Raw genomic sequence first — 57331 nt, forward strand, 5'->3', positions numbered from 1 at the left:
CGCTGCTTGGCCTCGGCCTCGTTCACGAGACGGGCGGCCTGCGCGGTGCCCTCGGCGATGAGCGCGTCGCGCTTCTCGATGCCCTCGCGGACGTGCTCCTCGTGGAGACGACGGGCGAGCGTGAGGAGGTTCGTGGTGCCCTCGGTGTCCTCGTCGGCGGGGACCGTCGACGGGGCGGGAGCGGCGGCCGCGACCGGCGCGGGCTCCGGAGCGGCGGCGACGGGGGCCGGCTCGGGCTCGGGCGTCGGAGCGGGCTGCTCGTCGTGCTCCGCGGTGGTCTGCGCGTCGGCGGGCTGCTCGACCGCGGCCGGCTTCGGCGCCGACTCGGCGGCCTGCAGGCGCTGCCGGAGCTCGTCGTTCTCGGCCGTCAGGCGACGGAGTTCGACGACGACCTCGTCCAGGAAGTCGTCGACCTCGTCCTGGTCGTAGCCTTCCCGGAACTTCGTCGGCTGGAACCGCTTGTTGACTACGTCTTCCGGCGTCAAAGCCATTGCCGTCACCTCGATAGAACTGCTGAACGTGTGGAACCACTTGCGTCGCGACCGAACCTACCAGTCACGTCGAGCGGTGCGGACGTCCGCCGGGGCGGACATCGATCCCGACCACCGTACACCGGAGCCGGATCGGAACCGTGACCTTCGCCTGGGCGTGGCGCGTGTCGCGGCGGAACGCGGTCAGAAACCGCGTGCGAGGCCCCCGACGATCACCCGGAGGATGATCACCACGAGCATGACGATGGTCCACCCGAAGTCGAGCGCCACCGGCCCGAGCCGCAGCGGCGGGAGGAGCCGCCGGACGAACCGGATCGGCGGGTCGGTCAGGGTGTAGACCACGTCGGCGACGACCAGCAGGGCGCCACGGGGACGCCACGACCGGCTGTAGGCCTGCACGATGTCGAACGCGAACCGGCCCCACATCACGAAGAAGTAGAGGAGGAGGGCGAAGGAGAGGATCCCGAAGACCAGTGACACGATGGGGCTCGCTCGGCTCGGGTGCGTCCGTCGTCAGGACGGCCGCACGGGGCGGGCTGAACCGCGGGGACGGCTCAGGACTGGGCGAAGAAGGACGCCTCGATGTCGGACTCTACCTCAGCCGGCTCACCGCTCACCGCGACGTGGGCGGGCGAGAGCAGGAAGACCTTGTTCGTGACGCGCTCGATCTTGCCGAACAGCCCGAGCGACAGGCCCGATGCGAAGTCGATCATGCGACGCGCGTCCGACTCGGTCATCTGCGAGAGGTTGATGATGACGGGGATGCCGTCGCGGAAGCTCTCGGCGATGGACTGGGCGTCCTTGTACTCGCGCGGGTGGACGGTGAGGATCTCGTTCATTTCCTGGACCGGGGTCGCCTTCTGTGCGGTCGTGTGCGAGCGGCGGAGCGGGGTGACCTGGGCGCCGCGCTGGTGGGTGTGCGTCTTGGGCTCGGCGGGTGCCGCAGCGGGTGCGGCGGCGGCCGGTGCCTCCGGCGCCGGGGTCGCGGCCGCCGTGGCGACGGGAGCCGGGGCGGGGGCGGGCTGGCGCGTCTGCGCCGGAGCCGCCTGCTGCTGCTCGTCCTCGTACAGTTCCTCGTCGGCGAGGCCGAGGTAGACCATCGTCTTCTTGAGCGGGTTGGCCATGGTTCCTCCGGAGTTCGTGCTCGTGGATGCCCTGGGACGAGGCTAGGGCGCGACCGGCCGGTTTCCCGTGATTGCCGTGCCGATGCGGAGGTGTGTCGCGCCCTCGGCGATCGCCTCCGCGAAGTCGCCGCTCATGCCGGCCGAGACGTCGGTGGCGCCGGGCGCGAGGGACACGACACGCTCGGAGATCGCGCGGAGCCGGGCGAAGGCACGTCGGGGCTCCTCGTCGAGCGGTGCGACGGCCATCACCCCGCGCAGGCGGACCGTGCCGGCCGCCAGGACTCGTTCTGCCATCGCCTCGACGTCCTCCGGCTGGACACCGCCGCGGCCGGGGTCGTCGGTGAGGTTGACCTGGACGAAGCCGTCGATCACACGCGGGTCCGGCTCGGCGTCCGTCGGCGCGAAGGCGTCGACGACCGAGTCGCGGTCGAGCGACTGCACGACGTCGGCGTACCGCCGCGCCTGGCGTGCCTTCTTCGACTGCAGCTGTCCGACGAAGTGCCAGGTGAGGTCGAGGTCGGCCAGCTCGGCGGCCTTCGCCTGGGCCTCCTGGTGCCGGTTCTCCCCCACGTCGGTGACGCCGAGCGCGGCGAGCTCGCGGACGAGGGAGGCCGGGTGGTACTTGGTGACGACGACGAGCGTCAGCTCGTCGGCCGAGCGCCCCGCGGCGCGGGCCGCGTCGGCGATCGCGGACCGGACGGACGCGAGACGCGCCTCCAGTCCGTCACGGTCGGCGGTCTGGAGGCGCGTCTCGGCAGCCACGGGAGGCTTACTTCAGGAAGTCGGGGACGTCGAGCTCGTCGTCGTCGTCGAACGCCGGGTCGGCGGCACGACGCACGGGCGCCTCGTGCTCCTGCGACGACCAGGACGGCGCGCTCGTCGCGGTGTCCTCGATCGCACCGGTGCCGGCCGCGCCGGACGACGCACCCGCGCCGCCCTCGGGGTCGACCCAGCTCGAGCGGTGCTGCTTCTGCTGCTGCGAGCTCGGCTCGCCGCCGTCGAAGCCCGCGGCGATGACGGTCACGCGGACCTCGTCGCCGAGGGTGTCGTCGATCACGGCACCGAAGATGATGTTGGCCTCGGGGTGGACGGCCTCCTGCACCAGGCGCGCGGCGTCGTTGATCTCGAAGATGCCGAGGTTCGAGCCGCCCTGGATCGACAGGAGCACGCCGTGCGCACCGTCGATCGAGGCCTCGAGCAGCGGGGACGCCACGGCGAGCTCGGCGGCCTTGATGGCACGGTCGGCGCCCCGCGAGGAGCCGATGCCCATGAGCGCCGAACCGGCACCCTGCATGACCGACTTGACGTCGGCGAAGTCGAGGTTGATGAGACCGGGCGTGGTGATGAGGTCGGTGATGCCCTGGACACCGGCGAGCAGGACCTGGTCGGCGGTCGCGAACGCCTCGACCATGGAGATGCCGCGGTCGCTGATCTCGAGCAGACGGTCGTTCGGCACGACGATGAGCGTGTCGACCTCGTCCTTGAGCGACGCGACGCCGTTCTCGGCCTGCGACTGACGACGCTTGCCCTCGAAGCTGAACGGCTTCGTGACGACACCGATGGTGAGCGCGCCGATCGACTTCGCGATGCGCGCGACCACTGGCGCACCACCCGTCCCGGTGCCGCCGCCCTCGCCGGCCGTGACGAAGACCATGTCGGCACCCGCGAGGGCCTCCTCGATCTCCTCGGCGTGGTCCTCGGCGGCACGACGGCCGACCTCGGGGTCCGCGCCGGCGCCGAGGCCGCGGGTGATCTCGCGGCCGACGTCGAGCTTGACGTCGGCGTCGCTGAGCAGCAGTGCCTGTGCGTCGGTGTTGATCGCGATGAACTCGACGCCGCGGAGGCCGAGCTCGATCATGCGGTTCACGGCGTTCACGCCGCCGCCGCCGACACCGACGACCTTGATGACGGCGAGGTAGTTGTGGTTCGTGGTCACGTCAGTCGGGCCTCCGGTCGAACCCTCAACCTCTACTTGAAGTTCAGGGGCAATGCTGGTAGATGTGGTGCTCCCCCGACGCTACGGGTGTGCTCCGCAGGCTGTCGCCCCGCCACGCCGCGTGTCGCCGATCGCGGTCGTCGATTCCTCCTCGGGCGACGTCCGCCCCGCAGCGGCGGTGCGTCAGTCCTTCGCGCGGACGATGCCGTTGTCCGGCGCCGACACGTCGAACTCGACCTTGGTGTCGGGGTTCCGCGCGGTGTGGTCCTTGACGAGTGCCGCGAGCAGCGCCGCCTTCGCGTCGGACGAGTCGGGGCTCCCCCACACGACGGTCGACCCGTCGCCGAGGGTCAGCGTGACGTCGTCCGCCGTGCTCGCGCGGACGTCCGTCACCTGGTTGCGGACGGTCGACGGCAGCGACAGGACGACCTCGGTCATCGTGCGGAAGACCGGGGACCCGAGCTCGGCGTGGGCGACGTCGGCGACCGGCACGCCCTCCGGGCGCTTCGGCGACGACTGCACGACGATGCCGGCCGGGTCGACGAGGTCGAAGGACTTCCCCGACGGCACGGCGACGACCGGCGTGCGCTCGGTGACGGTCACCACCAGGGTGTGCGGCGGGACCTCCTCGGTCACGTAGCTCTCGATGAGGGGGAAGCCGGCGATGTCCCGCTTGACCTCGTCGAAGTCGAGCCGGGCGAGCGGCGTGCCGACCTGGTCGGAGAGCGCCTGCCGGAGGGCGGTCGCGTCGACACGGTCGGTACCCCGCACCTCGATCGTCCGCAGGGCCATGAGCGGCGAGGTGACGGCGACGAGGATCGAGGCACCGAAGACGACGACGACCGCCGCGACCGTGATCCACGCGGCGCGACGGTGCCGGGCCCTGCGGGTGAACCGTCGGACCTCGGCGCGCTCGAGCAGCCGACGGCGGCGCTTCGCCACGCGGGCGTCGCGGGCGGTCTCGGCGGCACGGACGCCCGCACCGATCGGGGTCGCGTGCGCGCCCGTGGCCGCAGCGCCGGAGTCGTCGGCAGCGTGGTCGGCGGCCGACGGCACGGCCGCGTCGATGACGTCGGTGACGGTGGCGAGGCGTCCGGCCCCGCCGTCGTCGGTGCCGTCGTGGGTGCCGTCGTCGGCGCCGTGCTCGGCAGCCGGGTGCGTCCCGGGGCGAGCGGTGTCGTGGTCGTCGTCGGCCTGGTACTCCCGCAGCCGTTCGGCGACCGAGGAGAAGCCGGCGCCGAGCCGACGGCCGGCAGCGCTGGCGATCGCGCCGGCACGGTCCCGGTGACCGGGTGCGCCGGACGCAGCCGAGGCGGTGGGGTCGACCCGCTCGTCGACCCGCTCATCGACGGGGGCCGACGTACCGGGGTCCCGGTGGGCCTCCCGGCCGTCGGTCGCGGGCGGACGCGACGGGCGCCGCGGGACCAGCGGGCCACGACGCTGCCGTGGCGTCGACGCGCGCTCAACGGGGGCGGCCGGTTCCTCCGGACGCCCGTCGAAGCCCTCGGGACGCTTCACTGCGTGCGCGTCCCGCCGTGCAGGGCACCGAGGACCTGCGGGATGATGCGGTAGACGTCCCCGCAGCTGAGCGTCATGACGATGTCGCCCTCGCGCGCGACGTCGGCCGCGCGTGCGGACGCCTCGTCCCAGTCGGGCAGGAAGTCGACGCGGGACTGGTCCACGAACCGCTCCTGCACGAGGGCACCGGTCACGCCGGGCTCCGGGTCCTCCCGGGCGCCGTAGACGTCGAGGACCACGGTGTGGTCGGCGAGCTCCTCGTAGACCTTCGCGAAGTCCCCTGCCATCAGGCGGGTGCGCGAGTACAGGTGCGGCTGGTGGATCGCGATGATGCGGCCGTCACCGACGACGTTCCGGGCGGCGCGGAGTGCGGCCGCGACCTCGGTCGGGTGGTGCGCGTAGTCGTCGTACACGGAGACACCGCGCTCGATGCCGTGCAGCTCGAAGCGCCGCTCGGTGCCGCCGAACGCTTCGATGCCGCGGATCGCGTCGGCCGGGGCGACCCCGAGACCGGTGAGCACCGCGAAGGCGCCGACGGCGTTCACGGCGTTGTGCCGTCCGGGCACGCGCAGGGTCATGTGGTGCGACTCGCCCCCGGCGCGCAGGTCGACCTCGACGCTGGCCGCCTCGACGATCCGCTCGATGCGGACGTCGGCGTCGGCGGCCTCGCCGAACGTGACGATCTCGGGTGCGCCCTCGCGCGCCCGGACGCCCGCCGTCACGCGCTTCGCGCCGGCGTCGTCGCTCGAGACGACGATGCGCTCGCGTGCCCGGCCGGCGAACTCGACGAACGCGTCGATGAAGGCGTCCTCGCTGCCGTAGTGGTCGAGGTGGTCCGCGTCGACGTTCGTGACGAGGGCCACCGCGACGTCGTAGAGCAGGAAGGAGCCGTCGGACTCGTCGGCCTCGACGACGAACAGGTCGCTCGAGCCCGGGGCCGAGCTCGTGCCGAGCGACTGGATGACGCCGCCGTTGACGAAGCTCGGGTCGAGTCCGAGCTCGACCATGGCGGTGACGATCATGCCGGTGGACGTGGTCTTGCCGTGCGCGCCGGCGACCGCGACGAGGCGGTGGTCGGCGATGAGGGCGGCGAGGGCCTGGGACCGGTGCAGGACCGGCAGGCCGCGGCGCTGCGCCTCGAGGAGCTCGGGGTTGTCCGGCCAGAGGGCGCTGGTGACGACCACGGTGTCCGCGTCGCCGAGGTTCGCCGCGTCGTGCCCGACGTGCACCTCGGCGCCGAGGTCGCGCATCGTGCCGGTCGTCGCGGTCTCGCGGGAGTCGCTGCCGGTGACGCGGTGCCCGGCGGCGAGGAACATCCGGGCGATGCCGCTCATGCCGGAGCCGCCGATGCCGACGAAGTGGACCGTGCCGAGGTCGTCGGGGATCGGCTGGGTCAGATCCGGCTTGATGGTCATCGTTCCTCCGTGGTGCTGGTGCCTGCGCTCGGGCTCGGGCTCGTGCTCGGGCTCGGGCTCGGGCTCGTGCTCGGGCTCGGGCTCGGGCTCGTCGCGTCCGTGGCGGTGCGCGTCTCGCCGCTGCTGCGTCGGGCACGCGGGGTGGCCCCCGCCGCCGCGCCCTGGACGAGCGCCGTCATCCGGTCGGCCCCGTCGCGGTGTCCCACGCTCCCCGCACGCACCGCCATGTCCGCGATGCGGGCCCGGTCGCGCAGGATGCCGAGCAGCTCGAACGAGACCCAGTCCTCGGTGAACGCGGCGTCGTCCACCAGCACCGCTCCCCCGGCGCCGACGACGTCCGCCGCGTTGTGCCGCTGTTCACCGTTGCCGACCGGGTAGGGCACGAGCACGCTCGGCAGACCGACGGCGGTCAGCTCGCAGACCATGCCGGCACCGGAGCGCGAGACCACGAAGTCCGACGCGGCGTACGCCAGGTCCATCCGGTCGCAGTACGGCAGCACGTGGTACCCGTCGAGGTCGCTCGGGCCGATGTCCGACTTGCCGCCGACGACGTGCAGCACCTGCCACCCGGCGTCGACGATCGCCGTCGCGGACCGGTTCACGGTCGCGTTGATGCTCCGCGCACCGGACGAGCCGCCGGTGACGAGCAGGACGGGACGGTCCGGGTCGAGGCCGAACTCGGCCAGCCCCTCGGCGCGCGCGGCACGGCGGTCGAGCGTCTCGATCTCCCGGCGCAGGGGCATGCCGACCACGCGGCCGTGGCGCAGGCGGGTGTTCGAGAACGTCAGCCCGACGTGCCGGGTGAGGAACGCGGCGAGCCGGTTCGCCAGCCCGGGCTTGGCGTTCTGCTCGTGCACGACGATCGGGGTGCCCGTGCGCTTCGCCGCGATGTACGCCGGAGCGGCCGCGTAGCCGCCGACCCCGAGGACCACCTCGACGTCGTGCTCGCGGATGAACCGCTCGGTGCGCCGGACCGCCGCCGCGAACCGTCCGGGGAAGCGCAGCGCGCGGACGTCGAGCCGACGCGGGAACGGCAGGCGCGGGATGGTCAGCAGCTCGTAGCCGCGCATGGGCACGAGTCGCGACTCGAGCCCCTCGGCCGTGCCGAGCACGAGCACCCGGGCCTCCGGGTCGCGCTCGGTCAACCGGTCGGCGACGGCGAGCAGCGGGTTGACGTGTCCGGCGGTGCCGCCGCCGGCGAAGAGGTACGTGCTCACCGGAACCTTCCGTTCTGGGGTGCGAGGTCGTGCCGCGGGCCGCCGACCGCGTTCCGTCCGGGCAGGTCGCGGGCGAACGACAGTACGACACCGATGGCCACGAGGGTCATGATGAGCGCCGAACCTCCGGCGGAGATGAGCGGGAGCGGGACGCCGAGGACGGGCAGGAGCCCGAGCACCACCGCGATGTTCACGAGCGCCTGCCCGATGATCCAAGCGAGGATCGCGCCGGTCACGGTGCGGACGAACGGGTCGTTCGACTGGCGGATCACCTTGATCATGCTGACCGCCAGGACCACGAAGAGCGCGAGGACGACGACGGCCCCGATGAGCCCGAGCTCCTCGCCGATGATGGCGAAGATGTAGTCGTTGTCGGCCTCGGGCAGCCACGACCACTTGGCCTTGGAGTTGCCGAGCCCGACGCCGAACACCCCGCCGGACGCCAGCGCCCACATGCCGTGGACGGGCTGCCAGCAGAGGTCCTGGTACTGGTTGGAGTCGGTGCACCCGGACAGCCACGCGCTGATGCGGACCTGCCGGGAGGACGAGGCCATCGTCACGAAGGGCAGGACCACCCCGACCGCGACGACGATCGCGAGCAGGTGGCGGGCGCGGGCGCCGCCGATGTAGAGCGCGCCGAGCACCAGGATGAGCATGATCATCGCGGTGCCCTGGTCGCCGCCGAGGAGCACCATGCCGAGCGGCAGCACCGTGGCGATGCCGACCGGGACGAAGATCTCCTTCCAGTCCCGGAGCTTGTCGCGCTTGGCGTACATGATCGCGCCGATGCCGAGCGCGAGCGCGAGCTTGATCGCCTCGGACGGCTGCGCGGTGAACGACCCGAAGCCGACCCAGTTCCGGTTGCCCTGCACCTCGATGCCGAGCGGTGTGTAGACGAGCAGCTGCAGGAAGAGCGCGGCGCCGAGGATCCGCATCGCCCACTTCCGCCACAGCCGCGCGGGCACGCGACTGGCGACGAGCATGAGCGGGACGCCGAGCACGGCGTACAGCCCCTGTCGCGACGCCGCCCCGAAGAAGTCGTGCGTCGCCGCGTACTGCTCGACGCTCGACGAGGACAGCACCATCACGACGCCGAAGACGACGAGGAACAGCGTCACGCCGAGGATCGTGTAGAACGTGCTCGACTCGGCGACAAAGACGTTCTTGACCGCGACGACGGCACCGTGCGTCCGTCGTGGTCCGTCGGCACGGGGGGAACCGGCCACCGTGCGGGTGCCGCTACGGCCGCTCGGGAGATCCGTGGTCGCCATCGGCTGTGCCTCCCAGGTGCTCGTGGACCGCCGCCGCGAATCGACGCCCCCGGTCGGCGTAGGAACCGAACTGGTCGAACGACGCAGCAGCCGGGGCGAGGAGGACCGTGTCGCCAGGTCGCGCGACCGAAGCGGCATGCCGGACCGCCTCGGGCATGACGTGTTCAGTGTCCGTCGCCTCGACCTGCAGGACCGGCACCCCGGGCGCGTGTCGCGCGAATGCCTCGAGCACGGGCGCGCGGTCGGTCCCGATCACGACGACGGCCCGGGCGTCCGGACCGAAGCGCTCGACGAGCCCGTCGATGTCGACGCCCTTGAACTGGCCACCGACGATCCAGACGACGGTCTCGAAGGACGCCAGCGACGCGGTCGCCGCGTGCGGGTTCGTGGCCTTCGAGTCGTCGACCCAGGTGATGCCGTCCGCCGTCGCGACGTGCTCGGTGCGGTGGTGGTCGGCGCGGAACCCCTGCACGGCGCTGCGGATGTGCGCCGGTGCGACGGACGCGGCACGCGCGAGGGCGGCGGCGGCCAGGACGTTCATGGTCATGTGCGGGCTCGCGAGGCCGGCCTGCTCGAGGTCGGCCAGGGTGGCGAGCTCGAGCGCGCTGTTGCGGCGGTCCTCGGTGAAGGCGCGGTCGCAGAGCACGTCGTCGACGATGCCCACGTCGCCCGGCGCGGGGACCCCGGGGGTGAAGCCGACGGCCCGGCAACCCTCGACGACGTCGGCCTGCTCGACCATGCGGCGGGTGGCGTCGTCGGCGGTGTTGTAGACGCACGCCATGACGGAGCGCTCGTAGACCTTCGCCTTCGCGGCCCGGTAGTCCTCGGCGGAGCCGTGCCACTCGAGGTGGTCGTCGGCGATGTTCAGGCAGGCGCTCGCGAGCGGCACGACGGCGCCGTCGCCCGTGGTGGGCATATAGTGCAGCTGGTGGCTGGAGAGCTCGACGACCAGGACGTCGAAGCCCTCCGGGTCGCGGACGACGTCGAGCACCGGCACGCCGATGTTCCCGCACGCGACCGCACGGAGACCGGACGCCGCGAACATCGCGGTGGTCAGCTGCGTGGTCGTGGTCTTGCCGTTCGTGCCGGTGATCGTCACCCAGGGCGCCGCGATCGGGCCGCGCACGACCTTGTCGCGGACGCGCCATGCGAGCTCGATGTCGCCCCAGACCACGCTGTTCGCCGTGGCCCACTGCACGCTCGCGTTGTGCGGCGGCAGGCCGGGCGAGACGACCACGAGGTCCGGCGCCTGCGCGACGAGCGACCCGGGCACGGTGTCGAGCGACGTGCGCTCGAACCGGGCACCGATGACGTCGAGCAGCTCGACGGTGTCGTCGGGTCCGTCCGGGGCGTGGACGGTGACCTCGCTGCCGAGCTCGACCAGGGTGTCCGCCACCGAGAAGCCGGTGGAGCCCAGCCCGAGCACGGCGACCCGGAGCCCCTTCCAGCCCTCGGCGTACCAGCTGTCGAGGCCGTCGAGGCGGGCGTCAGCCGACACGGGCGATCCACTCCAGGTAGAAGAGTCCGACACCGGCGGCGACGCAGAGTCCCGCGATGATCCAGAACCGGACGACGACGGTCACCTCGGCCCACCCCTTCAGCTCGAAGTGGTGGTGCAGCGGGCTCATCCGGAAGATGCGCTTGCCGTGGGTGATCTTGAAGTAGGCCCGCTGCAGGATGACCGAACCGGTGACGATGAAGAACAGTCCGCCGATGAGGATCAGCAGCAGTTCGGTGCGGCTCAGGATCGCGAGGCCGGCCAGGGCGCCGCCGAGGCCGAGCGACCCCGTGTCGCCGAGGAAGATCTGCGCGGGTGAGGTGTTGTACCAGAGGAAGCCGATGAGGCCACCGCAGACCGCGGCCGCGACGACGGCCAGGTCGAGCGGGTCGGTCGTGCTGTAGCAGGCGTGCGCGGTGCTCTCGTCGAGCCGCGCGCCGCCGCAGATCTGGTTGGACTGCCAGAACCCGATGATCACGTACGAGCCGATCGCGAGGATGCTCGACCCGGTCGCGAGACCGTCGAGGCCGTCCGCCACGTTCACGCCGTTCGACGTCGACACCGTGAGCAGCACGATCCACGCCAGGTACAGGACCGTGCCGATGACGGTCCCGAGCACCATGAAGTCGAGCCACGGGACGTCGCGGATCGCGGAGATCATCGTGGACGCCGGCGGCTTGCCGTTCCCGGTCGGCACGACGAGCGCGATCGTGGCGAAGATGACGCCGACGATGACCTGGCCGAGCACCTTGGCCCACCCGCCGAGCCCGAGGCTCCGCTGGCGTCGCACCTTCAGGAAGTCGTCGATGAAGCCGACGAACCCGAGCCCGACCATGAGGAAGAGCACGAGCAGGCCGGACAGGGTGACCGAGTCACGCCCGACCAGGTGTCCGACGAAGTAGCCCAGCACCGCGCCGATGATGAGGACGATGCCGCCCATCGTGGCCGTGCCGCGCTTCGTGTGGTGCGACTGCGGGCCGTCGTCACGGATGAACTGACCCCACCCGAGACGGTGGAACAGCTTGATGAACAGCGGCGTGAGCAGCAGTGTGAACACCAGCGACACGGCGCCGGCGACGAGGAGCGCGATCATTCGGTGACACCTCCGAGGCGGTCGCCGAGGAATCGCAGTTCGGCTGACTTCGAGGACTTGACGAGGACGACGTCGCCGGGGCGGACCATCTCCTGCAGGGCACGGACGGCGTCGTCGACGTCCTCGACGTACACGGACTCCCCGTCCCACGACCCCTCGAGCGTGGCGGCCTGGTGGATGGCGGCGGCGCCGGGTCCGACGACCACGAGCTGTCCGATGCCGAGCCGGACGACGAGCCGACCGATGGTGTCGTGCTCCTCGGTCGCGTACTCGCCGAGCTCCGCCATCTCGCCGAGCACGGCGACGGAGCGCTCGCCCGGGCGCACGATCTGCGCCAGGGTGCGGAGCGCGGCCGCCATCGAGTCCGGCGAGGCGTTGTAGGCGTCGTTGACGACGGTGACGCCCTCGGGTCCGCCCTGGAGGAGCTCCATGCGCCAGCGCTCGGCCCGCGTCATCGACGCGAGCGCCTCGGCACCGGCGGCGAGCGGGACGCCCCACAGGTGCGCGACGGTGAGCGCGGCGGAGGCGTTCATCGCGTGGTGCTCACCGAGGATGGCGAGGCGGACGTCGACGGTCTGTGGGACCGGGGAAGAGCCTCCAGGACGATCCGCGGCGGCCTCGGCCGGGACGGGAGGCGCGGTCAGCGTGAAGCGGGTGCCGCTGCGGTCCGTCTCGATGCCGCCGATGCGGTAGTCGGCACCCGCGGACGTGCCGAACCCGACGACGGTCGCGTCGGTCAGCGCCCGCATGGACGCGACGCGGTCGTCGTCGACGTTGAGCAGCGCGGTCGCGGTCGCCGGCAGGTCGGTGACCATCTCCGACTTCGCGCGCTGCGTGGCCTCGATGCCGCCGAACTCCCCCGCGTGCGCGAGTCCGACCTTGAGGACGACGCCGACGTCCGGCTCGGCGATCGAGACGAGCTTCGCGATGTGACCGATGCCGCTGGCACCCATCTCGACCACGAGGAACCGCGTGTCGTGGGTGATGCGGAGCATCGAGACCGGGGCGCCGACGTGGTTGTTGAAGGACCCCTGCGGCGCGACGGTGTCGCCGTGCTGCTCGAGGATGGTCCGGAGCATGTTCTTCGTGCTCGTCTTGCCGTTCGAGCCGGTGATGCCCACCACGCGCAGGGGGGCCGGGCGGCCCTGCTCGTCGACGCGGTCGGCGCTCGAGGCGCGGACGCGCGCGACGACCTCGTGCGCGAGCGCGGCGAGGGCGGCGTACCCGTCGGGCACGACGACCTGCGCGGTGTCGCTGCCCTCGGGCAGCTCGACCGCACGTTCGGTGACGACGAGGGCGGCACCGGCCTCGGCCGCGGCCGGCACGAAGCGGTGGCCGTCGGTCTCCTCACCGAGCAGGGCGAAGAACACGCTGCCGGCGCCGACCAGGCGCGAGTCGGTCTCGACGCTGCCGTCGACGACCCGTCCGCGGGCACCACTGACGAGCTCGCCGCCGATCGCGGTGGCGATCTCGGCGAGGGTCAGCGCGATCATCGGATCTCCTCCGCCGGACCGGAGTTCGGCTCCCAGCCGGCCTCGCGGAGGGCCTGGCGGGCCTCGTCGCGGGCCGAGTACGGCGTGCGGACGCCCGCGATGTCGCGGTAGTCCTGGTGCCCGGGACCGGCCCAGAGGATCGAGTCCCCCTCGCCGAGCAGGCTGACCGCCTTGCGGATCGCGGCCTCCGGCGGGCTCACCTCGTACGTCTCGTGGTCCGGGTAGGCCTCGCGCGCGGCGTCGACCAGGGTCTTCCGGATCGACGCGGCGTCCTCGAAGCGGGGGTGGTGGTCGGTGACGACGAGCACGTCGCTGCCGGCTGCCGCCACGCGGGCCATGTCGCCGCGCTTGGTCGTGTCGCGGTCGCCGTCGGCGCCGAAGAGCATGAGGACCCGGCCGGTCGTGAACTGCCGGACGGCGGCCAGGGTGTTCTCGAAGGCGTCGGCGCTGTGGCCGAAGTCGACGTAGACGCTCGGGCCGCGGTCACCGGAGACGCGCTCGGTGCGACCGGGCAGGTAGCACTCGATCGCGCTGACGGGGTGCTCGTCGGTCTCGTCCGCGTAGCGACGGTGGTTCGACCCGAGCGCGTGCGCGATGGCGCCGAGCTCGAAGCCGCCCTCGACGAGCATGACGATCGCCAGCGCGGCGTTCGCCGCCATGTGCCAGCCGATCAGGGGCACCCGGGTGGTGAGCTCGCGGCCCTCGGGGCCGGTCAGACGGAACTCGGTGTAGGCCGCGTGCGCCTCGACGATCTCGACGTGCCACTCGGCCTCGACGTCGGGGTGCACCGTGATGGTCGTGACCGGGATGCGGGAGTCCTGCACCACGCGGTGGCCCCAGTCGGTGTCCAGCGAGACGACGCCGCGACGGCTGTGCTCGGGCTGGAACAGCGGGAGCTTCGCCTGGTAGTACTCCTCCATGTCGGCGTAGTCGTCGAGGTGGTCGTGCGACAGGTTCGTGAACCCGGCGACGTCGAACACGATCCCGTCGACGCGGTGTCGGCTGAGGGCCTGGGCGCTCACCTCGACGGCGACCGCGCGCACCTCGGACTCGCGCATCCGGGCGAGGAGCGCGTGCATCTCGCTCGCCTCGGGCGTGGTCAGGCGGCTGGTGACGCTGAGCGTGCCGATGTGGCGCTCCGCGGTCGAGCTCAGACCGGTGACGAGACCGAGCTGCTTGAGGATCCCCTCGAGGATGTACGAGGTGCTGGTCTTGCCGTTCGTGCCGGTGGTGGCGAACAGCTGCGGCAGGTCGGTCGCCTCGTCCGGGTGGGTGCGGTAGACCCAGGCGGACACGTCGCCGAGCGCAGCCCGCGGGTCCTCGACCACCAGGACCGGCAGCCCGGACGGCTCGGCGAGGGCCACGCCGTCCGCGTCGGTGAGCACGGCGACCGCGCCGCGCTCGGCGGCCTCGGGGGCGAACTGCGCTCCGTGGCGGTTCGCGCCGTGCACGCCGACGAACAGGTCACCGGGCTGCACCTCGGCGGCGCTCAGGGTGACGCCCGTCGTCTCGACGGTGTCGACCGCGCCGACGACGCGCATGCCGAAGGCGTTCGCGAGTTCGGCCACGCTCCTCGGGGTCGGGTGTTCGGGTCGGAGGACCGGGGGGATCCGTGCGGACAAGTGTTCCTTCTTCCTCACCACGTGGACGGGTACAGCTGCGCCTCGGCCGTGGAGGGGGCTACTCGGTACTTCTCGAGCACCTGGGACATCAGCGTGCGGAACGCCGGAGCCGCTCCGCTGGACCACTTGTTGGTCTGCGGCTTCGTGAACGTCACCGTGACAACATACTGGGGGTCCTCGGCGGGTGCCATTCCGGCCACCGAGGTGATGCGCTGTCCGCCGTAGCCCTTCGACCCCTCGGCCACCTCGGCGGTACCGGTCTTCGCGGCGATGTTGTAGCCGGAGATCGGCTTCATGCCGACGAGCGTGCCGCCCGTGACGACGCTCTGCAGCATCTTGACGGTCTGGTCGGCCGCCGCGGTGGAGACGACGCGCGTCCCCTGCACGTCGGGCGCGTCGATGGTCCTGCCGTCGGCGGTCTGGCAGCCCTTCACCATGTGCAGCGGGATCCGGACGCCGTCGTTCGCCAGCGTCTGGAACACGCTCGCCACCTGGACCGCGGTGGTCGAGATGCCCTGACCGAACATCGAGTTGATGTTCGTCTGGCTGCTCCAGTCGGGCGAGGCGCCGTACTGCATGGCCGGCTGCCCCGGGTAGTCGATCGCCGTCTCCGGCTCGAACAGGCCGAACTTCTTCATGTAGTCGAAGCGCTGCTGCTGCGTGAGCCGTTCGCCGAGCTCGGTGATGCCGACGTTCGACGAGTTCTGCAGGATGCCGGTCAGGGTCAGGTTCTCGGTGGGGTGGAACTCGGAGTCCTGGATCTTGCCGCCCCACGGGAACGAGCGCGAGTACGGCACGACCGCACGGTCGGTCGGACCCGACTTCCCCTGGTCGATCAGTGCCGCTGCGATCGCCGCCTTGATCGTCGACCCGGGCTCGTACGTCGCGGTCAGGGCGCGGGAGCCGAAGGCGCCCTTGTCGGTCGTCGCGTCGACGTCGTTCGGGTCCACCGTCGGGTAGTCGGCGACGGCGAGGAGCTCACCCGTCTTGACGTCCACCACGGTCGCGGTCGCGGACTCGGCCTGCAGGGACTTCGCCGCCGACGCGATCGTCTGCTGCGCCATGTACTGCAGGTCGCTGTCGATGGTGGTCTCGAGCGTGCCGCCGTCCTTCGCCTGCTTGGTCGTGCGGGTGCTGCCGGGCAGCTGCACGCCGTCCTCGCCGCGCTCGTACGTCTCCGAGCCGTTCGTGCCCGCGAGGCACGCGTCGTACGAGTACTCCAGGCCGGCCTGCGCGCCGTCGGTGCCCATGAAGCCCGTCAGCGCCCCGGCCGTCGCGCCGCTCGGGTAGACGCGCGCCGCCTGCTGCTCGGGGTAGGTCCACGGGATGGACAGTGCGCGGACGGCCTCGTAGTGCTTCACGTCGAGGCCCTTGACCAGGTACGCGAAGTCCGACCGGGGGTCCGCGGCGATGTTCCGCTGCATGGTCGCGACGTCCGCGCCGGACGCCTCCGCGACGGCACGCAGGGCATCGTCGACCGAGACCCGCTTCACGCGGTCGCCGCCGAGCTTGCCGTCGAAGGGCTTCACGAGGCGCGGCGAGGTGGTGATGTTGTACCGGTTGACGCTGTCGGCCAGCTCCACGCCGTTGCGGTCGACGATGGCGCCGCGGGTCCCGTAGATGGTCACCGGGATGCTCCGCTTGGCCTTCGACGCGTCGTTCAGCGCGGCGGCCTGCACCACCTGGATGTCGACCAGGCGGATCACGAACACGGCCACGAGGGCGATCACGGCGATGATCACCACGCTGTAGCGCAGTCGTGGGTTGCGGATCGTCTTGGTCACGCGGTGCGGTCCTTCCCGGGTGGTGCGGCAGGGTGTCCCGGCCCGCAGGTCACCGGGTGGTGGGGGCCTGGAGCGGGTTCGCGTCGGACTCTACGTCGGCCTTCGGCGCGGCCCCGTCCGACGCGCTGGCCCCGGCGCTGTTCCCAGCGTCGGTGCTCGCGGCGGCCGGCGCGGATGCGGCCGCGGACGGTGCGGCGGGTGCGCTCGGCGCCGACTCGGCCGGCTGCTGCTTCGTCGCGAGCGGGACCGGGTCGAGCAGGGCGTTGGGCACCTGGTTGTCGCTGCTCGCGGTCGCCTCGTCGGGAGCCGCCGGCGTCGGCGTGCCGTACACCCGCCCGGTCTCCGGGTCGAGGTAGACCGGCGTGGAGTTCGCGATCATCCCGAGCGACTGCGCGTTGCGGGCGAGGTTCTGCGGCGAGTCGAGCACGCGGAGCTCCTCGGACAGCGACTGCTGCGTCCGCGAGAGCTTCGTCTGCTCGGCGCCGAGGGAGTCGAGCGTGTAGGCGCCCTGGCTCAGCACCATGCTGATGCCGAGCTGCGCGAGCAGCAGGATGCCGAGCGCGACGACCGCGACGATGGCGTACGCCACCTTCGGACGGGCACGGCGCTGCGCACGCGTCGGTGCGACCTCGACCAGCTCGGGGCGGTCGTGGCGCGGGCGCGGGGCACGCGACGGGGCGACGACGGGGTCGACGAGTGCGAGGTTCGTGCTCATGTCAGTTCCGGATCCGCTCGGCCGCGCGCAGGCGCACGGGGATTGCTCGGGGGTTGGCGGCGCGTTCGGCCTCGTCGGCCAGTTCCGCGCCCTTGACGACCAGGGACCAGGTCGGGGCGTGCTCGGGGAGCTCCACCGGCAGGTCCGCCGGGGCGCTCGAGGTCGTGCGCTCGACGAGCGCCCGCTTGACCAGACGGTCCTCGAGGGACTGGTACGACTCGACCACGATGCGGCCGCCGACGCCGATGACGTCGAGTGCGGCGGGGATCGCCCGCTCGAGCACGGCCAGCTCGGCGTTCACCTCGATGCGGAGCGCCTGGAACACGCGCTTCGCCGGGTGACCCTGCCGCTGGACCGCGAGGGGGGTGGCGTCGTGGAGGACCTGCACCAGGTCGCCCGACATCGTGAACGGACGCTCCGCGCGCCGCTCGACGATCGCGCGGGCGTACCGGCCGGCCAGCTTCTCCTCGCCGTACCGCTGGAAGATGCGGCGGAGTTCGCCCTCGTCGTAGGTGGCGAGCACGTCCGCCGCGGTGCGGCCCTCGGTCCGGTCCATCCGCATGTCGAGCGGGGCGTCCTGGCTGTAGGCGAAGCCGCGCTCGGCGCGGTCCAGCTGGAGCGAGCTGACGCCGAGGTCGAACAGGACGCCGTCGACCTTCCGGAACCCCTCGCCCTCGACCGCCTCGACGATGTCGTCGTACACGGTGTGCACGAGCCGGACGCGGTCGCCGAAACGGGCCAGGCGCTCCCCCGCGATGCCGAGCGCGTCGGTGTCGCGGTCGAGTCCGATCAGGGTGAGCTCCGGGAAGCGCTCGAGCAGCGCTGCGGAGTGCCCGCCCATCCCGAGGGTGGCGTCGACGACGACCTTGCCCGGGCCCTCGAGCGCGGGGACGAACAGGTCGACGATGCGCTGGAGCATCACCGGGGTGTGCGGGAACGTCGGCTGGTCTTCGGCCATGTGCAGCCCCTCGACCTCCTGGGCCACGCATCCGGATCCCCATCCATGCGACCTGACACCGGGGAAGGTGTGTCAGGGCACCACGGCTGGGAGTCCCGATCCGCGGATCAGAAGATCCCCGGGATCACCTCCTCGTCGTTGTCGGCGAAGCCCTCTTCGACCTCGGCGTAGTAGGCCTCCCACGCGGTGGTCGACCAGATCTCGGCACGGTCACCGCTGCCGATGACCGTGAGGTCCCGCTCGAGCCCCGCGTACTCGCGGAGGTTCTGCGGGATCGTCACGCGGTTCTGCTTGTCGGGCGTCTCCGCGCTCGCTCCGGAGAGGAACAGGCGCATGTAGTCCCGGGTGCGCTTCGACGTCATCGGTGCGGTGCGGATGCGCTCGTGCAGCTGCTCGAACGTGTCCGCACTGAAGACGACGACGCAGCGCTCCTGCCCACGGGTCATGACGAGCCCGCCGGACAGTTCGTCCCGGAACTTGGCGGGGAGGATCACGCGACCCTTCTCGTCCAGCTTCGGGGCATGGGTACCGAGCAGCACGTCGGGGCCTCCCCTCCGCTCCACCGGTCCGTCGTGGTCCCCACTTTACTCCACTTCCCTCCCCACATGGCGGTTCCCGCTCCCCGATCTGGCCGCGACCCCCGGATTGGGGCAGCTCCCCGAGGTCCAGCGGGCACGGAAGAGCCCGCCGATCCGCGGATCGACGGGCTGGTGGAGGCGAGTGGAGGAGGTGGAGCAGAGTGGAGGACTCTCACAGCACCGGATCCGGCGGAGGGCGCGCCGGACGGGAGGCGCGTGGGGACCCCGCCCCGCGCCTCCCGTCCGACGCGCGCCCGGCCCTCCCCGGCACGCCCGGCCCTTCCCGTCACACCCGCAGTACCCGGCGGTTCCGGGCGTGCCGGGCGTGCTCGTCCGACCCGGTACGCCCGATCGACCCGGGTACGCCCGTTCCGACCGAGCACGCCCGATCCCCCGCAGCCCACCGGGACGATCGGCGATCAGCAGCCCCCGCACACGACGAACGGGGCCGGTCCGACCGGACCGGCCCCGTTCGTGGAGGCGTGTGGAGGGCTGCTACTGCTGCCCGGGGTCGTTGCGCTTGTCCCAGCGCTCGTTCATGCGGTCCATGAACGAACCACCGGACGACGACGGCCGCGCGGGACGACGGGGACCGGCACCACCGGCACGCGGCGCCTTCGCCCCGGCCTTCGGCATCCGCATGCCCGGACGCAGCGCGTACAGCACGCCGGCGAGCATCACGACGAAGCCCGGCAGACCGAGCAGCGGCTGCTTGAACACCAGCGCGAGGACGACGATCGCGATGCCGACCAGTGCGCCGAGCACCCCGATCGTGATCGTGGTGTAGCTGGCGCGACCCTGGCGGCGCGTGACCCGCGCCACGAAGTCGGAGTCGTTCTGGTAGAGGCTCCGCTCCATCTCTTCGAGGAGTCGCTGCTCTTGCTCCGAGAGTGGCATCTCGTTTCCCTCTTGTTCTCGGGGATGCTGTCCTGAGGATGCTGTCCTGGGTGACGGCTGGTGGACCGCGCTGCCGCCGGGTTGTGGCAAGCGCTGAGTGGACCGATTCTATGACTCGACCGCTCCACTAGGGTAGGTACCGTGGCTGAGAGTACGCGATTAGTGGACCTCGTATCGGCGCGTCTCGACCGGGCACTCGACGAGCAGCGCGAGCGCCTCGTCGGCATCAGCCCCGACCTCGCTCCGTTCAACCGGTACGCCCGTGACCTGCTGTCCGGCGGCAAGCGCTTCCGGGCACTGTTCTGCTACTGGGGCTGGCAGTCCGTCGCCGGTCGGTCGGGCTCGTTCGACCCCCTCGCGGAGGGATCGCGCCAGACCACCGCCGAGGCGGTCGTCACGGTCGCCGCGGCGCTCGAGGTCTTCCACGCCGCCGCCCTCGTGCACGACGACATCATGGACCGCTCGGACACCCGCCGCGGTCGTCCCGCCGCCCACCGCCGCTTCGAGTCCCTGCACGAGGAGTCCGGCTGGGTCGGCGACCGCGCGCTGTACGGCACGAACTCGGCGCTGCTGCTGGGCGACCTGCTGCTCTCGCTGAGCGACGCCGTCTTCGACGAGGGCCTCGCCCTGCTCGACCCGGCCCGCGCGCGCATCGTCCGCCAGGAGTTCCACACCATGCGGCTCGACGTCACGGCGGGGCAGTACCTCGACGTGCACGAGGAGACCGCCTGGCCGTCCATCGACGAGGCCGAGCACCTCGTCCGGGCCCAGCGCGTCATCGTCTTCAAGTCGGCGAAGTACTCGATCGAGGCGCCGCTCGTGATCGGCGCGCTCGTCGCCGGCGCCTCCCCGGCGCAGCTCGAGGGCCTGCGGTCGTTCGGCCTGCCGCTCGGCGTCGCCTACCAGCTGCGCGACGACCTGCTCGGCGTGTTCGGCGACCCCGAGGTGACCGGCAAGCCGGCCGGGGACGACCTGCGCGAGGGCAAGCGCACCGTCCTCATCGCCTCGGCCCGGAAGTCGCTGGCGCCCGGTCCGCGGCAGCTGCTCGACGAGCTGCTCGGCGACCCCGACCTCGACGAGGGTCAGGTCCAGATGCTCCGCGCGACGCTGACCGAGTCCGGGGCGGTCGCCGCCGTCGAGCGGTCGATCGACCGGCACGTGCAGCGCGCCAAGGCCGCCCTCGAGGCCACCCCGCTCACGCCGTCGGCGCGGGAGCAGCTGATGGCGCTGGCCGACACCGTGAGCCGCCGCGTCGCGTAGCCGCGACCGACCGACGGACGGGAGGCCCGTGGCGACGTCGCCACGGGCCTCCCGTCCGTCGGGTGGGTGACGATCAGAGCAGGGACTGCGCGACGCGCCGCACCTCGGCCTTGCGGCCGGCGCGCAGCGCCGCGATCGGCGAGGTGCCGAGCGCGGGCTCGTCCGAGAGCATCCAGCGGACGGCCTCGTCGTCCGAGAACCCGTTGTCGCCGAGCACGATGAGCGTGCCGCGGAGCTCGGGCAGCGGCTCGTCGCCGTCGAGGAACTCGCCGGGCACCCGCAGCACACCGCCGACGCGGGCGGCCAGCAGGGTCTTCTGCTCGAAGAGTCGGTGGATGCGGCCCGGGCTCACCCCGAGCAGCTCCACCAGGTCGGGCACCGTCAGCCAGCGCTCGGAGAGGGTCGTGTCGTCGGTCGGTACAGCGCTCACGGCTCCATGTTGCCAGAGCGGTCGCCGTCCGCGGTCCCCCACGATTGGTCACACGAGTCACACCCGCAACATCCGGCTCTCTGGTTGACTTGGGAATCACGCCATGTCAGCGTGGAGCCACCTGTGAGTGCTCGCACCCGCGCACGGCTCACCCAGGACAGGAGAAACCCCGTGGACAACGCTGCAGACGACGCCGCCCGGCGCGCCCGATCCGCCCGGTTCGCCACCATGCCCATCGTCCTCGCGGGCACGATCGCGGTGACCGCGGGCCTGACCGGCCCGGTGGCGCACGCCGAGCCGCGGCACGACGACGACGACGCGGGGAAGCGTCACGTCGACGAGGACCGGAACGTCGGCCACCGCGCCGTGTTCGACACCGCGGTCGCGCGACCCTCGACGACCGTGGTCACGCCGGTCGTGGCGGTCTCGAAGGCCCCCACGACCTACACCGTCCGTCAGGGCGACACGGTGTCCGGCATCGCCGCCCGCTTCGGCCTCTCCGCGCAGGAGGTCCTCGTGCGCAACGGCCTCGGCTGGAACACGATCATCCACCCCGGGCAGACGCTGCACCTCTCCTCGAAGCCCGCGGCGCCGACCGCCGCGCCCGCGAAGGCCGGCAGCACGGGCAGCTACCACGTCAAGCAGGGCGACACCGTGTCCGGCATCGCGGCCCGCGCGGGTGTGTCGACCTCGTCGATCCTCTCGGCGAACGGGCTGACCCAGCGCTCGGTGATCTACCCGGGGCAGACGCTCCAGGTCCCCCGCGCCGGGTCCGCCGCGAAGCCCGCACCGGTCGCGAGCAGCGCTCCCGCCGCCCCGGCCCGCGCGTCGAGCGTCAAGATCGCGGCCGGCGACACCATCGGCGGCATCGCGGCGAACCACGGCGTGTCCGTCAAGGCGCTCCTCGCCGCGAACGGCCTCAGCTACACGAGCACGATCTACGCCGGGAAGACCCTCGTGCTCCCCGCGGCCACCTCGAAGCCCACCACGACCCCGACCGGCGGCGCCGTGACCACTGCGGTCGGCAGCGTCAACGGCGTCGAGCTGACCGGCGAGCAGCGTCGGAACGCCGCGACCATCGTCGCCGTCGGCCGCACCCTCGGTGTGCCGGACCGCGGCATCGTGATCGCCCTGGCCGCGGCCCTGCAGGAGTCGAGCCTCCGCAACCTGTCGCACGGCGACCGCGACTCGGTCGGCCTCTTCCAGCAGCGTCCGAGCCAGGGCTGGGGCACGAAGGCCGCCCTGCAGGACCCGGCGACCGCCGCCGAGCGCTTCTACGTCGGCAACCCGGGCAAGACCCGCGGGCTGCTCGGCGTCCGGGGCTGGTCCTCGATGAGCCTGACCGCCGCCGCGCAGGCCGTGCAGGTCTCGGCCTACCCGAACGAGTACGCCAAGTGGGAGCAGACGGCGCGCGCGCTCCTCGCCTCGCTCTGATGTCGGCCCGCTCGCGCGTCCGGGGCTGTGCCGACAGACGGCGCCCTGGTCGCCCGACGGGACGAGTCATCCTCGAGATCGAGATCGGGTAACGACCGGAGCGTCAGTACCGGCCCCACCAGCCCGCCTTCGTAGAATGCCGCCGATGACCACGAACGCCGCCACGGACCCGATGATCGGTCGCATGATCGACCAGCGGTACCGCGTGCGCTCGCGCATCGCCCGCGGCGGCATGGCCACGGTGTACCTGGCGACCGACGTCCGACTCGAACGCCGCGTCGCGATCAAGATCATGCACGGGCACCTGGCCGACGACCAGGCATTCCGGGAGCGCTTCATCCAGGAGGCACGGTCCGCCGCGCGCCTGTCGCACCCGAACCTGGTCGGGGTCTACGACCAGGGCGCGGAAGACGACACCGCGTACATCGTCATGGAGTACATCCCGGGGATCACCCTCCGCGACCTGCTCCAGGAGCACCGGGCGCTCACCCCCGAGCAGGCGACCGACATCCTGCGCGCCGTCCTCGCCGGGCTGGCCTCGGCGCACCGGGCCGGCATCGTGCACCGCGACCTGAAGCCCGAGAACGTCCTGCTCGCCGACGACGGCCGGATCAAGCTCGGCGACTTCGGTCTCGCGCGTGCCACGACCGCGAACACCGCCACCGGCGCGGCCCTGCTCGGCACCATCGCGTACCTGTCGCCGGAGCTCGTCACGCGCGGGGCTGCCGACTCGCGCAGCGACATCTACGCCGTCGGCATCATGCTCTACGAGATGCTCACCGGCGAGCAGCCCTACAAGGGCGACCAGCCGATGCAGATCGCGTACCAGCACGCCAACGACACCGTGCCCGTGCCGAGCGCCGCGGAGCCCGGTGTCCCGCCGGAGCTCGACGACCTCGTCGCCTGGGCCACCGCCCGCAACCCGGACGACCGGCCGATGGACGCCCGCGAGATGCTCGACCACGTGTCGGGCGACCGGCAGCGCGCGACCGGGCAGTACCGGACCGCCGTCCTCCGCCCGGAGAACGCCACCGCGATCCTGCCGGCCGGCGACGGCCGGGCGGCCAGCGACGGTCGGGCGGACAGCGGCGACGCGACCGACGCCACCCGCGTGATCGCGGGATCGACGGGCGGTGCCGCGGCCGCACCGGTCCGCCGCGGTGCGCCCGGACCGCGTCGGACGGGCTCGCAGCCGGGCGCGCTCTCCCCCGCCGGACAGCGGCTGGCCGACAAGTCCGCCAAGCGCCGGAAGCGCGGCTGGATCGCGCTCGCGGTGATCCTCGTGCTCGTGATCGCCGCCGGCGTCGTCGGGTGGGCGCTCGGCCCCGGACCCTGGGGCAACGTCCGGATCCCCGAGGTCGCCGGCAAGTCCGTCACGCAGGCACGCCAGCTGCTCCAGGCGCAGGGGCTCCAGCCCGCGGCACGGACCGGCACGAGGTTCGACGCCGTCGTGGCGAAGGGGCAGGTCTCGACGACGAAGCCCGCGGCCGCGCGCGAGGTCCGCAAGGGCACCGCGGTGCAGATCGTCGTGTCGGGCGGACCACGGATGATCGCGCTGCCGGCCATCGTCGGACAGCCGCTGTCCACCGTGACGGCGGCGCTCGACGACGACTTCCAGCTGCAGGACGACCGGTACGAGTTCTCGGCCGACGCCCCGGCGGACACCGTGATCGCCGCGACCGGGGTGCTCCCCGGCGGCGACACGGTCGACCTGACGACCGTCGACGAGTACGGCGAGCGCGGCCCGGTGACCCTGACGGTCTCCCTCGGCGCCGTACCGGACGTCACCGGCAAGACCGTGGCCGACGCCACCACGACGCTCCAGGGCGTGGGCCTGACGGTCGGCGCGCAGCAGGAGCGCTACGACGACGACGTGCCGAAGGGGCAGGTCATCTCCTCGCAGGTCGAGGGCTCCCCCGCCGTCCGTGGCTCGACGGTGGACCTCGTGGTCTCCCGTGGTCCGACGCCGATCACCCTGCCCGACGTCGCGGGCAAGACGATCGCCGACGCCACCTCGACCCTCGAGAACCTCGGGCTGCAGGTCACCGTGCCGGACTGCACGAACGTGCTGTGCCGACTGACGGACTGGAAGGCCCTGCTCCGCGTGGACGCGACCGACCCGGTGCAGGGGTCGACGGTGTACCGCGGCGACGAGATCACGCTGTCCTACCGGCAGTAGCCTGCTCGACGACGCACCGGTCGGCAGATCGACGGGCGCCCACGACGACGGACGGGAGGCGCGGTGCCAGCCGGCACCGCGCCTCCCGTCCGTCGGTTGGGACCTGCGCGCTACGGGCGTGCGGTCGGGTGCGCCGCCAGTTCCTCCGCCACCAGGAAGGCCAGCTCGAGGGACTGCATGTGGTTGAGGCGCGGGTCGCACAGCGACTCGTAGCGGGTCGCCAGCGTCGCCTCGTCGATCTGCTCGGAGCCGCCGAGGCACTCCGTGACGTCGTCACCGGTGAGCTCGACGTGCATGCCGCCCGGGTACGTGCCGACCTCGCGGTGGGCCTCGAAGAAGCCGAGGACCTCGTCCACGACGTCGTCGAACCGACGGGTCTTGTACCCGGTCGGCGTCGTCAGGCCGTTGCCGTGCATCGGGTCCGTGACCCAGAGCGGCTTCGCGTCCATGCCCTGCACCGCCTCGAGCAGCTTCGGCAGCTCGTCACGGATCTTGCCGGCACCCATGCGCGTGATGAAGGTCAGGCGGCCGGGCTCGCGCTCGGGGTCGAGCTTCTCGATGAGCGCCCGCATGTCGTCGACGCTCGTCGTCGGGCCGAGCTTGACGCCGATCGGGTTCCGCACGCGCGACAGGAAGTCGACGTGGGCACCGTCGATGTCGCGGGTCCGCTCACCGATCCAGATGAAGTGGCCCGAGGTGTCGTAGGGCAGACCGGAGCGGGAGTCGATCCGGGTCATCGGCCGCTCGTAGTCCATCAGCAGCCCCTCGTGCGAGGCGTAGAACTCGACGTGCTTGAGCGCCTCGAAGTCGGCACCGCAGGCGCCCATGAAGCGGATCGCGCGGTCGATCTCGGCCGCGAGGTGCTCGTAGCGGGCGTTCGCCGGGTTCGACGCGAAGCCCTTGTTCCACGAGTGCACCTGGCGCAGGTCGGCGAACCCGCCCTGGGTGAAGGCGCGGACGAGGTTCAGCGTCGACGCGGCCGTGTGGTACCCCTGCACCAGGCGGCGCGGGTCGGCCTGCCGGCTCTCGGGCGTGAAGTCGTAGCCGTTGACGATGTCACCGCGGTACGCCGGCAGGGTGACGTCGCCCCGGGTCTCGAGGTCGCTCGACCGCGGCTTGGCGAACTGCCCCGCCATCCGGCCCATCTTGATGACGGGCATCGAGGCGCCGTACGTCAGCACGACGGCCATCTGCAGGATCGTCTTCACGCGGTCGCGGATCGAGTCCGCGGTGGCGCCGGCGAAGGTCTCCGCGCAGTCGCCGCCCTGCAGCAGGAAGGCGCCGCCCGAGGCCGCGACCGCGAGCCGGGCCCGCAGGTCGTCGACCTCGCCCGCGAAGACCAGCGGCGGGAGCGTCGCGATCTCGGCGGAGGCGGCCTCGGCGGCGGCCACGTCCGGCCAGGTCGGCTGCTGCTTGATCGGCAGGGTGCGCCAGTGGTCGAGGCCCGCGATGACGTCCGGATCCTGCAGGGCGACGGGGTCGGTCGACTCGATCAAGGAGGTACCTCGGTGTTCTGGGTCGGTGGCCGGGGCGGCACCCGCGGGCGGGGGCCCCGGCTCGGGCTCGGAGTCCTCAGATCCTACCGTCCGCCGCGCGGCGCCCGCGTGCGTGTGACGGGCCGGCTACCGGTCCGCGGCGGTCGCCTCGGGTGCGGCGGCGGCCGGGGTGCGCCGGTCCTTCATGACCTGCTCCCGCGCGCTGGTCGCCCGCTCCTTGACGCTCGTGGCGTAGACGTCGACGTACTCCTGGCGGCTCAGGCCGGCGAGCTCGTGCATGACCTCGTCGGTCACGCTGCGCAGGATGAACCGGTCGGTCTCGAAGCCGGCGAAGCGCGAGAAGTCGAGCGGCTTGCCGAAGACGACGCCGACGCGCTTGGCCTTCGGGATCTTCTGCCCGATCTGCTGCACCTCACGCGTGCCGATCATGGCGACCGGCACGACGGTGACGCGGCCCTCGAGGATCATCCGGGCGATGCCGGTGCGCCCGCGGTAGAGCTTGCCGTCCGGGCTGCGGGTCCCCTCCGGGTAGATGCCGAGCTGCTCGCCGCGCGCCAGCACCTGCAGTCCGGTGCGGAGCGACGCCTCGGACGCCTTGCCGCCGGAGCGGTCGATCGGCAGCTGTCCGATGGCGTTGAAGAACGTCTTCGTCGCCCACCCCTTCAGCCCACGACCCGTGAAGTAGTCGCTCTTCGCCAGGAACGAGATGCGGCGGTCGAGGACCGCCGGCAGGATCACCGAGTCGATGAACGAGATGTGGTTCGAGGCGAAGATCACCGGCCCCTTCGCGGGGACGTGCTCACGCCCGATGACCCACGGCCGGAAGAGGGTGAGGATGAGCGGGCCGAGCAGGAAGTTCTTGAGCAGCCAGTAGGTCATCGTCGACTCCAGTTCGGGACGCGGGTGCCGTCGGGGTGACCCTACGCCGTGCGCGCGTGGATGCGGGCGAGGTCGGCGGCGCCGACGACACCGGCGTCGTTCACGAGCTCGGCGATGACGAAGTCGGGCTCCGGGTGGTAGCCACGGGCCGGCAGGTTGTTCAGGTACGCCTGCTTGATGGGCTCGAGCAGCCGGTCGCCCGCGCTGGCGACCCCGCCGCCGAAGACGAAGAGCTGCGGGTCGAGCACGGCGGACAGCGAGGCGCAGGCCTCGCCGAGGTGCCGACCGAGGCGACGGAGGGCCGCGAGGGCGCCCGGGTCGTCGGCCAGGATGAGGTCGCCGACGATCGCGCCGTCGAGCTGGCCGCCGTTCTGCTCGCGGGCGTCGGCCAGCGCGGACCCGATGCCGCCGGCGTCCGCGACGTCGTTCGCCATGCGCTGCAGGGCGCGTCCGGAGCCGTACTGCTCGATGCACCCGCGGGCGCCGCAGCCGCACGGGAGCCCGTTCGGCACGATGCGCAGGTGGCCGATCTCGCCGCCGGTGCCGAAGCCGCCCCGGAACAGTCGGTCCTCGGTGACGATCGCGCCGCCGACCCCGGTGCCGATGGTGAGCATCGTCATGTCGGAGACCAGGCGGCCGGCACCGAAGCGGAACTCGGCCCAGCCGGCCGCGTTCGCGTCGTTGTCGACGGTGATGTGCAGGTCGCCGAGACGCTCCTGCAGCTTCTGGCGCAGGGGCTCGTTCCGCCACCGGATGTTCGGCGTGTAGTAGACGATCGACTGCGAGGCGTCGATGAAGCCCGGCGCGGCGACGCCCACGGCACCCACGTCGTGGGCGGCCCGGAGTCGCGACACCATGGTCACGACGTCGTCGAGCATGGCGTCCGGGTCCGCCGCGTTGGTGGCGACGCGGTCCTCGGCGAGGATCTCGCCGAGCTCCGAGACGACCGCACCAGCGATCTTGGTGCCCCCGATGTCGATTCCGATGGCATGCACGAGCATCGACCCTACCGTCTCCAGGTGGCGCCGCCGAACGCCGGTCCGTGCCTGTCGAGGTGCTGCGAACCGCGGCCGTGCCCGGGCGGCGGCCCGCGTCGTCGCCGTAAGCTGGCGGTGCCGCCTCACCGTCGAGGCGTCCTCGTATCGAACCGGCCGACAAGGGAGTCCACCGTGAACGATCAGCGGCAGTCCGCACCCATATCCGCTCCGGACCGCGGATCCGCGGCGAGCCTGCTCACCGACCGGGCGCGACGGACCCCGGACCGACCGATCCTGGCCCAGCGCCACGGCGACACGTGGACGACCATCACCGCCGCGGAGACCCTCGCCCGGGTCCGCGGCATCGCGAAGGGCTTCGTCGCCGCCGGGCTCGCTCCCGGTGCGCACGTGGCGATCCTCTCGCGCACCCGCCTCGAGTGGACCCTCGTCGACTTCGCCGTGTGGACCGCGGGCCTGGTGTCCGTCCCCGTGTACGAGACGAGCTCCCCCGACCAGGTGCGCTGGATCCTCTCCGACTCCGAGACGGTGGCCGTCGTGGTCGAACAGGAGGAGCACGCGCGTCGCGTCGCGTCCGTCGCCCCCGACCTGCCGCACCTCGGTCAGCACTGGACGATCGACGGCGGCGGGCTCGACGACCTCGTCCGGCTCGGCGAGACCGTCACCGACGCCGAGCTCGACGCCCGGACGTCGGACGTGCACGGACACGACGACGCCACGATCATCTACACGTCCGGCACCACCGGTCGGCCGAAGGGCTGCGTGCTGCGGCACGACAACTTCACCGCGACGGTCGAGGGGGCGACGGAGGCGATGCCCGAGGTCGTCGCCGACGGTTCGTCGACGCTCCTCTTCATCCCCATGGCCCACGTGTTCGCACGCTTCATCGCCGTCATGTCGATCTCCACCGGCGTGGTCGTGGGGCACGAACCGGACACCCGCGACCTCATGCGGGCGGTGTCGACCTTCCGCCCCACGTTCCTCCTCGCCGTCCCCCGCGTCTTCGAGAAGATCTACAACTCGGCCGAGCAGAAGGCCGACCTCGGCGGGAAGGGCCGGGTCTTCCGGGCCGCGGCGGACGTCGCGGTCGCGCACTCCGAGGCCGTCGCGGCCGGTCGGGTGCCGGTCGGCCTGCGGCTGCGCTTCGCGCTCTTCGACCGGCTCGTCTACGCGAAGCTGCGGAACGCGATCGGCGGCCGGGTGACGCACGCCATCAGCGGTTCCGCCCCGCTGTCGCCACGACTATCGCACTTCTTCCGGTCGATCGGCGTGCACATCCTCGAGGGCTACGGCCTGACCGAGACCACCGCGCCGGCCACGGTGAACCGCGCGCAGGAGCTGCGGATCGGGACGGTCGGGCGCGCGCTGCCCGGTGTCGAGGTCCGGATCGCCGAGGACGGCGAGGTGCTCGTCCGCGGTGTCGACGTCTTCGACCGCTACTGGCACAACGAGGAGGCGACCGCGAAGGCCTTCGTCGACGGCTGGTTCCGCACCGGTGACCTCGGACGGCTCGACGCCGACGGGGTCCTCACGGTGACCGGCCGCGCGAAGGAGCTCATCGTCACGGCGAGCGGCAAGAACGTCGCCCCCGCCCCGATCGAGGACGGCATCCGCGAGCACCCGCTGGTCGGACAGGTCGTCGTGGTCGGCGAGGGCAAGCCCTTCGTCGCGGCGCTCGTGACCCTCGACCGCGAGATGCTGCCCGGCTGGTGCGAGGCCCGCGGGATCGTGCCCGCCCTGACCCCGACCGCGGCCGCGTACGACGAACGCGTCCACGTGGCGGTCCAGGAGGCCGTGGACGCCGCGAACCAGCGGGTGTCGCGGGCCGAGTCGGTCCGTTCGTTCACGATCGTCGACACGGAGCTCACCGAGGCGTCCGGTCACCTGACGCCCAAGCTCACGATCAAGCGTGCCGTCGTGATGCGGGACTTCGCGGCCGACGTCGAGCACATCTACTCGGGATCGAAGGTGCAGACCACCGCGACCCCCGTGGTCGCGTCCCGTCGCCGCGACCGCGCGTAGCACCGCGACGCACCGGAGGCCCGGTGCCGGTCCGTCGGACCGGCACCGGGCCTCCGTGTCTCCGTCTGCGCGCGGGGCGCGACCCCTCGTCGGGCCGCCTGCACGCTGCTCTCAGGACGCCGGGGCCTGCAGCGCCTCCGGCGCGTCGAGGACGGCGGTCGTGGCCGTCACCGGTGTGGGTTCCGGGCGGCGGTTGGTGCGGGTGCGGTGCGAGCTGAGCTCGTCGTTCTGAACGGTCATGCTGGGTCCTGGGAGGTGTGGGAAGGGTGTCGGTGGGAAGCCGACGAGAGCACGGTACCTCCGCCGGGCCGCAGACCGACAATCCCGCGTCCGGGTGTCACCGGATGTCGGCCCGCATCGTCGTTCTCAGTGGAACCAGTCCTGCGCGCGGATGTCGCGGAGCGCCCCGCGGCGGACCTCGGGGTCGAGCGTCATGACGTAGACGGTGCCGTCGAGGTGGTCCACCTCGTGCTGCAGCGCCTCGGCCATCAGCCCGGTGCCCTCGAGCACGACCTCGGCACCGTCGACGTCGACCCCGCGGACACGCGCCCACGGATGGCGGGGTGTCGGGTAGGACAGGCCGGGGACGGAGAGGCAGCCCTCGTCCATGTGCTCCCGTTCGCCGCGGACCTCGACGACCTCCGGGTTCAGGACGTAGCCGACCTCGCCGTCCACGTTCCAGGAGAAGGCCCGCAGCCCCACGCCGATCTGCGGGGCGGCGACGCCGGCACGGCCGGGCTCCTTGACCGTGTCGATGAGGTCCTGCACGAGGTCGCGCACACCGGGTGAGCCGAGGGCCTCCGGTGCGATCGGGTCCGCGGGGGAACGGAGGACGGGGTCGCCGAACAGGCGGATGGGACGGACGGTCACGTTACTGCAGCACCACCAGGAGGTCGCCGGCGTCCACCTGCTGGGTCGCCGGGATCGCGAGACGGCCGACGGTGCCCGCCACGGGCGCCGTGATGGCCGCTTCCATCTTCATCGCCTCGATGCTCGCCACGGCCTGACCGGCCCGGACGACGTCACCGACGGCGACCTTGAGCGTCACGACACCGGAGAACGGTGCGGCGACGTGCTTCGGGTCGGACGGGTCGGCCTGCTCGGCCACCTTCGTCTCGACCTCGACCGAACGGTCGCGGACGGTGACCGGGCGGAGCTGCCCGTTCATCGTCGTCATGACCGTGCGCATGCCCCGCTCGTCGACCTCGCCGATCGCCTCGAGCCCGACGAGCAGGTCGACGCCGCGACCGAGCGGCACGACGTGCTCCTGACCGGGGCGCAGCCCGTACAGGTAGTCCGTGGTCGGCAGGACGGAGAGGTCCCCGTACTGCTCGCGGACCTGCTCGAACTGCCGGGTCGGCTGCGGGAAGAGCAGGCGGTTGAGGGCCTGCTGGCGTTCGGGACCGGAGGCGGCGAGGTGCGCGCGCTCCGCGTCGGGGACCGGGGTGACCGTCAGGCGGACCTCCCGCCCCGCGAGCACCTTCGACCGGAAGGGCTCCGGCCAGCCGCCGGGCAGGTCGCCCAGCTCGCCGGCCATGAACCCGACGACCGAGTCCGGGATGTCGTACTTCTGCGGGTTCTGCTCGAAGTCCTCGGGGTCGGCCCCGACCGCGGCGAGCTGCAGCGCGAGGTCGCCGACGACCTTCGACGACGGCGTCACCTTCGTCGGCCGGCCGAGGATCCGGTTGGCAGCGGCGTACCAGTCCTCGACCTGCTCGAAGCGGTCGCCGAGACCGAGCGCGATGGCCTGCTGCCGGAGGTTCGAGAGCTGCCCACCGGGGATCTCGTGCTGGTAGACGCGACCGGTCGGCCCGGGCAGGCCGGACTCGAACGGCGCGTACGCGCGACGGACGGCCTCCCAGTAGGGTTCCAGCGCGCCGACCGCGGCGAGGTCGAGCCCGGTGTCCCGCTCGGTGTGCGCCAGCGCCGCGACGAGCGCGGACATGCTCGGCTGGCTCGTGGTGCCGGCCATCGGCGCGGCGGCGACGTCGACGGCGTCGGCGCCGGCGCGGGACGCGGCGAGGAGGGTCGCCAGCTGGCCGCCCGCGGTGTCGTGGGTGTGCACGTGCACGGGTTGGTCGAACCGCTCGCGCAGTGCCGTGACGAGCCGCTCGGCGGCACCGGCGCGGAGCAGGCCGGCCATGTCCTTGATGCCGATGACGTGCGCGCCGGCGTCGACCATCTGCTCCGCGAGGCGGAGGTAGTAGTCGAGCGTGTAGAGGTCCTCGGCGGGGTCGAGGAGGTCGCCGGAGTAGCAGAGCGCCGCTTCGGCGACGGCCGTGTCGGTGGCGAGCACGGCCTCCAGTGCGGGACGCAGCTGCGAGACGTCGTTGAGCGCGTCGAACACCCGGAAGACGTCGACGCCGCTGGCGGCGGCCTCGGCCACGAACGCGTCGGTGACCTCCGTCGGGTACGGGGTGTAGCCGACGGTGTTGCGCCCGCGCAGGAGCATCTGGACGGGGATGTTCGGGATCGCCGCGCGGAGCGAGGCGAGGCGCTCCCACGGGTCCTCGCCGAGGAAGCGCAGCGCCACGTCGTAGGTGGCGCCGCCCCAGGCCTCGACGCTGAGCAGCTGCGGCGTGAGCCGGGCCACGTGCGGGGCGACGGCCACCAGGTCCTTCGTGCGGACCCGGGTCGCGAGGAGGGACTGGTGCGCGTCGCGCATCGTCGTCTCGGTGACCGCGAGGGCGGTCTGCTCGCGGAGCGCCCGTGTCCACGCGGCCGGACCGACCCGGCGCAGCAGGTCGCGCTGCCCCTCCGGCGGCGCGACGGACAGGTCGACGGCCGGCAGCTTCTCGCTCGGCTCGACGGTCTGCGGGCGACGCTCGCCGTTCGGCTTGTTCACCGTGACGTCGGCGAGCCATCCGAGGACCTTCGTGCCGCGGTCCTTCGAGACGTGACCGCCGAAGAGCTGCGGGCGCTCCTCGATGAACTGCGTCGAGACGTCACCGCGGGCGAAGTCCGGGTCCTCGAGGACGGCCTGCAGGAACGGGATGTTCGTGCTCACGCCGCGGATGCGGAACTCGGCGAGGGCACGCTTCGCCCGCGCCACCGCGGCCGGGAAGTCGCGACCGCGGCAGGTCATCTTCGCGAGCATCGAGTCGAAGTGCGGGCTGATCTGCGCGCCCGTCGCCACCGTGCCGCCGTCGAGACGGACGCCGGCGCCGCCCGGGCTGCGGTAGGTGGTGATGCGGCCGGTGTCCGGACGGAAGCCCTGCGTCGGGTCCTCCGTCGTGATGCGGGTCTGCAGGGCGGCGCCGTGCACGCTGACGGTGTCCTGCGACAGCCCGAGGTCGGCGAGGGTCTCCCCTGCGGCGATGCGCATCTGCGACTGGACGAGGTCGACGTCGGTGACCTCCTCGGTCACGGTGTGCTCGACCTGGATGCGCGGGTTCATCTCGATGAAGACGTGCTGACCGGCGCGGTCGCCCTCGGTGTCGAGCAGGAACTCGACGGTGCCGGCGTTGACGTAGCCGATCGACCGGGCGAACGCGACGGCGTCCCGGTGCAGGGCGGCCGCGACCGACGGGTCGAGGTGCGGCGCCGGCGCGATCTCGACGACCTTCTGGTGGCGGCGCTGCACGGAGCAGTCGCGCTCGAACAGGTGCATGGTGCCCGCGTCGGAGCCGGTGGCGTCCGCGAGGATCTGCACCTCGATGTGCCGCGGACGGATGACGGCCTGCTCGAGGAACATGGTCGGGTCGCCGAACGCACTGTCGGCCTCGCGCATGGCGGCCTCGAGTGCGCCGCGCAGCTCGGCCTTGGTCTCGACCCGGCGCATGCCGCGCCCGCCACCGCCGGCGACCGCCTTCGCGAACACCGGGAAGCCGATCGCGTCGGCACCCGCCAGGAGCTCGTCGACGTCGCGGCTCGGCGGGGTGCTCGCGAGGACCGGGACACCGGCCGCGATCGCGTGCTCCTTCGCGGTGACCTTGTTGCCCGCCATCTCGAGGACGTGCTCGCCGGGCCCGATGAACGTGATCCCCGCAGCGGCGGCGGCGGCCGCCAGCTCCGGGTTCTCGGACAGGAAGCCGTAGCCCGGGTAGATCGCGTCGGCGCCCGACTCGCGGGCGACGCGGATGATCTCGGAGACGTCCAGGTAGGCCCGGACGGGGTGACCCGGCTCACCGATCACGTAGGCCTCGTCGGCCTTCAGCCGGTGCAGGGAGTTGCGGTCCTCGTACGGGTAGACGGCGACCGTGCGGGCCCCCAGCTCGTACGCGGCACGGAACGCGCGGATGGCGATCTCGCCACGGTTCGCCACGAGGATCTTGCTGAACACGACGTCCCTTTCAGCCCGGGTTGAGGTGTCACAACCCTACTGGCGGTAACGTGGCTCACCGTGCATGTACTCAGCGTGAGCTCCCTCAAGGGTGGTGTCGGCAAGACGACGGTGACGCTCGGCCTGACATCGGCCGCGTTCGCCAAGGGACTGCGCACGCTGGTGGTGGACCTCGACCCGCAGTCCGACGTCTCCACGGGCCTCGACATCGACATCTCCGGCCACCTCAACGTCGCCGACGTCCTCGAGAACCCGAAGGAGAAGATCGTCCGTCAGGCGATCGCCCCGTCCGGGTGGACGAAGGGCTCGCAGGGCAAGGTCGACGTGCTCGTCGGCTCCCCCTCGGCGATCAACTTCGACGGACCCCACCCCTCGATCCGCGACATCTGGAAGCTGGAAGAGGCCCTGGCCAACGTCGAGCAGGACTACGAGCTGGTCCTGATCGACTGTGCGCCGTCCCTCAACGCGCTCACCCGCACCGCGTGGGCGGCCTCCGACCGCGTGACCGTCGTCACCGAGCCGGGTCTGTTCTCCGTGGCCGCCGCCGACCGTGCCCTCCGTGCGATCGAGGAGATCCGACGCGGACTCTCCCCCCGCCTGCAGCCGCTCGGGATCATCGTGAACCGCGCTCGAGTGCAGTCGCTCGAGCACCAGTTCCGCATCAAGGAGCTCCGGGACATGTTCGGCCCGCTCGTGCTCTCGCCGCAGCTGCCGGAGCGCACGTCGCTGCAGCAGGCCCAGGGTGCCGCGAAGCCCCTGCACGTGTGGCCGGGTGAGTCGGCGCAGGAGATGGCGCGGAACTTCGACCAGCTGCTCGAGCGGATCATGCGCACGGGCAAGATCGGTCCGTACGCCGAGGGCGCCGCGATCCAGGCCTGACGCCGCCGCGCCCGGCTCCGGGCGCGGGTGCGAGCGGGCGCGACTCGCCACTCACGTCCGCCGAGCGTGCACGACTCGTCGTCCGAGCACGGCGAGAGTGCCGAATTCTGCGCTCTCGGTACCACCCACGCGGCATGTCGTGCGCTCTCGGCATCATGCACGCGGCGTGTCGTGCGACCTCGGCGGCGCGGCCGCGGCAGGTCGCGCGACCTCGGCGTCAGGCGCGGGAACGACCGCTGCCACGGGGCAGCACCAGCGGACCGGCGTCAGGAAGCGCGGTTCGCCCGGCGGGCGGCGAGCTCGTCGGCCGGGTCGGCCGCGGGGGTGGCGTCGAGCTCGACGAGGGAGCTCTCCACCTCGCGCAGGACCTTGCCCACGGCGATGCCGAACACGCCCTGGCCGCGGGACACGAGGTCGATGACCTCGTCGTCGGAGGTGCAGAGGTAGACCGAGGCACCGTCCGACATCAGCGTCGTCTGGGCGAGGTCGGACACGCCCGACTCGCGCAGCTGGTTCACGGCGGTGCGGATCTGCTGCAGCGAGATGCCGGTGTCGAGCAGGCGCTTGACGAGCTTGAGGACGAGGATGTCGCGGAACCCGTACAGTCGCTGCGACCCGGAGCCGGCCGCGCCACGGATCGTGGGCTGGACGAGCTCGGTGCGGGCCCAGTAGTCGAGCTGGCGGTAGGAGATGCCCGCTGCCCGCGCGGCGACGGTGCCGCGGTAGCCGTTCTGCTCGTCGTGCTCGGGGAGGCCGTCGGTGAAGAGCAGGCCGAGGTCGTACCGAGTCATCTCGGACTCGGTACCGGGGGTGTCAGTCCCACTCATGTGCATGCCTTCCACGACGTTCGAGCTCCCACCCGAAGGTTCAACGACGGGTTGAGAGTTGTTCCGAGGTCCACGGTAGCGACTCGGACACGGTGATCGCGGCACATCCGTCCCGGCGAGTCCGGCGTGTCGAGGATACGCCCCGACCACCGACGCCCGACAGGCTCGTGCTCCCGGACGGAGGCCCCCGGAGCGACGCTCATGCGTCGAGGCGACCGATCGCCGCGCGGACGAGGTTCGACCGGACGACCTCGAGGTGCCCGGCGATCTCGCGGGCGAGCTCGTTCGCCTTGGCGCGCGAGGTCGCGTCACCCCGGCGGGAGACCGGCATGAGCGCCGACTCGATGAGCCCGACCTCACGGTCGACGACGCCGCGCATGGTGCGCAGGTGCCGCGGCTCGATGCCGGTGCGCTGCAGGTCGACGAGCGCCCGGAGCACGGCCACGGCGTCGTCGCCGTAGGTGTCGGCCGCCGGCAGCAGCGAGGCGGAGACCGCGTCGCTCAGCAGCATCGGGCTCGCGCCGGCCGCACGGACGGTCTCGTCGCGGGTGTACCGGCGCTCACGCCCGAGGATCGACGGCCTCGGCGCGTCACCGCCGCCGGGGAGGACCGGATCGCGTCCGGCGTCGAGGTCGGCGAGGTAGTCCTTGATGACCTTGAGCGGGAGGTAGTGGTCGCGCTGCAGGCCGAGGACGATCCGGAGGCGCTCCACGTCGGCCCCCGAGAACTTCCGGTAGCCGCTGGCCGTGCGGACCGGGGTGACGAGCTCGCGTTCCTCGAGGAAGCGGAGCTTCGAGCTCGACAGGTCCGGGAACTCGGGCTTGAGCCGCGCGAGGACCTGCCCGATGGTGAGCAGGTCCGGCACCGCGGACCCGGTCCGGGCCGCGGCGGACCGCGCTGCCACTACGCGGTCGCCAGGCGCGCCAGGTCGACCCGGGATGCGTAGAAGGTCAGGCGGAACTTGCCCACCTGCACCTCGGCGCCGTCGGTGAGCAGTGCCTCGTCGATGCGGACACCATCGAAGTACGTGCCGTTCAGCGACCCGTTGTCCTTGACGCTGAAGGCGGTGCCCTGACGGATGAACTGGGCGTGCTTCCGCGACACGGTGACGTCGTCGAGGAAGATGTCCGCGTCGGGGTGCCGACCCGCGGTGGTGACGTCGGAGTCCAGGAGGAACCGCGCACCCACGTTCGGACCGCGTCGGACCACGAGCAGCGCCGACCCGGAGGGCAGGGCGTTGACCGCGTCGCGCTCCTCGGCCGAGACACCGGACTCGGCGGTGAGCGCCGCGCCCATGTCCATGCTGAAGGTCAGGGTCGTGTCGACCAGCCGCTGTTCCGGTGTCTTCTGACCACCCGGCTGCGGGACCACTGGCTCTGGCATCGTGGACCTCCTCCTCTTGGCGCACCAGCGTATCGGAAACGGGTGGTCGTGCGGGAGCCCGGAACGGGACCTGGGGAGAACTGGACAGGACGCGCTCAGCGAACACACCGCCGCGACCCAGCCGACGGACGGGAGGCGCGGGGCGGACCCGCACCGCGCCTCCCGTCCGACACGTGGTCGCGGCGGCGTGCGCTCAGGGCGCCGGCGTCGCGGTCGCGGTCGCGGTCGCGGACGGCGCCGGCTCCCCCGAGGCGAGCGCGTCGAGGATCCTGCGCACCTCGGCGTCCTTGAGCCGCACCCAGGGCGAGCCGTCCGGATCGCTCGTCGACGCCTCGGGGCTGTCGCCGGTGTTCCACCACTTCGACTGGTACGGGATGCCGTGGAACAGGACGCGGGCGCCCGTGTCGTACTGCTTCGTCCCGGACCACGCGGCGTAGGTGCCGTCGGGCAGGGTGAGCGGTTCGACGGGCTTCTCCCCCGGCAGCACCGGTCCGATGATCTGCCACGGCGTCTCGTAGGCGCTGAGCACCGGGTCGTCGGGCAGGTCGCCGGACGTCCACCACTTCGCCTCGTAGACGTTGTGGTGCCACACCACCTTGGTGCCCTCGAGGTAGGACGCGTCCTGGTCCCACACGGGGTAGGGACTCGTCTTCGGGTCGTCCGTGGGCTGCTCGGTGGCGGAGGGCTCCGCCTCGGTCACGTGCGATGCCGCCGCGACGATCCCGCCGCCGAAGCCCTTGCCGAGCACGTCGGCGAACAGCAGGCCGTCCTGGTCGATCCCGGAGCACGAGTTCGAGACGGTCGACAGGTTGACGTAGTTCGAGCCGCACGTCGTGTCGCGGTTCAGCGACCACATCGACATCCGTCCCAACCCGCGGTCCCGCGCCCAGGCGTTGAGCTTCCGGGCGTCGCTCAGCGAGAACACCTCGTCGCGGACGTCGTTCTGCCCGATCATCGGGGTCGCCCCCACCTTGTGCCAGAGGGAGTCGTCACCGAGGGGCGTCCCGGCGCGCTGGTAGAGGACGCCGAGCTGGCGCTGGACCTCCTGCAGCGCCTGCACGGACGCCGAGTACATGCTCTGGCTCGACCCCTTGGCCTCGCCGTAGTCCATCGTCATCGCGTTCACCCCGGCGAGGTCCACGCCGGCCGCGAGGAACTGCGCGACCGCGGTGGTGCCGTCCTCGGTGAGGCCCGTCGGCGCGGCCGGCAGCGTGAGCCACACCGCGAGCGGGTGCCCGGCGGCCCGGCGCTCCTCCTGGAGCGCCGCCACCGCCTTCGCCCGCCGCTCCCCCGCAGCGCGGTTCGTGAGGTCGTCGCCCTCGACGTCGAAGTCGACGGTGGACAGGTCGTAGCGGTCCACGACCTGCCGGTAGGCACCGAGCAGGTCGGACGCCTTCGTGCAGGTGGTGGCGAGCTCGTCGTTCGCGAGTCCACCGAACGAGACGCCGACCTCGCCGTGCTGCTGCTGCAGGCGGGCGACGCGACGGTCGAGGTCGAGCTGGTCCGCCGCACCCTGCAGCGAGTAGTACGAGCCCCACGTCGGCGAGCAGGCGTCGTCGTGATCGGCCACGACGAAGGACAGCATCACGTTGCGGCCCTTCGTCGACTTGACGTCCTCGAAGGCGAAGACCGGCGTCGCGGTCACGTCCGTGTAGGCCGCGAACCACGCGGGCTGCCGCTCGGTCGCGCGGGCCGAGTGCCAGCGGTCGAAGCCGGCGTACCCGGCGACGGCGACCGCGGCGGCGACCACGACCGCGATGGTGACCCGGACCGGGGAGAGTCGTCTCGTCGTCGCCATCAGGCTGCGCTCCGTTCCTGGCGGGGGCCGGTCGCACCGGCCGGGGTGGAGGTGGCGGGGCGTGCGCCGGCCGCCCCGACGACGTCGGCGTCGTGCCGGACCGGCATGTTGCCGCCGCCGTGTCCGAAGTACAGCACGGCGTACCAGTCCTCGAGGACGGGCTCGGGAGCGGGACCGACACCGTCACGACGACGTCCGTGCCGACGGCCGCCACGGGCAGCCGGACGATCGGCCCGACGAGCGGCCTGACGAGCAGCTCGACGAGCAGCACGACGGGCCGCGCGCGCCGCCGGGTCGTAGTACATCCAGCGGGTGGCCCACAGCCAGATGTCCACCACGGAGTTCCACACCCCGATGTAGGCGACGATCGCGTACGTGGCGAGGAGGGCGTTGAAGGCCGCGAAGACCGCGTTCCCCCAGTTCTGCGCGCCGTAGTCACGCACGAACGTGAACACCGAGAACGCGACGATCGCGTACGGGGCGAGGACGTACAGCGCCGGCGATGCGGTGCGGTCCCGCACCTTCGGCGTCCGGGCGAACGGGATCTTCTTCGCCGTCAGGGCCTGCTGGATGCTCTTCAGCACGCCGGCCACGTTCACGGGCATGAGGATCAGGTTGAAGCCGTAGATGCGGAAGACGTCCGTGCGCTTGTACCCGCAGTACTTCAGGTCGCTCGACAGCAGCCAGAAGTACGGCAGCGCCGCGAGCAGGACCATCGGGCTGAGCAGTCGCGAGTCGTACGGGTAGGCGAGCAGGAAGATGAGCCCGAAGGACGCCCACGCGATCGACGCCATGTAGTTCACCCGGAGGGACATCTCGACGATGCCGACACGCTCCCCGCGTGCGCGGCGCTCGCGGACCTGCCGGATGTACTTCGGCAGGATCAGGAGCCCGCCGTTCGCCCAGCGGCGTCGCTGGACGACGAGCGAGCCGAAGTCCGGGGGCGTCGCGCTGTACGACAGTCGCTCCGGGTAGTTGACGAGCGTCCAGCCGTGCATGCCGAGGTCGACGCTCGACTCGGTGTCCTCGATCACGGTGCGGTCCTGGACGTAGCGCTTCACCTCGAAGCCGCCGACGGTCTCGACCTCCTCGATGTCCTGGAGGGCCTTCGTGCGGATCACGGCGTTCGCCCCGACCCAGAAGGTGGCGTCGTGGCGGGACATCCCCTGGTGGAGGATGTGCTGGATGTCGGTGGTGGCGCCCGCGAGCCGTTCGATGCGCGTGGCGGCACCGCGGAAGGACGAGTACGGGGTCTGCGTCACCGCGACCCGGGCGTTCTCCGGCTGCTCGAGGAAGTAGACCAGGCGCAGGCAGTAGTCGCGGAGCAGGACCGAGTCGGCGTCGAGCGTCAGGACGTAGTCGGACGCCGGCACCACGAGGTCGGCAGCATCCGGGTCGTCGACGGTGCGCAGGACGGTGCCGGACGCGGTCTCGTCGAACGCGTAGGCGCCGCCCATCAGGCCGATGTACGCGTTGAGGTTCATCGCCTTGTTGGCCTCGTCGGAGAGGTTCACGTACCGCTTGCGCTCGAAGGTCGTGAGTTCTGCCGTGAAGGTCCAGGCGAGCCGGCGCTGCAGCTCGAGCGCCCGGGCGGAGGTGACCTCGCTGAAGTCCTGTCCGAGTGCGACGGCGTCGGCGATCGCGGACTCCAGGGCCTGCGCGGTCAGGCCGAACTCGTCGGCGAGCCCGACGAGCACCTGGTCGTGGAAGAACCGGTCGACGTGGTCGGCGACGTCGTGCTCCCGGGCCTGGCGACGGAGCCACGCGTCGGCCCACCGGTGGTGCTCGACGAGGGTCCGGAGCGCCTGCGTGCTCGCGAAGGGCGCTGCGTCCGCCTCGACCTCGGCCGAGAACAGCGCCTCGTGGAACCGGCGGGAGGGAGCTTCGAGCTGCTCCTGGATGCGGCTCGCGACCGCGCGCGTGCGCTCGAGCCGGTCGAGCGTCTCCGGGTCGGTCGGGAAGGGCGCGTCGTCGACCAGCAGGACGATCCGCAGGGACGGGTACTCCTGCAGCGCCGCCGACCACAGGGTGGTCGCGACGACGTCCGGCTCCTCGGCGTAGCTCGGCACGAGGACGGTCATCGGTGCGTCGTGGCCGGACGCGAAGTGCCGGTCGAGCTCGGCGCGCGGGACCCGCACGTGGCTCGCGAAGCGCTCCATCGCGCCCTGGCGGGCGACCAGGTGCATGAGCGCGGAGAAGGTCAGGAAGGTGACGACCACGAGGTACGAGAGCGCCTCGGTGGTGAAGCGGAAGCTCTCGGTGCCGTAGTCGAGGAACTGGCGGATCACGGTGTAGACGACGTACGCCAGCCAGAAGGCGATGGTCAGGATGATCGCCACCCGGCCGGAGACGAGCTTCCGGTCGGAGGGACGTGCGTGCAGGGTGTCGAGCGGACGGGTGCGGCGCTCCGCCCCCCACTGGCGTCGGCGCGTCGGTGCGCCGGCGGACGGATCGGGCATGGCAGTCCTTCGTTCCGTCCGGACCAGCGCTCCGTCGGGTCGGGCGCTGTCGGGGGTCCGGCCGGTCGGGAAGAACGTACGAGAGATCCCGCCGCGCGCCGACACCCGAACGGGGGGTCTGGGCGGTCGCGTGCGGGATCGCGCAGCGCGGTGCGGCATCGCGTGACGCCGCGCGGGTCCGCGCATCGGCGCCGCACGCACGTCCCGACGGGACCACCTGACGGACGGGAGGCGCGGTGCGGGCTGGTCCAGCGCCTCCCGTCCGTCCCTGCGCCCGTTCCTTCCCAGAACAGGTGCCATTGGATGCGGGAACGGGCGTACCTGGTGGTCCTGCACCGCCGGGTACGCCCGGAAGCGCCGGGTACGCCCGGAAGCATCCGGCGCGCGGCCTGACGGGACCACCTGACGGACGGGAGGCGCGGTGCGGGTTGGTCCCGCACCTCCCGTCCGTCCGTGCGCCCGTTCCTTCCCAGAACGGGTGCCATCGGATGCGGGAACGGGCGTACCTGGTGGTCCTGCACCGCCGAGTACGCCCGGAAGCACCAGGGACGCCCGGGAGCACCAGGCGAGCGGCCGAGCGAGCGGACGCGCGCCCCCGCCACGCCTACCGACCGCGCGCCAGCAGCCAGAGCAGGTACGGCGCCCCGACGACACCCGTGACGACCCCGACGGGCAGCGCGTTGCCCGGGATCGCGAACTGCGCCAGCAGGTCGCTCGCCAGCGTGATCACCGCGCCGACCGCGGCGACGGCCCCGAGCGCGACGCGACCGTTCCCGACGAGCCGCCGGGCGACCGGTGCCGCCATCAGCGCGACGAACGCGACCGGGCCCGCGGTCGCGACCGCGCCGGCGGTCAGGCAGACGGCGGTGAGCAGCAGCAGGACCTTGGCGCGGTCCGGCCGGAGCCCGAGGGCGGCGGCGACCTCGTCCCCGAGCGCGAGGACGGTGAGGCGACGGGACTGCACGAGCGCCGCGGCGAGGAGCACGACGACGGCGATCCCGAGCACGCCGACGAGCGTGCGGTCCACGGCGTTGAGGCTGCCGGACAACCACAGGAGCGCCGTGCCCGCCTGCTGGACGGTGCCGGACGTCAGCATCCACCCGGTGATGCTCAGGCAGATCGCCGCGACGCCGATGCCGACGAGCACCACGCGGTTGCCGGTGATGCCCCGGCGCCAGGACAGGGCGGCGATCACGACGGAGACGAGGACGGCACCGACGACCACGGACCCGAACAACGCACCGCCGCTCGCCCCGAAGAGGACGATCGCGGTCAGCCCGGAGGCGCTCGCCCCGGAGGTGATGCCGATGACGTCCGGGCTCGCGATCGGGTTCCGGACGACGCTCTGCACGATGCCGCCCGCCGCACCGAGGGCCGCGCCCACGAGCACGGCTCCCGCGACACGGGGCCCGCGGAGCTGCCCCACGACGAAGTCCGAGACGGTGTCGCCGTGCCCGACGAGGGCACCGGCCACCTGCAGCGGCGAGAGCGGGATCTCCCCGACCCCGAGGCCGACGAGCACCAGGGCGAGGAGCAGCAGGAGGACCGTGCCGAGGACGGTGACCTCGCGGCGGACGGCGCTCACAGGCCGGTCACCACCCGCGAGCGGACCAGCCAGATGAACACGGGCGCGCCGATGAGCGCGGTGACGATCCCGACCTGCAGCTCCCCCGGGTACGCGACGACGCGGCCGATCACGTCGGCGACGAGCAGGAGCGCGGGTGCGACGAGGGCGGACAGGAGGATCGTCCAGCGTTGATCGGGTCCGCTCAGTCGACGGACGGCGTGCGGGACCGCGAGGCCGACGAACGCGACCGGTCCGGCCGCGGCGACGGCGGAACCGGCCAGCAGGACCGTCACGACCCCGCCGACGATCCGCACGAGCACGACGCGCTGCCCGAGGGACGCCGCCAGCTCGTCGCCGAGCGCGAGCGTGTTGAGCGAGCGGCCGAGCCCGACGGCGACCACGAGCCCGACGAGCACCGGGACGGCGATGACCCCGGCGGTGCCGAGGTCCTTCCCGGCGAGCGCCCCGACCTGCCAGAAGCGCAGCTGGTCGAGGAGGCTCTGGCTCGACACGAGGACGGCGGTCGTGACGGACGACAGCGCCGCGGCGACGACCGCCCCGGCCAGGGCCAGCCCGACGGGCGACAACCCGCGTCGGGCCACCGCCGCGACCGCGTAGACGAGCAGCGCGGCGAGGCCGGCACCGACGAAGGCGAACGGCAGGTAGGCCGCGGTGCCGCTGATGCCGAAGACCGCGATGCCGACGACGACCGCGAGCGCCGCACCGGCGTTGATGCCGAGGATGCTCGGGTCGGCCAGCGGGTTCCGGGTGACGCCCTGCATCACCGCGCCCGCGACACCGAGGGCGGCTCCGGCGAGGAGGCCGACGACGGTCCGGGGCACGCGGTTGCCGAGGACGATGAGGCCGACGTCGTCCTGCCGGCCCGGGTGCAGCACGGCGTCGAGCACCGTGCCGAGCGGGATCGGTCGGGAGCCGAACGCGATCGACAGGGCGACGGCCACGGCCAGCGCGACGACGGCGACCACCGCGGCGCCGACGAGCCGGGAGCGGGACGCCGGCTCCGGTCGGGGTCGCAGGACGGGGGTTCGGGGGGACGACGCGCGCATGGGAGGTCAGGCAAGCCTAACCGCGACCGTCGCACGGCGGGCCCCGAGGAACCCCTGAGCACCCGCCGGGCTCGTTCATAGGGTCGTCATGGGTTCGGGTCCTGTACTGGTCTCCGTCGACGCCCGCCCGGGTCGTCGAGGAACGGATCGACACCCCACGGGTGGTCGAGGGACGACCGGAGAGCACCGATGAACGAGAACCCCGCCGACGACCAGCGCGCGACCGACGGCCCCGCCTGGGAGGCCCCGCACGCCGACCGCACGACCCTCCGGCCGGCGTACGCCTTCGACGGCAGCGGCCCGTACCTCTACGGCCCCGACGGTTCCGGCCCCTACGCCTACACGCCGGACGGCCGCGGGCCGTACCTGCTCGGCAGCAGTGCACTGGGCGGGAGTGCACTGGGCGGGACCGGCACCCCGCAGACCGCGTGGACCGCCGGTGCCGCGGCGGCGAACCACCCGGGGGCGGGGCGTCCCCGTCGCCTCGGGCTCCTGATCGGCTCCGGCGTCGCCGCCCTCGCGGTCATCGGCGCCGCGGGCGGGACCGCCCTCGGGCTCTCCTCGCACGGCACGACCACGACCTCGAGCCAGTCGCAGGGCTCCACGACCCTGCCCGGCGGTGGGAGCGGGACGGGCGGCGGCACGAACGGCTTCACCGTCCCCGGGTACGGCGACGGGACCGGCGGACTCGGCGACGGGAGCACCGGGGACGGCAGCACCGGCAGCGGCGGCACGGGGACGGGCACCACCGAGTCCGCCGCGACCCCCGCGACGGCCGCGCAGAAACGGGGCGTCGTCACGATCGACACGGTGTTGAACTACGACACGTCGTCCCAGGCCGCGGGCACCGGGATGGTGCTGACGTCCGACGGCACCGTCCTGACGAACAACCACGTGGTGCAGGGTGCCACGAGCATCACGGTCACCGACGAGACCACGGGCAAGGAGTACCGCGCGCAGGTCGTCGGGACGGACGCGACGCACGACGTCGCGGTCCTGAAGCTCGAGGACGCCTCGGGCCTGTCGACCGTCACGCTCGACGACGACGGCGAGCCGGCGACCGGCGATGCCGTGACGGACGTCGGCAACGCGGAGGGCACCGGGAACCTCGTGGCCGCGGCGGGGACGGTGACGGCGCTCGACCAGGACATCCAGGTGCAGAGCGAGTCCGGCACCGGGACCGAGTCGCTGCAGGGCCTCATCCAGGTGGCGGCCGACATCGTGTCGGGTGACTCGGGCGGCCCGGTGCTCGACAGCGAGGGCGAGGTCGTCGGCATGGCCACGGCGGCGTCCTCGGGCTCGGCCCAGGTCACCGGGTACGCGATCCCGATCACGACCGCGAAGGCCATCGCCGACAAGATCCTCGCCGGGGAGTCCTCGGACACGATCACCATCGGCCTGCCGGCGTTCCTCGGCGTGCAGGTCGGGTCGAGCGGCACGACGCCGACCGGCAGCGGCGTGGCGGTGGCGGGCACGGTCGAGGGGTCCGGCGCCGCCGCGGCCGGGCTCGTCGCCGGCGACACCATCACGAGCCTCGACGGCACGGCGGTCGCCAGCAGCGACGCGCTGACCGCGGCGGTGCAGTCACACGCGGTGGGCGACCGGGTCTTCGTCGGGTACACCGACGCCAGCGGCGCCGCGAAGACCGTCACGGTCACGCTGACGGCCGGTCCGGCGGCCTAGCCCGACAGCGGGGCGAGCCCGGCAGCGGCTTCAGCCCAGCAGCGCCCGCACCACCGACCGGTACACGTTGGCCGGGGAGTCCGTCCGCAGGGACGTCTCCCCGGCCGTCGGGCGTCCGACGCGCGCGAAGCCGATGCCCTCGGCGTGCACGACGACGACGGGCTCCGGCCGCCCGGGCCGGCGGAGCGACGACACCGTCCACGGTGCCGCCCAGAAGCGCGCGAGCCGGGGGTCCTCCGCGGCGAGGGCCGCCGGCAGGTCGGTCCCGGTGCCGGCCGTCCCCGTCCTGCGGGTGAGCAGGTCGGACGGGACCGACCCCGTGCGGAACGGGAAGGTCCACGTCGGACGGATGCCGAGCCTCCCGGCCGCCACCGCGACCACCTGCTCGGCGGGGAGCCGGGCGACCGTCCCGCCCGTCTCGTCGGTGCCGTCCACGACGGTCTCCGACCAGGCCTGGAGGCGCGTGGTCCGTCCGTCGGGCAGGTGCTGGTCCAGCGTGACCGGCTCGACCGCGTCGGCCCAGGGGGCGAGGAGCTCCTGCGTCGGCTCGGGGAGCGTCCCGAGCCGACCGACCAGGCCGGTCTGCACGAGCTCGCGGCCCGCGGGCGACCGCAGGAGCGCCGGGTTCCACCGACGTCCGGCGAGGCTCCGGAGCGTCGTGAGCGCCGCGGCGCCGAGGTGCACGCCGTCGAGCTGCGGGGCCGGCGCGGCGGCGGGCAGCGCCTCGAGCTCGCGCTGTGGCCGGACCGGGGTCGGCTCCGTCGCGCGGACGGACTCGAGGACGGCGGAGACGAGGTCGTCGGTCGCCAGCATCCGTGCGAGCGGACGCTCGACCGTGAGGTCGACCCGGTGCCGTCCGGTGACGAACAGCAGGTGGGCGCCGGCGACGTCGCCGTCCTCGTCGGGTCGTACGTACTCGACCAGGCGTGCGGGTACCCCGGCGGTCGTCCACGGGTCGCACCCGATGAGCCGGAGTCCGTCGACCGACCCGGGCAGCCGTTCGAGCAGCCCGGCGTGCTCCTCCGCGATCGTGCGGTCGGACGGCCGGGAGCGCACCGTCAGCACGACGTCGTCGCCGGTCAGCCGGAGGTCCGCGCGCGGGGCGTCCTCGCGGCGCCAGTGGTCGGGGCGGTGGAGCGTCAGGCGGGGGGTTCGGTCCTCGGTGCCGAGCGGGACGGGGACGGCCATGCTCCGAGGCTACGTCGGGGGTACTGCGCGGACCCGGACGGCTCGCCGGGAGCGGTGGTCTGCGGGGGCGGGGCCGGGCGAGACGTCGTCCCGGTGGGGCGCGTCGTTCAGGGCCGGGGGCGGCGCGGTGCCGGTGGCGGCGGGACCGGCTTCGCGGCGACGACGTCGGCGAGCGGGACCTCGGCGGGGCCACGGCGGGTGTCGATCGTCACCGTCGTCGCGGAGCGGGCGGCCAGCGTGCCGAGGGCGTCGCGCGCACCGTCGCCGTGCCGGGCGCGCACCACGAGCCGGTCGCCGATCGCCGCGTCGCGCAGGACCCGGAGCGCGAGGGCACGGGCGAGGGCGTCCTGCTCGAGCGGTTCCGGCACGGGGTCGAGCGTAGACGCCGAGCGGGCCCGCCTAGGGTGGGGGCATGGAGAAGGCACGCGTCGACAGCTGGATCTGGGCGGTGCGGATCACGAAGACCCGCTCCGCCGCGACCACCGCGTGCAAGGCCGGCCACGTGCGGGTCAACGGCGAGCGGGCGAAGCCGGCGCAGCCGGTCGGCCCCGGGGACGAGGTCCGGGTGCGGCAGCACGGCTTCGACCGGATCGTCGTCGTCACCGGGATCGTCGTCAAGCGCGGGAGCGCCGCCGAGGCCGCGAAGCACTTCGAGGACCGGACGCCGCCGCGCCTGCCGAAGGAGGAGGCGGGGTTCGTGCCGATGCGCGACCCGGGTGCCGGGCGCCCGAGCAAGCGGGAGCGCCGCGACCTCGAGAAGCTCCGCGGGTACTAGTCGCGGTCCGTCAGACGAACCGGACGGTCTGCTGCAGGCGGTCGCGGACGTCGAACACGTCGACCGAGCCCTCGGGCGACCAGACACCGCTGAGCACCTGGCCGAGGGCGCTCCGTCGGACCACGAGCGCCGTCGGCTTCCGGGGCGACCCGACGACCTGCACGTCCTCGTCGACCGCGGCGTCCGGCACGACGAGCAGTCGGCCGGTGAACTTGACGCGGGTCTGCTTCTGCACCGCCCGCGCGGCGCGGACGAGCTCCTTCACCGGACGTTCCCCGGGTGCCAGGGTCTCCCCCGCGATCTCCCCGTGCTCGATGCGGACCGGTGCGCCCCAGTCGATGGACTCGACGGCCCAGAGGCCGCTCGGGGTGAGGACGGCATGGTCGAGCTTCCCCTCGGCCCCGGCGTCCAGGTCGTGCCACACCGTCACGCCGATGCCCATGTCGGCGACGATCGCCGCCGTGGCCTCCTCGGCGAGGGCCTCGCCCAGGAGTCGGCGGATGTGCCGCGGTGCCGAGCGGACGAGCGCCGGGTCGTACGGGTCCTCGATCGGGTCGCCGAGGCCGACCCACTCGCGCTCGGCCTGCAGGAAGACCTCGCGGGACCGGCCGCCGGGGTGTCCGTGGGACCGGGCACGCGGGCGGGAGTCGCGACGCGCTGCCGGGGGTGCGTAGGCGTCGCGACCGGAGTCGGGCCTCCAGGCCGCGGAACCGGACGGGCCGGACGCACCCTGCGGGGTCGACGTGCGGGAGCCCGCGTCGTAGGCTCGGCGCGCTGCGGGCGTCCCGATGCGCTCCCAGGCGACCTGCACCTGGCGGAAGCGCTGGGCGTCACCGCCGAGGTCCGGGTGCGTCTCGCGGGCGGCCCGGCGGTACGCGCGGCGGAGTGCGTCGTCGTCGGCGGACGAGGGGACGCCGAGCACCTCGTACGGGGTGGCGTCGGCCGGGCTGTCGGTCATGGCCCGACGACACTACCCGAGGCACCTTCGGAGTCCGCCGCGTGCCCGCTGGGAGCTGGCGGGGGGCCCGGTGCGCACGTCTTCCCCGGCGAGACGCCGCGTCAGGGTCGAGACGCCGCCGGTTCCGACGGCGTCTCGACGGGGCAGCGGCGTCTCGACAGATCGGCGGCGTCGTGACAGGTCCGGAAGGAGTGCCGGAACCGCCCGGGTCAGCGGGCGGTGACCGCCGCGCGGACGTCCTCGGCGTGCGCCTCGAGCCAGGCGACGTCCGCCCGGTACAGGTCGGCGTGGCCGTGCTCGAGGTCGCTGACGAACTTCGGGTTGCCGGCTGCGGCCTCGGTCTCCATCGTCGTGACGAGGGCGACGAGCGACGCGGTCATCGTCTCGACGAGCACGCCGCGCGACCGGTCGTCGAGTCCGTAGGCGCGGCAGAACTCCGCCGCCCGGTCGAGCCGTTCGTCGAGGCCCGGCGCGATGCTGCCCTCGACGAGCCCCGTCGTGAAGGGCGCGAAGCGGTAGACGGCACTCGCGACGTCCCAGACGCGCGGTCCGGGGTGCGCCGTGTCGAAGTCGATGAGCCCCACGGCGGCGATGCCGTCGTACACGCAGTTGTACGGCGCGAAGTCCCCGTGCACGATCGTCTCGACCGGCAGGCGCTCGGCCTGCGACCACACGTCGGTGTCCCCGGACCGCGGGTAGGTCGCCGCGGCGTCGTGGTACTGCCGCAGGAGTCGTGCGCTCGTGACGAGGGCCGCCTCGCTCGCGATCTCGGTGCTCCACGGGTAGTTGCCCGCGGTGCCCGGGACGAAGGTGACCGTCTCGAGGACGTCCCCGACGGCGATGGGCTCCGGCGCCGCCACGAACCCCTGCTCGTGCAGGTGGGCGAGCAGCCGGTGCACCGTGGGCGTCCAGGGCCCCGCGGGGCGGTGGACGCGGTCGTCGGCTCTGGTGACACGCTCCATCGTGACCTCCTGATCAGTCCGTCTCCGTTGACGTGGGTGCCAGCGTATCCGTCCGGCTCCCGGTCCTGTCCGGGTGGCGTGTGAACATCACGTCACACGACCGTGTGCGTCCCCGGGACGGACGACGTCGTGCGCGGTGCCGACGACGTCCTGTTCAGGCCCCGACGGACGCCGTCCGGTCCCGGAGCCAGCCCGGTCCGCGGACCTCGGCGCCGAGGGCCTCGACGCGCGCCCGGAGCTCGCGGTCCGCCGTCACGACGACGACCGGCGCGTCCCCGACCTCCACCGCCGCCCGGGTCGCCGCGACGACGGCGTCGTCACCCGAGCCCACCGCACGCACGACCTCGACCGCGGCACCCGTCGCGACGCCGCCGGCCCGGACCGGGTCGGTGCCGTCGCCCGCTGCCCGTGCCGCGCCCTCGAGCACCACGGTCCACCGGGGCCACCACCGGGCGAACGGCAGCCCCAGCCCGTCCGCGTCGGTGCCGACGGCGGCGAGCGCCGTCACGGCGGACAGCAGCCGGTCCGCGGCGCCCGCTCGGTCGCGCCACCAGCCGTCGGGCACGCTGCCGACGACGTTGGCCGCGTCGACCACCACGTGCGGCACGGTCGTGATCGATGCGCGCAGCGCCGCCCAGGACGCCCCGAAGCCCGGGTGCAGGGGCAGGTCGTCCACCTCGGCGACCGGCACCCAGGACAGCGCGAGGCTCTCCCGGTCCGCGATCACCGGTTCGAACGGCTCGCGTGCCCGTCCGACGACGGTCGTGTAGGTCCAGAAGCCCAGGTCGAGCACCGCCGCGTGCCGCAGCGCGATGCCGTCCTCGGGCACCCCCGCCTCCTCGGCGGACTCGCGGAGCGCCGCCGTGACGGCGTCCTCGCCCTGGTGCCGCGCACCGCCGGGGATCCCCCAGGTGCCCCCGTGGTGGCTCCACTCGACGCGGTGCTGGAGCAGCACGCGCCCGGCGCCGTCGTCGACGAGCAGCCCGGCCGCGCCGAAGCGGCCCCAGGCCTTCGTCCCGTCGGGGCCGTACGCCCAGGCGTCGCCGGGGTCGCGGGGACCGGTCGGAGGGCCGGGAGGGGTCGCAGCAGGCACCCGTCAACCCTGGCACACGGCACCCGCTCGATGTCCGGATCCGTCCCGCCCGACGTCCCGCGACGTGTCACGGGACGTCGTGTACGGTGACGACCGAGACACGGGGTGCCGCACCGAGCGGCTGAGATCACACCCGTCGAACCTGCTCGAGCTCGTACTCGCGAAGGGATCGTCCATGCACACTGCTGCGCCCGTACCCCCGTCCCCGGACTGGGCCGACCGCACCGCCGCGCTGCTCGAGGGGGTGCGTGCCCGCGGCCCCCTGGTGCAGTGCATCACGAACACCGTCGTGCAGAACGTCACGGCGAACGTCCTCCTCGCGCTCGGGGCGTCCGCCGCGATGGTCGACGTCACCACCGAGGCCGGCGCGTTCGCCCGGGTCGCCGACGCTCTGCTCGTCAACACCGGGACACCCCACCCCGAACCGCGTGCCGCGTCGCTCGAGGCCGCGCACGCAGCGCACGACGCCGGGACCCCCTGGGTGCTCGACCCCGTCGCGGTCGGCTCGCTGCCGGTGCGCACGGCCCTGGCCCGCGACCTGCTCGCGCTCCGGCCGACGGTGCTCCGCGGCAATGCATCCGAGGTCCTCGCCCTCCTCGGCGGGTCCGCCGGCGGGCGCGGGGTCGACAGCACCGCGGGTCCGGACGACGTGCGTGCGGCCGCGGTCGCGGCGACGGACGGGAGGACCGTGGGCGCCCTGGCGGTGTCCGGTCCCGTCGACCTGCTGGTCGCGCCCGGCACCGGCGTGGTCCGGGTGGCGAACGGCACCCCGCTGCTGACCCGCATCACCGGCGGCGGCTGTGCCCTCGGCGCGGTGGTCGCGGCCTTCACCGCGGTCGCCCCGGAGGAACCGGGCGCCGCCGCGGTCGCCGCGACCGCGGTCCACACGATCGCGGCCGAGCTCGCCGCCCGCGACGCCGGGGGCCCGGGCACCTTCCAGCCGCTGTTCCTCGACCGGCTCGCGACGCTGACGCCCGAGGACGTGGTCCGCGAGGCCCGGATCACGACCGAGCCGACGGCGGTGTCGGCATGAGTGCGACGACGGACGTCGGCGTCTACCTGGTGACCGACGGGCCGCTCGCCGACCGCCACGGGGTCGGTGTGCTCGGCGTCGTCCGCGCCGCCGTGGCCGCCGGGGTCCGGACGGTGCAGGTCCGCGACAAGGACGCCTCCGCACGGGACCTGCTCGCGCTCGTCGCCGCGGTCGCGGACGCCGTGGGCGACCGGGCCACCGTGGTGGTCGACGACCGCCTCGACGTCGCGCTCGCCGCACGGCACGGCGGACACCGGGTGGCCGGGGTGCACCTCGGACAGTCGGACGTCCCGGTGACGGCCGCGCGGGCGCTCCTCGGTCCGGACGCCCACGTCGGGCTGACCGCGAACACCCCGGCGCACGTCGCCGTCGTCGCCGGACTCCCCCGCGGCACGGTCGACCTGCTCGGGGTCGGGGTCGTCCACCCGACGACGACGAAGCCGGACCACCCGCCGGCACTCGGGCACGCGGGCTTCGCGGACATCGCCGCGCTGGCCCGCCGCTCCGGCGTGCCGTGCGTGGCGATCGGCGGGATCACGCTGGCGGACGTCGCACCCCTGCGCGCCGCGGGCGCCGCCGGGGTCGCCGTCGTGTCGGGCATCTGCGCGGCAGCGGACCCGTACGCGGCCGCGGCCGCACACGTCGACGCATGGACGCTCCGGTGACCGGGGGCGTCCCCCGCGTGCTCAGCATCGCGGGCACCGACCCGACCGGCGGCGCGGGGCTGCAGGCCGACCTCAAGGCGATCGCCGCGCTCGACGGGTACGGCATGGGTGTCGTGACGGCCCTCGTCGCGCAGAACACGCACGGCGTCCGCTCGGTGCACGTCCCCGATCCGACGTTCCTGCGGGAGCAGCTCGACGCGGTGTCGGACGACGTCGTCGTCGATGCGGTCAAGGTCGGGATGCTCGGGACCGCCGAGGTCGTCCGCACCGTCGCCGCGTGGCTCCGCGAGCACCGCCCGCCCGTGGTCGTCGTCGACCCGGTGATGGTCGCGACGAGCGGTGACCGGCTGCTCGACCCGTCCGCCGCAACGGCGATGGGCGACCTGTTCGCCCTGGCCGACCTGGTCACCCCGAACCGGGCCGAGCTCACCGAACTGGCCGTGCTCGCCGGAGCGTCCGGGACGATCGATCGCACGCCCACCGACCGCACGCCCACCGACCTCGCACTGCTCGTCGCCCGACGGTGGGACGTCCTGGTGCTGGCGAAGGGCGGGCACGACGACGGGCCGACCGCGGACGACGTGCTCGTCGCCCCCGACGGCACGACCCGGACCTTCACCGCGCCGCGCGTCCACACGACGAACACGCACGGCACCGGGTGCTCCCTGTCGAGCGCGATCGCGACGCTCGCCGCGCACGCCGGCGACTGGGAGCTGGCGGTCGGCGGTGCGAAGACCTGGTTGACCGCGGCGCTCCGCGGCGCCGACGCCCTGCACGTCGGCACGGGCAACGGGCCGGTCGACCACGGGGCGGCGGCGCGTGCCGCCCGGCCGCCGGTGGTCTGGACGGACCGCTGGTGGGACGACGTGGCGGCGACGCTCGACGAGGTCCTGGCGTGCGACTTCCTGGTCGGCCTGCGCGACGGCACCCTCGACGAGGACGTGTTCGCCGGGTACCTCGCGCAGGACGTCCACTACCTGCGGGCCTACGAGCGGCACCTCGCCCGGCTCGCCGACGTCTCGGCCGGGCCGGCGAGCACCTCCTGGGCGGCTGCGGCGCAGGGCTGCGCGGACGAGGCCCGCGACCTGCACCACCGCCGCCTGGCGGGTTCGCACGCGGAGGACCCGGTCCACCCGACGTGCGCCGGCTACCTCGCGCACCTGCAGGAGGCGGCCGACTCGGGTTCGGCCGCCGTCCTCGCCGCCGCCGTCCTGCCGTGCTTCCGGGTGTACGCGTGGGTCGGCACCCGCCTCGGGCACGCGCCCGAGGGACACCCCTTCGCGGACTGGCTCGGGGTGTACGGCGACCCGGGGTTCGCGGCCGCGAGCGCCGAGGCGACCGCGATCGTCGAGGAGCTCGCCGCCGCGGCGGACCCCGACGAGCGCGGCCGGATGACGCGTGCCTTCCGCCGGTCCACCGAGTGGGAGGCCGCGTTCTTCCGGATGCCCACGGAGGCCGCGGCGGCGGAGTCGGAGGCGGCGGAGGTGGCGGCGGAGCCGGCCTGACCCGAGCACCCGCGCCGTGGACGCACCACGGGACGGACGGGAGGCGCCCGGCGGGCCCGCCCCGAGCCTCCCGTCCGTCAGCGCGCGGCCGGCGGTAACCGGACCAGCTCGACCGTCAGGTCGCGTCCGTCGACCGTGCCGCGCATCCAGGTGAAGTCGGGCTGCCGCCGTCGGTCCGTCGGCGACCCGGGGTTGAGCAGCCGCATCCCCGACGGTGCGACGGAGTCCCACGGGATGTGCGAGTGCCCGAAGACGAGCACGTCGGTGTCCGGGTGCGCCGCGTCCGCCCGGCGCTCCCGCCCGGTCGCGGCACCGGTCTCGTGCACCAGCGACCAGCGCAGGTCCTCGACGGTGAAGCGCGCGACGAGCGGCAGGCGGTCGTCGAACGCCGGGCCGTCGTTGTTGCCGCGGACGCCCGCGAACCGACGGGCCCGGCCCTGCACCGCGTCGAGCGTCGCGAGGTCGACCCAGTCCCCCGCGTGCACGACGAGGTCCGCCGCGTCCACGTCGGCCCAGAGCGGTGCCGGCAGGTCCTTCGCGCGCTTCGGCAGGTGGGTGTCGGAGAGCAGGACGAACGAGGTCGTCACGACGCGGCGGGGTCCCGCTCGGAGGCGCGCGCGGGCATCGGCAGGCCCGCCTCGTCGGCGGCGCCGAGTCGTTCGAGCAGGCCGGCGAGGAGCGCGATGTCGTCGTCGGACCACTCGGCGAGCCGTTCCTCGAGCGCGTCGCGGTGCAGCCGGACCGAGCGCTCGAGGGCAGCGCGGCCGGCGTCGGTGACCTCGAGGGGCTTCGCGTTGCCCGAGCCGCCGTCCGTCGTGCGGACCAGCCCCGCGGCGAGCAGACCGGAGAGCTGCCGTGAGATGGTCGAGCGGTTCAGGCGGAGGTACCGCGCGATGTCGATCGCCATGCACCCGGGGTGCTCGACGACGAAGTCCACGAGCGACTGGTCGACGACGCTGAGCACCAGGTCGTCGCCGCGCGCGCGGATGCTCGCGCGCCGGGTGATGCGCGAGAGTTCCGTGTAGGCGCGTCCGATGTCGGCGTTGCGGACGTCCGGGCCCGGGCTGCTCATCGCGGTCTCCAGCCTGTCACTGCGGGCGCCGGGTCCCCGGCGCTGGTCGGGTCTCGCCACTGTACCGGCGGGCGTGCTCGGGTCGGACTCAGCGGCCCGCCGCGGCGGCCTGGAGCGCCGGGATGTCGAGCTTGACCATGTCGCGCATCGCGGCGAAGACCCGGGCGTTCGCCTCGGGGTCGCCGCCGCCGGTCATCAGGTCGCCCATCATCGACGGGGTCACCTGCCACGCCAGGCCCCAGCGGTCGTGGAGCCACCCGCAGGCGAGCGGCCGACCGCCGTCGGCGAGCAGCGCGTCCCAGACCCGGTCGAGCTCGTCCTGCGTGTCGACGTCGACCTGGAACGAGACGGCGTCGGTGTGCGGGTGCCCGGGGCCGCCGTTCATCGCGCGGTACGGCTGGCCGAGGAGCGTGAACTCGACGACGAGCGCGGTGCCGTCGGGGGTGCGGGCGACGCTGTCGACCCGGCTGTCCGGGAAGAGATCCGTGTAGTACGTCGCGGCCTGCTCGGCCTGGTCGTCGTACCAGAGGAACGGGGTGATCGTCGGCATCGGGTGTCTCCGAGCGTGAGGGGCCGACCGCGACGCTGCGGCCGGTCGGGGTGGGTCTCAGTCCGCCGTGCCGCGGCTGAGGAGGTGGGCCTTGTCGGGGTGCTCGTCGAACCACTTGGCGACGAACCAGCACATCGGCACGATGCGCTTCGTGGTGCGGGCCTCGACGTCCGCGACGGCGTGCTCGACGAGCTGCGCCGCGTAGCCGTGGCCGCGGTGCGACGGCACGGTGTACGTGTGCGGGAACGACACCGCATCGTCGGTGGCCCGGCGGTCGAGGACGCTCACGAGCTCGCCGTCGACGTACATCGCGTAGCGGTGGCGGTCGGTCTCGTCGCGGAACTCGTGGGCCATGGCGCCATCATGCACCCGCGGGGAATGCGCCGCACGGAGGCGCGTTGCACGGTGCCATGACGACCATCGGCATCATCGGAGCAGGCAACATCGGATCCCAGCTCGCACGCCTCGCGGTGCAGCACGGCCACCAGGTCGTGATCGCGAACTCGCGCGGACCGGAGACGCTGCAGGACCTCGTCGCGGAGCTCGGCGACGGTGCCCGCGCGGCCACCCGTGACGAGGCGGCGGCCGCCGGCGAGATCGTCGTCGTGACCACCCCGCTCGCGGCGATCGAGACGATCCCCGTCGAGCCCCTCGTCGGCAAGGTCGTCGTGGACACGAACAACTACTACCCGCAGCGCGACGGTCACATCGCGGCGCTCGACGACGAGACCACCACGACCGCGGAGCTCCTGCAGGACCACCTGCGCGGTGCCCGGGTCGTCAAGGCGTTCAACCACATCGCCGCGCCGGCGCTCACCGACGAGGCCACCCCGGCCGGCACCGCCGACCGTCGCGCGCTCGTCGTCGCCGGTGACGACGCCGACGCCAAGCGCGTCGTGTCCGACCTGATCGACGCGTTCGGCTTCGACGTCGTCGACGCCGGTCCGCTCGCCGAGGGGTGGCGCATCCAGCGCGACACCCCCGGCTACGTGACGCGCTTCACGGCTGACGAACTGCGCACGAAGCTCGCCGAGGCGAAGCGCTACCGCGACGTGTAGTCCCCGCAGCACCAGGAGCCCCGGGCGGCTCCGCACAGCCGGACGGCGCTGTGCGGGGCCGCCCGTGGCGTCTTGCGGACACACCCCCGGAACTGGGGCTGCGCCCCGGTGCATGCAGACGGATAGAACTGACGATGGATCAGCAGACCGAGGGAGCACGGAAGTGGCGCTGCACCGCATGTCGGACCGGGACCGGCCGCGTCGAGCGGTCCCCGCGTGGGT

Annotated in this window: 53 protein-coding genes and 1 riboswitch (2 of these 54 only partly in view); of the genes, 12 read left to right on the forward strand and 41 right to left on the reverse strand. The window is 73.0% G+C overall.

All coding sequences use genetic code 11. The features are described from left to right. The 18 genes from Cus16_RS03410 to Cus16_RS03495 all read right to left on the reverse strand — a co-directional run. A protein-coding gene (locus Cus16_RS03410; RefSeq protein WP_069711157.1) for a DivIVA domain-containing protein crosses the window boundary here: on the reverse strand, positions 1 to 491 show its 5' portion. 229 nt of this gene lie to the left of the window's left edge; the window shows 491 of its 720 coding nt (coding positions 1-491); its start codon is at positions 489 to 491; the stop codon falls past the left edge of the window. A gap of 183 nt (positions 492 to 674) precedes the next feature. Continuing rightward, positions 675 to 971 carry a YggT family protein gene (locus Cus16_RS03415; protein ID WP_220456212.1) on the reverse strand — a complete coding sequence of 99 codons (297 nt, stop codon included), beginning with the start codon at positions 969 to 971 and terminating at the stop codon, positions 675 to 677. 74 nt (positions 972 to 1045) lie between these two features. Then, entirely contained in the window at positions 1046 to 1615 is a 570-nt protein-coding gene (locus Cus16_RS03420; protein WP_069711159.1) for a cell division protein SepF, read from the reverse strand. A gap of 42 nt (positions 1616 to 1657) precedes the next feature. After that, positions 1658 to 2377, reverse strand: a complete 720-nt coding sequence (locus Cus16_RS03425) for a YggS family pyridoxal phosphate-dependent enzyme (RefSeq protein WP_069711160.1) — start codon at positions 2375 to 2377, stop codon at positions 1658 to 1660. A 7-nt stretch (positions 2378 to 2384) separates the two neighbouring features. Beyond that, positions 2385 to 3551 (reverse strand): cell division protein FtsZ, encoded by a 1167-nt coding sequence (gene ftsZ / locus Cus16_RS03430; RefSeq protein WP_069711161.1) that lies wholly within the window; start codon positions 3549 to 3551, stop codon positions 2385 to 2387. 183 nt (positions 3552 to 3734) lie between these two features. Beyond that, the gene (locus Cus16_RS16175) at positions 3735 to 5069 is read right to left on the reverse strand and encodes an FtsQ-type POTRA domain-containing protein (RefSeq protein ID WP_141718780.1); all 1335 of its coding nucleotides are present in this window, start codon (positions 5067 to 5069) and stop codon (positions 3735 to 3737) included. After that, complete coding sequence (gene murC, locus Cus16_RS03440; RefSeq protein WP_069711162.1) at positions 5066 to 6484, reverse strand: UDP-N-acetylmuramate--L-alanine ligase; 1419 nt, start codon at positions 6482 to 6484, stop codon at positions 5066 to 5068. Before murC ends, Cus16_RS16175 begins: the two co-directional genes overlap by 4 nt. Beyond that, a complete protein-coding gene (locus Cus16_RS03445; RefSeq protein WP_083263652.1) occupies positions 6481 to 7701 on the reverse strand; it encodes a UDP-N-acetylglucosamine--N-acetylmuramyl-(pentapeptide) pyrophosphoryl-undecaprenol N-acetylglucosamine transferase in 1221 nt (406 codons plus the stop codon). Before Cus16_RS03445 ends, murC begins: the two co-directional genes overlap by 4 nt. Then, entirely contained in the window at positions 7698 to 8972 is a 1275-nt protein-coding gene (ftsW, locus tag Cus16_RS03450; protein WP_069711163.1) for a putative lipid II flippase FtsW, read from the reverse strand. The genes Cus16_RS03445 and ftsW overlap by 4 nt, the downstream gene beginning before the upstream one ends. Further along, the gene (gene murD, locus Cus16_RS03455) at positions 8941 to 10503 is read right to left on the reverse strand and encodes a UDP-N-acetylmuramoyl-L-alanine--D-glutamate ligase (protein WP_069711164.1); all 1563 of its coding nucleotides are present in this window, start codon (positions 10501 to 10503) and stop codon (positions 8941 to 8943) included. Before murD ends, ftsW begins: the two co-directional genes overlap by 32 nt. Then, positions 10460 to 11563: a phospho-N-acetylmuramoyl-pentapeptide-transferase gene (mraY, locus tag Cus16_RS03460; protein ID WP_069711165.1), complete on the reverse strand. Its 1104-nt coding sequence runs from the start codon at positions 11561 to 11563 to the stop codon at positions 10460 to 10462. The genes murD and mraY overlap by 44 nt, the downstream gene beginning before the upstream one ends. Continuing rightward, a complete protein-coding gene (locus Cus16_RS03465) occupies positions 11560 to 13056 on the reverse strand; it encodes a UDP-N-acetylmuramoyl-tripeptide--D-alanyl-D-alanine ligase (RefSeq protein WP_069711166.1) in 1497 nt (498 codons plus the stop codon). Before Cus16_RS03465 ends, mraY begins: the two co-directional genes overlap by 4 nt. After that, positions 13053 to 14678 carry a Mur ligase family protein gene (locus tag Cus16_RS03470; RefSeq protein WP_069711167.1) on the reverse strand — a complete coding sequence of 542 codons (1626 nt, stop codon included), beginning with the start codon at positions 14676 to 14678 and terminating at the stop codon, positions 13053 to 13055. Before Cus16_RS03470 ends, Cus16_RS03465 begins: the two co-directional genes overlap by 4 nt. A 14-nt stretch (positions 14679 to 14692) precedes the next feature. After that, the gene (locus Cus16_RS03475) at positions 14693 to 16462 is read right to left on the reverse strand and encodes a peptidoglycan D,D-transpeptidase FtsI family protein (protein ID WP_069711168.1); all 1770 of its coding nucleotides are present in this window, start codon (positions 16460 to 16462) and stop codon (positions 14693 to 14695) included. Between the two features lie 49 nt (positions 16463 to 16511). After that, positions 16512 to 17177 carry a hypothetical protein gene (locus Cus16_RS03480; RefSeq protein ID WP_069711169.1) on the reverse strand — a complete coding sequence of 222 codons (666 nt, stop codon included), beginning with the start codon at positions 17175 to 17177 and terminating at the stop codon, positions 16512 to 16514. A 1-nt stretch (position 17178) separates the two neighbouring features. Next, positions 17179 to 18135, reverse strand: coding sequence for a 16S rRNA (cytosine(1402)-N(4))-methyltransferase RsmH (rsmH, locus tag Cus16_RS03485; protein WP_069711428.1), 957 nt, complete (start codon positions 18133 to 18135; stop codon positions 17179 to 17181). 107 nt (positions 18136 to 18242) lie between these two features. Further along, positions 18243 to 18674, reverse strand: a complete 432-nt coding sequence (mraZ, locus tag Cus16_RS03490; RefSeq protein ID WP_069711170.1) for a division/cell wall cluster transcriptional repressor MraZ — start codon at positions 18672 to 18674, stop codon at positions 18243 to 18245. 534 nt (positions 18675 to 19208) lie between these two features. Beyond that, positions 19209 to 19610: a DUF3040 domain-containing protein gene (locus Cus16_RS03495; RefSeq protein WP_069711171.1), complete on the reverse strand. Its 402-nt coding sequence runs from the start codon at positions 19608 to 19610 to the stop codon at positions 19209 to 19211. A 141-nt stretch (positions 19611 to 19751) separates the two neighbouring features. Here Cus16_RS03495 and Cus16_RS03500 point away from each other — a divergent pair, with 141 nt between their 5' ends. Continuing rightward, positions 19752 to 20870, forward strand: coding sequence for a polyprenyl synthetase family protein (locus tag Cus16_RS03500; protein WP_069711172.1), 1119 nt, complete (start codon positions 19752 to 19754; stop codon positions 20868 to 20870). 73 nt (positions 20871 to 20943) lie between these two features. On the opposite strand, the gene Cus16_RS03505 is transcribed toward Cus16_RS03500, so the two are convergent. Beyond that, on the reverse strand, positions 20944 to 21300 hold the full coding sequence (locus Cus16_RS03505; protein ID WP_069711173.1) for an Rv2175c family DNA-binding protein: 357 nt from the start codon (positions 21298 to 21300) through the stop codon (positions 20944 to 20946). A 171-nt stretch (positions 21301 to 21471) separates the two neighbouring features. Here Cus16_RS03505 and Cus16_RS03510 point away from each other — a divergent pair, with 171 nt between their 5' ends. Together Cus16_RS03510 and pknB are read left to right on the forward strand one after the other, a co-directional pair. Further along, positions 21472 to 22734: a LysM peptidoglycan-binding domain-containing protein gene (locus Cus16_RS03510; RefSeq protein ID WP_223246501.1), complete on the forward strand. Its 1263-nt coding sequence runs from the start codon at positions 21472 to 21474 to the stop codon at positions 22732 to 22734. Positions 22735 to 22879: 145 nt separating this feature from the next. Continuing rightward, positions 22880 to 24913 (forward strand): Stk1 family PASTA domain-containing Ser/Thr kinase, encoded by a 2034-nt coding sequence (gene pknB, locus Cus16_RS03515; RefSeq protein WP_069711174.1) that lies wholly within the window; start codon positions 22880 to 22882, stop codon positions 24911 to 24913. Positions 24914 to 25023: 110 nt separating this feature from the next. Here pknB and Cus16_RS03520 read toward each other — a convergent pair whose 3' ends face one another. The 3 genes from Cus16_RS03520 to Cus16_RS03530 form a co-directional block, all read right to left on the reverse strand. Further along, positions 25024 to 26409, reverse strand: coding sequence for a class II 3-deoxy-7-phosphoheptulonate synthase (locus Cus16_RS03520; protein ID WP_069711175.1), 1386 nt, complete (start codon positions 26407 to 26409; stop codon positions 25024 to 25026). Positions 26410 to 26535: 126 nt separating this feature from the next. Further along, a complete protein-coding gene (locus Cus16_RS03525) occupies positions 26536 to 27288 on the reverse strand; it encodes a lysophospholipid acyltransferase family protein (protein ID WP_069711176.1) in 753 nt (250 codons plus the stop codon). Positions 27289 to 27329: 41 nt separating this feature from the next. Beyond that, positions 27330 to 28283 (reverse strand): ROK family glucokinase, encoded by a 954-nt coding sequence (locus Cus16_RS03530; protein ID WP_069711430.1) that lies wholly within the window; start codon positions 28281 to 28283, stop codon positions 27330 to 27332. 174 nt (positions 28284 to 28457) lie between these two features. Here Cus16_RS03530 and Cus16_RS03535 point away from each other — a divergent pair, with 174 nt between their 5' ends. Next, entirely contained in the window at positions 28458 to 30305 is a 1848-nt protein-coding gene (locus tag Cus16_RS03535; protein WP_069711177.1) for an AMP-dependent synthetase/ligase, read from the forward strand. Positions 30306 to 30416: 111 nt separating this feature from the next. On the opposite strand, the gene Cus16_RS16975 is transcribed toward Cus16_RS03535, so the two are convergent. The 3 genes from Cus16_RS16975 to Cus16_RS03545 all read right to left on the reverse strand — a co-directional run bounded on the left by Cus16_RS16975 (position 30417) and on the right by Cus16_RS03545 (position 34587). Beyond that, positions 30417 to 30545 carry a hypothetical protein gene (locus Cus16_RS16975; protein WP_262982031.1) on the reverse strand — a complete coding sequence of 43 codons (129 nt, stop codon included), beginning with the start codon at positions 30543 to 30545 and terminating at the stop codon, positions 30417 to 30419. A 126-nt stretch (positions 30546 to 30671) separates the two neighbouring features. After that, positions 30672 to 31175 carry a peptide deformylase gene (locus Cus16_RS03540; protein ID WP_069711178.1) on the reverse strand — a complete coding sequence of 168 codons (504 nt, stop codon included), beginning with the start codon at positions 31173 to 31175 and terminating at the stop codon, positions 30672 to 30674. 1 nt (position 31176) lies between these two features. Further along, complete coding sequence (locus tag Cus16_RS03545) at positions 31177 to 34587, reverse strand: pyruvate carboxylase (RefSeq protein ID WP_069711179.1); 3411 nt, start codon at positions 34585 to 34587, stop codon at positions 31177 to 31179. A 60-nt stretch (positions 34588 to 34647) separates the two neighbouring features. On the opposite strand from Cus16_RS03545, the gene Cus16_RS03550 reads away from it, so the two are divergent. Beyond that, positions 34648 to 35466 (forward strand): ParA family protein, encoded by an 819-nt coding sequence (locus tag Cus16_RS03550; RefSeq protein WP_069711180.1) that lies wholly within the window; start codon positions 34648 to 34650, stop codon positions 35464 to 35466. 266 nt (positions 35467 to 35732) lie between these two features. Here Cus16_RS03550 and Cus16_RS03555 read toward each other — a convergent pair whose 3' ends face one another. The 7 genes from Cus16_RS03555 to Cus16_RS03585 form a co-directional block, all read right to left on the reverse strand. Continuing rightward, positions 35733 to 36293, reverse strand: a complete 561-nt coding sequence (locus tag Cus16_RS03555; protein WP_066658032.1) for a MerR family transcriptional regulator — start codon at positions 36291 to 36293, stop codon at positions 35733 to 35735. A gap of 199 nt (positions 36294 to 36492) precedes the next feature. Further along, positions 36493 to 37197, reverse strand: coding sequence for a MerR family transcriptional regulator (locus Cus16_RS03560; protein ID WP_069711181.1), 705 nt, complete (start codon positions 37195 to 37197; stop codon positions 36493 to 36495). Further along, on the reverse strand, positions 37197 to 37676 hold the full coding sequence (locus tag Cus16_RS03565) for an FHA domain-containing protein (protein ID WP_069711182.1): 480 nt from the start codon (positions 37674 to 37676) through the stop codon (positions 37197 to 37199). The genes Cus16_RS03560 and Cus16_RS03565 overlap by 1 nt, the downstream gene beginning before the upstream one ends. Before the next feature lie 193 nt (positions 37677 to 37869). Continuing rightward, complete coding sequence (locus Cus16_RS03570; protein ID WP_069711183.1) at positions 37870 to 39474, reverse strand: chitinase; 1605 nt, start codon at positions 39472 to 39474, stop codon at positions 37870 to 37872. Further along, on the reverse strand, positions 39474 to 41933 hold the full coding sequence (locus tag Cus16_RS03575; protein WP_069711184.1) for a glycosyltransferase family 2 protein: 2460 nt from the start codon (positions 41931 to 41933) through the stop codon (positions 39474 to 39476). Before Cus16_RS03575 ends, Cus16_RS03570 begins: the two co-directional genes overlap by 1 nt. 604 nt (positions 41934 to 42537) lie before the next feature. Next, positions 42538 to 43518 (reverse strand): FecCD family ABC transporter permease, encoded by a 981-nt coding sequence (locus Cus16_RS03580; RefSeq protein WP_069711185.1) that lies wholly within the window; start codon positions 43516 to 43518, stop codon positions 42538 to 42540. Further along, positions 43515 to 44567: a FecCD family ABC transporter permease gene (locus Cus16_RS03585; protein ID WP_069711186.1), complete on the reverse strand. Its 1053-nt coding sequence runs from the start codon at positions 44565 to 44567 to the stop codon at positions 43515 to 43517. The genes Cus16_RS03580 and Cus16_RS03585 overlap by 4 nt, the downstream gene beginning before the upstream one ends. A 189-nt stretch (positions 44568 to 44756) precedes the next feature. On the opposite strand from Cus16_RS03585, the gene Cus16_RS03590 reads away from it, so the two are divergent. Beyond that, positions 44757 to 46250, forward strand: a complete 1494-nt coding sequence (locus Cus16_RS03590; RefSeq protein WP_223246502.1) for a S1C family serine protease — start codon at positions 44757 to 44759, stop codon at positions 46248 to 46250. 30 nt (positions 46251 to 46280) lie between these two features. Here the strand turns inward: Cus16_RS03590 and Cus16_RS03595 are convergent, their stop codons facing one another. After that, positions 46281 to 47438, reverse strand: coding sequence for a hypothetical protein (locus Cus16_RS03595; protein WP_069711187.1), 1158 nt, complete (start codon positions 47436 to 47438; stop codon positions 46281 to 46283). Between the two features lie 107 nt (positions 47439 to 47545). Next, a complete protein-coding gene (locus Cus16_RS03600; protein WP_069711188.1) occupies positions 47546 to 47806 on the reverse strand; it encodes a hypothetical protein in 261 nt (86 codons plus the stop codon). A 44-nt stretch (positions 47807 to 47850) separates the two neighbouring features. Here Cus16_RS03600 and Cus16_RS03605 point away from each other — a divergent pair, with 44 nt between their 5' ends. Next, the gene (locus Cus16_RS03605) at positions 47851 to 48213 is read left to right on the forward strand and encodes an RNA-binding S4 domain-containing protein (RefSeq protein ID WP_069711189.1); all 363 of its coding nucleotides are present in this window, start codon (positions 47851 to 47853) and stop codon (positions 48211 to 48213) included. Between the two features lie 10 nt (positions 48214 to 48223). Here Cus16_RS03605 and Cus16_RS03610 read toward each other — a convergent pair whose 3' ends face one another. The 3 genes from Cus16_RS03610 to Cus16_RS03620 form a co-directional block, all read right to left on the reverse strand. Next, the gene (locus Cus16_RS03610; protein ID WP_069711190.1) at positions 48224 to 49171 is read right to left on the reverse strand and encodes a J domain-containing protein; all 948 of its coding nucleotides are present in this window, start codon (positions 49169 to 49171) and stop codon (positions 48224 to 48226) included. A gap of 209 nt (positions 49172 to 49380) precedes the next feature. Next, the gene (locus tag Cus16_RS03615) at positions 49381 to 50133 is read right to left on the reverse strand and encodes a phosphotransferase enzyme family protein (RefSeq protein ID WP_069711191.1); all 753 of its coding nucleotides are present in this window, start codon (positions 50131 to 50133) and stop codon (positions 49381 to 49383) included. Between the two features lie 154 nt (positions 50134 to 50287). Beyond that, positions 50288 to 51226, reverse strand: a complete 939-nt coding sequence (locus Cus16_RS03620) for an NUDIX domain-containing protein (protein ID WP_069711192.1) — start codon at positions 51224 to 51226, stop codon at positions 50288 to 50290. Between the two features lie 91 nt (positions 51227 to 51317). Then, a riboswitch (TPP riboswitch) is annotated at positions 51318 to 51413 on the forward strand. On the opposite strand from Cus16_RS03620, the gene thiM reads away from it, so the two are divergent. The 3 genes from thiM to thiD all read left to right on the forward strand — a co-directional run bounded on the left by thiM (position 51402) and on the right by thiD (position 54429). Beyond that, the gene (gene thiM, locus Cus16_RS03625) at positions 51402 to 52259 is read left to right on the forward strand and encodes a hydroxyethylthiazole kinase (RefSeq protein ID WP_069711432.1); all 858 of its coding nucleotides are present in this window, start codon (positions 51402 to 51404) and stop codon (positions 52257 to 52259) included. Its footprint overlaps the riboswitch before it by 12 nt. Next, positions 52256 to 52924, forward strand: a complete 669-nt coding sequence (gene thiE, locus Cus16_RS03630; protein ID WP_069711193.1) for a thiamine phosphate synthase — start codon at positions 52256 to 52258, stop codon at positions 52922 to 52924. The genes thiM and thiE overlap by 4 nt, the downstream gene beginning before the upstream one ends. Next, positions 52909 to 54429 carry a bifunctional hydroxymethylpyrimidine kinase/phosphomethylpyrimidine kinase gene (gene thiD / locus Cus16_RS03635; RefSeq protein WP_069711194.1) on the forward strand — a complete coding sequence of 507 codons (1521 nt, stop codon included), beginning with the start codon at positions 52909 to 52911 and terminating at the stop codon, positions 54427 to 54429. Before thiE ends, thiD begins: the two co-directional genes overlap by 16 nt. 77 nt (positions 54430 to 54506) lie before the next feature. On the opposite strand, the gene Cus16_RS03640 is transcribed toward thiD, so the two are convergent. The 4 genes from Cus16_RS03640 to Cus16_RS03655 all read right to left on the reverse strand — a co-directional run bounded on the left by Cus16_RS03640 (position 54507) and on the right by Cus16_RS03655 (position 56405). Continuing rightward, the gene (locus Cus16_RS03640; protein ID WP_069711195.1) at positions 54507 to 55016 is read right to left on the reverse strand and encodes a metallophosphoesterase family protein; all 510 of its coding nucleotides are present in this window, start codon (positions 55014 to 55016) and stop codon (positions 54507 to 54509) included. Continuing rightward, entirely contained in the window at positions 55013 to 55501 is a 489-nt protein-coding gene (locus tag Cus16_RS03645; protein ID WP_069711196.1) for a MarR family winged helix-turn-helix transcriptional regulator, read from the reverse strand. The genes Cus16_RS03640 and Cus16_RS03645 overlap by 4 nt, the downstream gene beginning before the upstream one ends. An 88-nt stretch (positions 55502 to 55589) precedes the next feature. Beyond that, entirely contained in the window at positions 55590 to 56051 is a 462-nt protein-coding gene (locus Cus16_RS03650; protein ID WP_069711197.1) for a VOC family protein, read from the reverse strand. A gap of 57 nt (positions 56052 to 56108) precedes the next feature. Then, positions 56109 to 56405 (reverse strand): GNAT family N-acetyltransferase, encoded by a 297-nt coding sequence (locus tag Cus16_RS03655; RefSeq protein WP_069711198.1) that lies wholly within the window; start codon positions 56403 to 56405, stop codon positions 56109 to 56111. Positions 56406 to 56461: 56 nt separating this feature from the next. Here Cus16_RS03655 and Cus16_RS03660 point away from each other — a divergent pair, with 56 nt between their 5' ends. After that, positions 56462 to 57109 (forward strand): NADPH-dependent F420 reductase, encoded by a 648-nt coding sequence (locus Cus16_RS03660; protein WP_069711199.1) that lies wholly within the window; start codon positions 56462 to 56464, stop codon positions 57107 to 57109. Between the two features lie 163 nt (positions 57110 to 57272). Next, positions 57273 to 57331 carry the 5' portion of a hypothetical protein gene (locus Cus16_RS03665; protein ID WP_069711200.1) on the forward strand. The gene runs 1087 nt beyond the window's last position, so 59 of the gene's 1146 nt are visible here — the first part of the coding sequence; its start codon is at positions 57273 to 57275; its stop codon lies beyond the right edge, outside the window.

The sequence above is a fragment of the Curtobacterium sp. ER1/6 genome (assembly GCF_001742745.1).
Taxonomy (GTDB): domain Bacteria; phylum Actinomycetota; class Actinomycetes; order Actinomycetales; family Microbacteriaceae; genus Curtobacterium; species Curtobacterium citri.

Bases quoted from the DNA above. Each gene is read 5' to 3' on its own strand.
- Cus16_RS03420 (WP_069711159.1), bottom strand. From the start codon at position 1,615: ATGGCCAACCCGCTCAAGAAGACGATGGTCTACCTCGGCCTCGCCGAC.
- murC (WP_069711162.1), bottom strand. From the start codon at position 6,484: ATGACCATCAAGCCGGATCTGACCCAGCCGATCCCCGACGACCTCGGC.
- ftsW (WP_069711163.1), bottom strand. From the start codon at position 8,972: ATGGCGACCACGGATCTCCCGAGCGGCCGTAGCGGCACCCGCACGGTG.
- mraY (WP_069711165.1), bottom strand. From the start codon at position 11,563: ATGATCGCGCTCCTCGTCGCCGGCGCCGTGTCGCTGGTGTTCACACTG.
- Cus16_RS03465 (WP_069711166.1), bottom strand. From the start codon at position 13,056: ATGATCGCGCTGACCCTCGCCGAGATCGCCACCGCGATCGGCGGCGAG.
- Cus16_RS03480 (WP_069711169.1), bottom strand. From the start codon at position 17,177: ATGAGCACGAACCTCGCACTCGTCGACCCCGTCGTCGCCCCGTCGCGT.
- rsmH (WP_069711428.1), bottom strand. From the start codon at position 18,135: ATGGCCGAAGACCAGCCGACGTTCCCGCACACCCCGGTGATGCTCCAG.
- Cus16_RS03495 (WP_069711171.1), bottom strand. From the start codon at position 19,610: ATGCCACTCTCGGAGCAAGAGCAGCGACTCCTCGAAGAGATGGAGCGG.
- pknB (WP_069711174.1), top strand. From the start codon at position 22,880: ATGACCACGAACGCCGCCACGGACCCGATGATCGGTCGCATGATCGAC.
- Cus16_RS03525 (WP_069711176.1), bottom strand. From the start codon at position 27,288: ATGACCTACTGGCTGCTCAAGAACTTCCTGCTCGGCCCGCTCATCCTC.
- Cus16_RS16975 (WP_262982031.1), bottom strand. From the start codon at position 30,545: ATGACCGTTCAGAACGACGAGCTCAGCTCGCACCGCACCCGCACCAAC.
- Cus16_RS03555 (WP_066658032.1), bottom strand. From the start codon at position 36,293: ATGAGTGGGACTGACACCCCCGGTACCGAGTCCGAGATGACTCGGTAC.
- Cus16_RS03565 (WP_069711182.1), bottom strand. From the start codon at position 37,676: ATGCCAGAGCCAGTGGTCCCGCAGCCGGGTGGTCAGAAGACACCGGAA.
- Cus16_RS03570 (WP_069711183.1), bottom strand. From the start codon at position 39,474: ATGGCGACGACGAGACGACTCTCCCCGGTCCGGGTCACCATCGCGGTC.
- Cus16_RS03575 (WP_069711184.1), bottom strand. From the start codon at position 41,933: ATGCCCGATCCGTCCGCCGGCGCACCGACGCGCCGACGCCAGTGGGGG.
- Cus16_RS03585 (WP_069711186.1), bottom strand. From the start codon at position 44,567: ATGCGCGCGTCGTCCCCCCGAACCCCCGTCCTGCGACCCCGACCGGAG.
- Cus16_RS03590 (WP_223246502.1), top strand. From the start codon at position 44,757: ATGAACGAGAACCCCGCCGACGACCAGCGCGCGACCGACGGCCCCGCC.
- Cus16_RS03595 (WP_069711187.1), bottom strand. From the start codon at position 47,438: ATGGCCGTCCCCGTCCCGCTCGGCACCGAGGACCGAACCCCCCGCCTG.
- Cus16_RS03605 (WP_069711189.1), top strand. From the start codon at position 47,851: ATGGAGAAGGCACGCGTCGACAGCTGGATCTGGGCGGTGCGGATCACG.
- Cus16_RS03610 (WP_069711190.1), bottom strand. From the start codon at position 49,171: ATGACCGACAGCCCGGCCGACGCCACCCCGTACGAGGTGCTCGGCGTC.
- Cus16_RS03615 (WP_069711191.1), bottom strand. From the start codon at position 50,133: ATGGAGCGTGTCACCAGAGCCGACGACCGCGTCCACCGCCCCGCGGGG.
- thiM (WP_069711432.1), top strand. From the start codon at position 51,402: ATGCACACTGCTGCGCCCGTACCCCCGTCCCCGGACTGGGCCGACCGC.
- thiE (WP_069711193.1), top strand. From the start codon at position 52,256: ATGAGTGCGACGACGGACGTCGGCGTCTACCTGGTGACCGACGGGCCG.
- thiD (WP_069711194.1), top strand. From the start codon at position 52,909: ATGGACGCTCCGGTGACCGGGGGCGTCCCCCGCGTGCTCAGCATCGCG.
- Cus16_RS03645 (WP_069711196.1), bottom strand. From the start codon at position 55,501: ATGAGCAGCCCGGGCCCGGACGTCCGCAACGCCGACATCGGACGCGCC.
- Cus16_RS03650 (WP_069711197.1), bottom strand. From the start codon at position 56,051: ATGCCGACGATCACCCCGTTCCTCTGGTACGACGACCAGGCCGAGCAG.
- Cus16_RS03655 (WP_069711198.1), bottom strand. From the start codon at position 56,405: ATGGCCCACGAGTTCCGCGACGAGACCGACCGCCACCGCTACGCGATG.
- Cus16_RS03660 (WP_069711199.1), top strand. From the start codon at position 56,462: ATGACGACCATCGGCATCATCGGAGCAGGCAACATCGGATCCCAGCTC.